This window comes from Acidaminococcus sp. HCP3S3_H5, assembly GCF_052122235.1.
Lineage (GTDB): Bacteria > Bacillota > Negativicutes > Acidaminococcales > Acidaminococcaceae > Acidaminococcus.
In genome coordinates this window covers 54,975-110,965 of the sequence record NZ_JBQKCS010000002.1, presented here as the reverse complement: position 1 = coordinate 110,965, position 55,991 = coordinate 54,975, and the positions used below count along the sequence as shown (strand labels likewise).

Genomic DNA, 55,991 nt, shown 5'->3' with positions numbered 1-55,991 from the left:
TCTTCGGCATGGCCACCAAATATGCGGAAGGCTGCCTGGCAGTGAAATACCGGACCGTGGATGACAAGGGACAGATTTCCGGGGGCCCCATGTACTACATTGAAAACGGGCTGGGCCGGGCCTACCGGCCTCTGGCCATTGCTTTCGCCTTCTTCGGGGTACTGGTGGCCTATTTCGGCATCGGGACCTTTGCCCAGGTGAACTCCATTGTCCAGATCACCCAGCTGAATGCCGGGATCCCGGTGGAATACACCGCCGTGGTGCTCACCATCCTGGTGGCGGCCATTACTCTGGGAGGCCTTCAGAGCATTGCCAAGACCGCATCCAAGGTGGTGCCGGCCATGGCTGTAATCTACATGGCTTCTACCCTGGGCTTCCTGGTGATCTTTGCGGACAAAGTGCCGGGGGCCATTGCGGAAGTGTTCTATGATGCCTTCCATCCCACGGCGGCAGTAGGGGGCTTCCTGGGAGCCAGCGTGCTGTTCGCCATGCGGAACGGGGTGGCCCGTGGGGTATTCTCCAACGAATCCGGCCTGGGGAGCGCTCCCATTGTGGCCGCTGCTGCCAAGACCAAATGGCCGGCGGAACAGGGAATGGTTTCCATGACCGGTACCTTTATCGACACCATTATCATCTGCACCATGACCGGTTTGGTGGTGGTGATCAGCGGTCTGTGGAAAACGGATCTGAACGGAGCCGCACTGACCAATGCGGCGTTCCTCCAGGCTTATCCCCACTTCGGGGGCTACATGCTCATGGTGGGGCTGGTGCTCTTTGCCTTCACCACCATCCTGGGCTGGAACTACTACGGAGAACGGTGCATGGAATACCTGGTGGGGGTCAAAGGGATCATGCCCTACCGGGTGGGCTTCATCCTGCTGGTGGGCTGCGGGGCCTTCCTGAAACTGGAATCCATCTGGATCCTGGCAGATATCGTAAACGGCCTTATGGCCATCCCCAACCTGATCGCCCTTCTGGGCCTGTCCGGTGTGGTGGTGTCCGAGACCCGGAAGTATATGGAGCATGTGAAAGAGGAAAAGAAGAATGGTTCTGCTGCCTGAGCAGCAGAACCATTGACCATTGACAAAACGGAAGTCTCTCTGGGACTTCCGTTTTTCAAATTGTCATGGAAAGAAGAAAATAGTATAATGATAGGGCGAAAAAGGAACTGTTATTTTTGAAAGGAGATTCAACATGAAAGCTCGTACTATTGTCAATGATATATACGAAGTGGGGATCCGGGACTGGACCCTCCATGACTTCCACGGCTTTGCCACTCCCCGGGGGGTCACCTACAACTCCTTCCTGATCATGGATGAAAAAATCTGCCTGATCGACGGGGTGAAGGCTCCCTTCGCCGGGGAACAGCTGAGCAACATCCGGACCATTGTGGATCCGGAAAAAATCGACTACATTGTAGTGAACCATGTGGAACCGGACCATTCCGGAAGCCTGCCGGCTCTGGCCCGGGCCTGCCCCAATGCCACCTTCCTGATCACGGTCCAGGGGGCCAATGAACTGAAAGAACATTACGGGGATATCTTCAAGACCCAGATCGTGAAAAAAGGGGATACCGTAAGCCTGGGCAAACGGACCCTGGCCTTCCAGCCCATTCCCATGCTCCACTGGCCGGATTCCATGGTCACCTACTGCCCGGAAGAACAGATCCTGTTCTCCAGCGATGCCTTCGGGCAGCACTACTGCTGCAGCAAGCTGTTCGATGACGAAACCGAAGTGGAAAACATGTTCTTCGAAGCCCAGAAATACTTCGCCAACATCCTGATGCCCTACCGGAAACTGGTACCCAATACGGTGAAACTGGTCCGGAGCCTGCCTCTCAAGATGATCTGCAGCTGCCACGGCTGCATCTGGCGCTCCCACATCGACGACATCCTGAGCCGGTACGAATCCTGGGGCAAGGGTGAAACCGTGGACCGGGTACTGGTGGTATTCGACACCATGTGGGGCGGCACCGCCGCCATGGCCCGGGCCATGATCAAAGGCATCGAAAAGCAGGGAATGCGGGTGAAGCTGTACCGGTATGAAAGCAGCCTGAAGGCGGATATCGTCAGCGACCTGCTCACCGCCAAAGGGATCCTGATCGGTTCTCCCACCCAGAATTCCGGCATGATGCCCACCATCGGCGGGTTCCTTACTTACCTGAAGGGCCTGAAACCCACTGGCAAGAAGGCCGCTGCCTTCGGGACCTACGGCTGGGCCGGCGGTGCGGAAAAGGATATGGAAGCCATGATCAAGGAGTCCGGCATGGAACTGCTGCCCGGGTACAATGTGAAATGGCGTCCGCTGCCTGCTGAACTGGAAGCGGCAGAACAGTACGGCTACGACTTTGCGGAAAAAGTCAGCAAGGGAGAATAAAATCTGCCGGAACCAGCGGACCGGATGCCAAAAGGCGGAAGGCGCTGACCGGGACAACGGGAAAGGGGTTGTCGCAGCTGCGGCAGCCCTTCCCTTGTATCAGGAGGAACCATGGAAGATTTCATTGTGGGACGGAATGCGGTGCGGGAAGCCCTGCGCAGCGGCCGGCCCTTCAACAAAGTGCTGATCCAGGAAGGCAGCCACGGGGGCAGTCTCAGCGAGATCCTGGAACTGGCTCAGGAACGGAAGATCCCGGTGGAAAAGGTGACCCGGGAAGCCCTGGACCGAATTTCCGACGGGGTCCGTCACCAGGGGGTGGCGGCCCAGGGGGCGCCGGTGGCCTTCCAGGATCTGGATACGGTGCTGGCCCGGGTGGAAAGCCGGGGAGAAGTGCCCCTGCTGCTGCTCCTGGATGAACTCCAGGATCCCCAGAATGTGGGAGCCCTGATCCGGACCGCCAATGCGGCTGGGGTCCACGGGGTGCTGCTGCCCCAGCGCCGGAGCTGCCCTCTCAACGGAGTGGTGGCCAAGATTTCTGCCGGTGCCATTGAATATGTGCCGGTGATCCAGATCGGCAATATTGCCCAGACCATGAAGCAGCTGAAAAAGCGGGGCTTCTGGATCGCCGGGGCGGATATGGACGGGGAATCCCAGTATTTCGACGCCAACCTTACCGGCCCCATGGTGCTGGTGGTGGGGGCGGAAGGCAAGGGCCTGGGCCGTCTGGTGAAAGAAAACTGTGACTTCATCGTCCGCATCCCCATGCTGGGGCAGGTGTCCAGCCTGAATGCCTCTGTGGCAGGCGGGATCCTGCTCTATGACATTGTCCGGCAGCGGATCCTGGAAGGGCGGAAGAAGCCGTGAAGGGTGCAGAGTAAAGAGCACAGAGGCTGAGGCAGGCGGCATGCAGCCCCTCGGTCTCAACATCAGAAGGAGCACAAAACACACCAGAGGGGGCGTGAACTGTTGCAGGAAGAACTGCGGAAAGTCTATGACACCCTGTCCGACGAGGAGCTGATCCAGCTGATCCAGGACCGGGATGACCGGCAGGCTCAGGAGTATCTGCTGGACAAGTACAAGGAATTCATCCGGATCCGGGCCAGCCGGTATTTTCTGGTGGGGGCGGAAAAGGAGGACATCATCCAAGAAGGGATGATCGGCCTTTTCAAGGCCATACGGGATTACCGGCCGGGAAAGCAGGCTTCCTTCAAGGTCTTTGCGGAAGTCTGCGTGAACCGGCAGATCATTTCTGCCATCAAAAGCGCCACCCGGCAGAAACATCGGCCTCTCAACTGTTATGTGTCCCTGGACAAGCCGGTGTTTGAGGAAGGCAAGGAACGGACCCTGTTGGACATGCTGGGGGGAAGTCACGGAGTGGATCCGGAAAATCTGCTGGTGGACCAGGAAGCCTTCAATGACATTGAGCGGAACGTCAGTGCCATGCTCAGCAGTCTGGAATGGCAGGCCCTGTGCAAATACCTGGAAAGCAAAAGCTACCAGGAGATTGCCCGGGAACTCCAGCGGAGCACCAAATCCATTGACAACGCTCTTCAGCGGGTAAAACGGAAACTGGAAAAATATCTGGCCAGCCGGAACCATGAACTGGACCTGATGACACTGAACAAGGGACTTTTGATTATGGCAGCCAAGGAACATCTCCGGACCAGCCATAACAAGAATGATAGAATTGAAACAATCTGACAATTCGCTGGCCGGTGAAAAGAAGAAAAAAACTCTTTTGCAGGAATTCTCTTTTCTCACGGCGAATAACATGGTATAAACAGCGGAAAATCCATGCATCTAAGGGAGGGCGATACACATGAGTCAAATGGAAGAATTTCTGAAACAGGTGGAAGCCGTACAGGCAAAGGATGAAAAGGTCCTGGTCGTTACCGGGAAACCCGGCAGCGGCAAAAGCAAACTGCTCCGGGAAGCGGCGGAAGCCAAAGGCTGGGATTATGTGGATACCCGGCTTTTGATCACCGAAGAATTCCTGAAGCTGCTGCCCAGTGAACGGAAGGAAAAAGCTCCGGAAATGCTGACGGAAGAACTGTCCGGCCACCGGGGAGATGTGATCCTGCTGGACCGGGTGCAGACGCTGTTCGTTCCCGTGTTCCACATTGATCCCAAGAGCGTCATCGATGCCCTGGGGAAAGCCTATACGGTAGTGCTGGCCTGGCCCGGTTATGTAAACGACGGGCTGCTGTGCTATGACAAGTTCGACGGCACGGAATCCATCCGGATCTCCGCCGCGGACTATACGGTGTGGGAAGTGGAATAACAGCCAGGAAAGGGTGAAGTCCAATGCAGGAAAAGAAAAGGGGAACCCTGGCGGTCCTTACCGGCGGAGGTGACTGCCCGGGCCTGAACGCCGTGATCCGGGCCGTGGTAAAGACGGCCATCCATCATGGATTTGAGATCTACGGCATTTCCAATGGCTTCCACGGGCTGATCTGCAACGACATGAAGCTGATGGGCCTGGAAGATGTTTCCGGGATCCTGCCCCGGGGCGGGACCATCTTGGGAACCACCAACCGGGACAATCCCTTCCATTATGCCGCCGGAGAAGATGAAAAAGGCAATGTGATCTATGAAGACCGGCGGGAAGATGTGGTCCGGAACCTGAAAGACCACGGCATCGGCTGTCTCATCGTCATCGGCGGGGACGGCAGCCTGAAGATCGCCTATGATCTCCACCGGTTCTGCGGGGTGAACGTAGTGGGGGTCCCCAAGACCATCGACAACGATCTGCCCTGCACGGAACGGACCTTCGGCTTCGATACGGCCATGGCCATGGCCACGGAAGCCCTGGACCGGCTCCATACCACGGCGGAATCCCATCACCGGGTGATGGTGCTGGAAGTCATGGGCCGGTATGCAGGCTGGATCGCCCTCCATTCCGGGATAGCCGGGGGAGCGGATGTGATCCTGATCCCGGAAATCCCCTATGACCTGGATGCGGTGATCCGGAAAATCCGCCGGCGCCAGCAGAATGGGAAGAAATTCAGCATCATCACTGTGGCGGAAGGGGCCAAACCCATCGGGGGCCAGCTGACCATTGCCCGGATGGTGAAGGAAAGCTTCGAACCCATCCGGCTGGGTGGCATCGGGGAAAAACTGGCCCGGGAAATCGAAGAGAAAACCGGCATCGAATCCCGGTGCACGGTTCTGGGCTACCTCCAGCGGGGAGGTTCTCCCACCGCTTACGACCGGGTGCTTTCCACCCGGTACGGGGCAGCGGCTGTGGAAGCCTGTCTGGATGAGGAATACAATGTGATGGTTTCCCTCCAGGCCAATGCCATCGTCCGGGTGCCCATCGCCCAGGCGGCGTCCAAACCCCATCAGGTGCCGGTGGATTCGGACATCGTCCGGACCGGCCGGGAACTGGGGATTTCTTTCGGAGACGAAAAACTGGAAGACTGAATAATAGAAACAAAGAAAAAAGAGAAGGACAATTTTTCTTAAACTCTGAGGAAAAATCCGTGTCTTCTCTTTTTTTTTTATGATATTTGCCATATAATGAACAAGTTCTCTTAACCAAAAAGAATTGCAGAAGAAAAAGGAGTGTATGACGTGAGTGAAAATCTGATTGCCGTCCTGTTGGGCATTGTGGAAGGCCTGACGGAATTTATCCCTGTATCCTCCACCGGCCATATGATCATTGTAGGGCATATGATCGGCTTTGAGGGCAACCTGGCCAAGATCTTCGACGTGGTGATCCAGCTGGGGGCCATCCTGGCCGTCCTGGTGATTTACAAGGAACGGTTTGCCCGGTTCCTGACCAAAGAAGGCTGGCAGATGGGCACCGGACTTACCGGCTGGCACATTGCCGCCGGCTGCGTGCCCACCATGGCCTTTGCTTATCTGGTCCACTCCTTCATCAAAAAATACCTGTTTTCTCCGGCTACGGTGGCTGTGGGCCTGGTGCTGGGAGCCCTTCTGATGATTGTGGCGGAATGGAAGATCCGGGGCCATGAGGCGGAACTGGTCCAGGATGTGGATCACATCAGCATCCGCCAGGCCCTGTACATCGGCTTCTTCCAGTTCCTGTCCCTGTGGCCCGGGTTCTCCCGGAGCGGGTCCACCATGGGAGGTGCCCTGCTGGTGGGGGTGAACCGGAAAGCCGGGGCGGATTTCACTTTCATCATGGCCCTGCCCGTTATGGTGGTGGCCTGTCTGTATGAACTGCTGAAGAACATCTCCGCGCTGACCGGAGGGGATCTGGCGGTACTGGCCATCGGTTTCGTCACCGCGTTTGTGGTGGGGTACTTCTCCATTGTCTGGTTCATGAAGTTCCTCCAGCGGTCCACCCTGACCGCCTTCGGGATCTACCGGATCCTCCTGGCCCTGGTGACTGTGTGGTACTTTTATCTGTAAGAAAACGGGGGCTGAGGGAGGGCATCAGCCCCCGTTTTTCTGGTTTATAAAATTTCTTACACTTTTTTTGAAAAAGTTGTTGACAAAAACCCCAACATCCTTTATACTTACACTTGTTACGAACGAAAAGCGCTGGCATAGCTCAATAGGTAGAGCAACTGACTTGTAATCAGTAGGTTGAGGGTTCAATTCCTTTTGCCAGCTCCAAATGTTCCTGACAGACAAATGTGGAGAGATTCCCGAGTGGTTAAAGGGAGCAGACTGTAAATCTGCCGCCTCTGGCTTCGAAGGTTCGAATCCTTCTCTCTCCACCAAACATCGCGGGGTGGAGCAGTTGGTAGCTCGTCGGGCTCATAACCCGAAGGTCGTTGGTTCAAGTCCAGCCCCCGCAACCAAATGCTGATGTAGCTCAGATGGTAGAGCGTATCCTTGGTAAGGATAAGGTCACCAGTTCGATTCTGGTCATCAGCTCCAATTATGGCGGCGTAGCTCAGTTGGCTAGAGCAGTCGGTTCATACCCGGCCTGTCCGCGGTTCAAATCCGTGCGCCGCTACCATTACCAACACAGCCCCGTAAAGGGGCTATTTTAAAATCCAAAAAAATATTCAGAAAGCGTTGGGAGGTATTCTAATGGCTAAAGAGAAATTTGAAAGAACCAAACCCCATGTGAACATTGGGACCATCGGTCACGTTGACCACGGCAAGACGACCCTGACTGCGGCCATCACCAAGGTGCTGTCCGAAACTCCGGGCTGCAAGGCCACTTTCGAAGCCTATGCTGATATCGATAAGGCTCCGGAAGAAAGAGAACGTGGTATTACCATTAATACCGCCCACGTTGAATATGAAACCGAAACCAGACACTATGCACACGTTGACTGCCCGGGGCACGCTGACTATGTAAAGAACATGATCACCGGTGCTGCTCAGATGGACGGCGCCATCCTGGTTGTTTCCGCTGCTGACGGCCCCATGCCTCAGACCCGTGAACACATCCTGCTGGCCCGCCAGGTTGGCGTACCTGCCATCGTAGTGTTCCTGAACAAATCCGACCAAGTTGACGATCCTGAACTGATCGAACTGGTTGAAATGGAAGTCCGTGACCTGCTGAGCCAGTATGGCTATCCTGGAGACGAAGTGCCCATCGTTGTGGGTTCCGCTCTGAAAGCCCTGGAAGGGGACAAAGAACAGGAAGACAACATCCGGAAACTGATGAAGGCTGTTGACGAATACATTCCTACTCCTGTCCATGACCTGGCCAAACCGTTCCTGATGCCTATCGAAGACGTGTTCACCATCACTGGCCGTGGTACCGTAGCTACCGGCCGTGTGGAACGTGGCGTGATCAAAGTTGGGGACACTGTTGAAATCGTTGGTCTGTCCGACGAAAAGAAACAGTCCGTAGCCACCGGTCTGGAAATGTTCCGGAAGACCCTGGATCAGGCTGAAGCCGGCGACAACATCGGCTGCCTGCTGCGTGGTATCGACCGTACCGAAATCGAAAGAGGTCAGGTACTGGCCAAACCGGGCACCATCCATCCTCATACCAAATTCAAAGGTCAGGTTTACGTACTGACCAAAGAAGAAGGCGGCCGTCATACTCCGTTCTTCAACGGCTACCGTCCGCAGTTCTACTTCCGTACCACCGACGTTACCGGTGTTGCTCACCTGCCTGAAGGCACCGAAATGGTTATGCCTGGGGACAACGTGGTGATGGATGTTGAACTGATCACCCCGATCGCCATCGAACAAGGTCTGCGTTTCGCTATCCGCGAAGGCGGCCATACCGTTGGTGCCGGTGTGGTTACTGAAATCGAAGGCTAATCGAATCACCGGATGTAAAACTGAGGCCGACCTATCCATCGGCCTCACTTTTTTGTTGACATCCTGGCGGTTCTATGATAACCTTTATAGGCGGCTTTTGGGAATCAAGAGTTTTGAATGTAAGTGAGGTGTTAAGGAATGGCAGCTGGAAACCGTGTGGGTATTACCCTGGCTTGCACCGAATGCAAACAGCGTAACTACCAGACTACGAAGAATAAAAAGAACGATACCGAACGTATCGAAATCAAAAAGTATTGCAAGTTCTGCAAAAAGCATACGTTGCATAAAGAAACGAAATAAGGTGGAGCGATACTATGGCAGGAACTCAATTCACCCCGGAAGTAAAGAGCACCTCTGGTGTGGGTGGTTTTCTCCGAGAAGTGAAAACCGAAATGAAAAAGGTAACATGGCCCACCAAGAGGGAACTGATCGGGTACACCATTACGGTGATCCTCTCCTCTCTCTTTGCAGCTTTCCTGATCTGGGCTATTGATGCTGTCTTGTCCGTACTGTTTCGCTTAGTGATGGGAGTGCAGTAAGCATGGAAAATCAAAAGCACTGGTATGTCATTCATACTTATTCTGGTTACGAGAATAAGGTAAAGATGAATCTGGAAAGCAAAATCCATTCCCTGGGTATGGAAGAGCAGATCTTCCAGGTGCTGGTTCCCATGCAGAATGAAGTAGACGCAAAGGATGACAAGCAGAAGGTCGTGGCGCGGAAAGTGTTTCCAGGCTATGTACTGATCGAAATGATCGTGGACGACCGGACTTGGTATGCTGTGCGGAACACCCCTGGTGTAACTGGCTTCGTTGGTACCGGCACAAAACCCATTCCTTTATCTGACCGTGAAGTAGAACGCATCCTGGGGGCCATGCCCAAAGAAGGAGAACAGACTGCTGCAGTCGGCAAGACTGTGGAAGAACCTGTAATCCGGATGGAATGCCCTGTAGGTTTGAATGATACCGTCCGCATCAAAGCCCCTGGCTTTACCGATATGGTAGGGACGGTAGCGGAGATCAACGACGAACAGCAGAAGATCAAAGTGATGGTCGAAATGTTCGGACGTGAGACTCCCATTGAAGTTAAATTCACCCAAGTGGAAGCTATTGAATAAGTAAGGAGGTGTAAATTATGCCTAAGAAAGTCGTTAAGATGGTCAAACTGCAGGTCCCTGCTGGTAAGGCAACTCCGGCACCTCCCGTAGGTCCGGCACTGGGCCAGGCTGGTATCAACATCATGGCCTTCGTAAAAGACTTCAACGAACGGACTGCCAAACAGGTTGGCCTGATCATTCCTGTTGAAATCACCGTTTTCGAAGATCGTTCTTTTACTTTCGTTACCAAGACTCCTCCGGCAGCTGTACTGCTGAAGAAAGCCTGCGGCATCGAAAAGGCTTCTGGTGAACCCAACAAGAACAAAGTTGCCACCATTAAACGTGACAAAGTTCGGGAAATCGCTGAAAGCAAAATGAAAGACCTAAACGCTGGCTCTGTTGAAGCTGCCATGCGCATGGTCGAAGGTACTGCCCGGAGCATGGGTATTACTGTAGAAGACTAATGTCTGAAAAACTGTGGGAGGCAAAAGCCGCTTGACCACAAGGAGGAACAAACAATGAGTAAAGCTGGTAAGAAATATACCGACGCCGCAAAGCTCATCGAAGCTGGCAAGGCATATTCCCCCAAGGAAGCAGTTGATCTGGTTAAAAAGACTTCTGTGACCAAATTCGACAGCACGGTGGAAGTTTCCGTCCGCCTGGGCGTTGATCCCAAGTACGCTGACCAGCAGGTCCGCGGCGCTCTGGTTCTCCCCAACGGCACCGGCAAATCCAAGACTGTGCTGGTATTCGCCAGAGGCGCTAAGGCCAAAGAAGCCGAAGCTGCCGGCGCAGACTTTGTTGGCACTGATGAATACGTGGAAAAGATCAAAGGCGGCTGGACCGACTTCGACGTCTGCGTAGCCACTCCTGACATGATGGGTACTGTAGGCCGTCTGGGTAAAATCCTGGGCCCCAAAGGCTTGATGCCTAACCCCAAAGTGGGTACTGTGACCATGGATGTCACCCGTGCCGTCAACGAAATCAAAGCTGGTAAAATCGAGTACCGTACCGACAAAGCCGGTAACGTACAGACTGCCATCGGCAAGGTTTCCTTTGACGCTGACAAGCTGCTGGAAAACTATCTGACTCTGATCACCACCCTGATCAAAGTAAAACCCTCCGGCGCAAAAGGCCAGTACATCAAGAGCGTAACCCTGAGCACCACCATGGGCCCTGGCGTTCCTGTTGACGTACTGAAAGCTGACAGCAACAAATAATCAAATAGAAAATGACCATCGGACCCAAGACAGCAGGCGCGCAAGCCTAACGGATTTCTACCTGCCTAGGTCGGAGTGTTGATAAACATGACCTCCGGCTGACCCGCCGAGAGGTCTTTTCATTGATTAATAAAAAACTGACGCAAGGAGGTGTACTACTGATGCATGACATTAGACCTGAAAAAGCTGGTAAAGTGGCAGAACTGAAAGATCTGCTGTCCAGTTCCAAAGGTGCTGTTCTGGTTGACTACTGCGGTCTCACCGTGGCTGAAGATACCGAACTGAGAAGCAAAATGCGTGAAGCCGGTGTGAAGTACATGGTTGCCAAGAACACCTTTATCCGCATTGCCGCCAAAGAAGCTGGTGTTGAAGGACTGGATTCCTATCTGGAACACAATACCGCCGTGGCCTTCTCCGCTGAAGACCCTGTGGCTCCTGCCAAGATCCTGAACGATTTCAGCAAGGACCACAAAGCTCTGGAAATCAAAGCCGGTATCCTGGACGGTAAAGTAATCGCCCTGGACGAAGTCAAGGCTCTGGCAGAACTGCCTTCCAGAGACGAACTGCTGGCCAAACTGGTTGGCAGCATGCAGGCCCCCATTTCCGGGCTGGTCAACGTACTGCAGGGGACCATTCGCAACTTTGTGTATACCCTGGAAGCCGTACGGCAAAAGAAAGAGCAGGAATCTGCTTAATCGGAAAACAGGCTGATTCTGCAGCCTGATGAAAACCATTACCCATTTCATTAAAAATTTTGGAGGTATGAAAAATGGATAAAGATCAAATCATGGAAGCCATTGAAAATATGACTGTTCTGGAACTGGCCGACCTGGTTAAAGCCATGGAAGACAAGTTCGGTGTTAGCGCTGCTGCTCCTGTTGCCGTAGCTGCTGCTCCTGCTGCCGGCGCTGCCGCTGCTGAAAAGACCGAATTCGACGTTGTTCTGAAAGATGCTGGTGCCAGCAAGATCAACGTAATCAAAGTTGTTCGGGAACTGACCGGCCTGGGCCTGAAAGAAGCCAAAGCTGCCGTTGATGCTGCTCCCAACGCCATCAAAGAACATGTTGCCAAAGCTGACGCTGAAGCCATGAAAGCCAAACTGGAAGAAGCTGGCGCTACCGTAGAACTGAAATAATTTCTGCTGGTATTTCAAAAGGACTGTCCCCCTGGGGCGGTCCTTTTTTACTGTTCGAAAAAAGATTACATTTCCTCTTGACAAAATACCCCCTGCATAGTAGGATATTAGCATATTGAAAAAAGCAATGAGCGGAACCAGTACCTTTGGGGAAGGCCGACAGAGAGTCCGGCGGCAGCTGAGAGCCGGGCGGCGGGAACCTTAGGGAATGCCTCCGTGAGCTGGGCCTCGAATTTCCAGTAGAGCGCCCCGGGTCAGCAGCCGTTATCCCTGCTGCAAAGGCCGGCCTTTGGATGCCGGTGAATCAGAGTGGAACCACGGGCCATCGTCTCTGTTGAGACGATGGCCCTTTTTGTTTACACAGACCAAGAGGTGTTGGATTTGATCAAGTTTCAGGATATCAGCAAAACTTTCAAGATCGGCAGCGGGGCTGTACAGGCTCTCCAGCATGTGAACCTGGAAGTGGAAAAGGGAGATATCTTCGGAGTCATCGGTTTCAGCGGGGCAGGAAAATCCACCCTGCTGCGGATGGTGAATGCCCTGGAGACTCCCACGGAAGGCCATGTGGAGATCGAAGGACAGGTCATAGACCAGTTGTCCCACAATGAGCTGCGGAAGGTACGGAAAAAGATCGGCATGATCTTCCAGCAGTTCAATCTGCTGGATTCCCGGACCGTCTACGAAAATGTGGCCATTCCCCTGCGGCTGAACCACACGGAGCCGGTGCAGCTGGACCGGACGGTAAAGACCCTGCTCCAGTTCGTGGGACTGGAAGACAAGGCCGGGTCCTATCCCATCCAGCTGTCCGGGGGACAAAAACAGCGGGTGGGCATTGCCCGGGCTCTGGCCACCAACCCCAGCATCCTCCTTTGCGATGAAGCCACCAGCGCCCTGGATCCGGAAACCACGGAACAGATCCTCCAGTTGCTCCGGCGGATCAACAAGGAACTGAAGATCACCATCCTGTTCGTCACCCACCAGATCCAGGTGATCCAGCAGCTGTGCAACAAGGTGGCTGTCATGGAACACGGCCGGGTGGTGGAACAGGGGTCCGTGCTGGAAGTATTCAGCAATCCCCAGCAGGAGATCACCCGGAAGTTCGTCCGGACGGTCATCCCGGACACCATCCCGGAAAGCATCCAGGCAGATCTGAAAAAGGATCTCCGTCCCTTCAAGCTGCTGAAACTCCGTTTCCTGGGCCGCCAGGCCTCGGAAGGAGACATCTCCGTACTTAATGACCGGTTCGGTCTGAAAACCAACATCGTTTTCGCTACGGTGACAGAACTCCAGCAAACTGCCCTGGGCCTGTTCATCCTCCAGTGCATGGATGAAGGAGACAAAATTGCCCGGAGTGAGGCATACCTGACCCAGCAGGGCATTCTGTGGAAGGAGGTGAGCCTGTCATGATCGACCAATTGGGTGTTCCCGCGTCCCAGCTGATCCTGAGCGCGGAACAGACATTGTACATGGTGTTCGTATCCCTTCTGGTGGGCTCCATACTGGCCATTGTCCTGGCCATGATCCTGGTGCTGACCAACGACAACGGGATCCTGAAGAACCGGCCCATTTATCTGGTGCTGAACACCATCATCAACATCATCCGGAGCGTTCCTTTCATTATCCTGATGGTTTTCATCATGCCCCTGACCAAGGCCATTGTGGGGACCCGGATCGGCACCACCGCGGCGCTGATCCCGCTGATCGTCTTCATCACGCCCTATCTCACCCGGCTGTTCGAGAACTCCATCCTGGATGTGAACCGGGGCATTGTGGAAGCCGCCCAGTCCATGGGGGCCTCCTATTTTGAAATCGTCTGGTACTTCCTGCTGCCGGAGGCCAAGGGATCTTTGATCCTGTCCATTACCACCGGCACCATCGGGCTGATCGGCGCCACGGCCATGGCCGGTGCCATCGGGGCCGGAGGCGTAGGGGACCTGGCCCTGACATACGGGTATGAACGGATGAACACGCCGCTGATGCTGTTTACGGTGGTGGTACTGATTGTCTTCGTCCAGATCATCCAGACCGTGGGCAACCACTTTGCGTATAAAACCAGAAATCATGGATAACAAATTTTGAGGGGGTAACATCATGAACACAAGCAAACTGAAAAAATGGCTGGTAATCGGATTGGCAGCGGTGATGACCACCGCCCTGGTGGCAGGCTGCGGCAGCGATTCCGGCAAAAGCGCCGACAAAGGGGCTTCCACCAAAAAGGAACTGAAGTACAGCAAATCCCAGGGTCCTTATTCCGACCTGTTTGAAAAAGGGGTAAAGCCCATCCTGGAAAAGAAAGGGTACAAGTTCGTTGGCAAGGACATGTCCGACCTGCTCCAGGCTGACATTGCCCTGAACGAAGGGGAAGTGGACTTCAACGTGGAACAGCACACCGCCTATATGGAAAACTTCAACAAGAAACAGAACGGCCATCTGGCGGCCATTACCCCCATCCCCACGGTTCCGGCCGGAATCTTCGCTGGATCCAAGAGCAGCCTGGATCAGGTGGCTGACGGGGATACGGTAGCCGTTCCCAACGATGCCGCCAACACCGCCCGGGCCTACGCCCTGCTCCAGAAGGCCGGCTGGATCAAACTGGATCCCAAGAAGGACCTGTCCACGGTGACCCAGCAGGATATCATTGAAAATCCCCATCACCTGAAATTCACCGAAATGAAATCCCTGAACATCCCGGCTGTCCGGAATGACTTCTCCTACATTGTGATCACCGGTGCCATCATCTACAACGCCAAGATCGATCCTTCCACCGCTCTGATGAAGGAAGATATCCTGCCGCACCTGCTGCTCCAGCTGGTTGTCCAGGACAAGAACAAGGATGCCCAGTGGGCCAAGGATATTGCCGACGCCTACAAGTCCGCAGAATTCCAGGAATACATGAAGAAGAACAACAAGGGTCTGTGGTTCGACCCCAATGCCAAGAAATAAAAACACGCAGACAAACCCCGGAGGCCCAGGCTGATGGGGTTTCCTGCTGAAAAGGAGACTTTGCCATGGATGTAAAAGAACAGGTGGCAGCCCTCCAGCCGGAACTGGTCCGGCTGCGCCGCCATTTCCACGAAAATCCGGAACGGTCCTGGAAGGAATTCCAGACCCAGAAAGCCATTGAAGCCTATCTGGATGAACTGGGGATCCCCTATGTGGAATCCTGCCATTCCGGGGTGATCGCCACCTTGAAGGGGCCCCATGCTTCGAACCGGATCATCGGGATCCGGGCGGACATCGATGCCCTGCCTATTACGGAACTGGGAGAAGCGGAATACAAATCCCGGAACCTGGGGACCATGCATGCCTGCGGCCATGATACCCACATTACCATCCTGCTGGGGACGGCCAGGATCCTGGCGGCCCTGAAGGACCAGCTGACGGTGACCGTCCGGTTCCTGTTCCAGCCGGCGGAAGAAGAAATTGCCAACAGCGGAGCCGCCTATATGAAGGAAGAACCCCTGGTGAAGGAATGCGACCGGCTGATCGCCCTCCATATCTGGAGCAAGATCCCTGCGGGCTGGGCTTCCCTACGGTATGGGCCTGTCATGAGTGCCGCGGATACCTTTGATGTGACTGTGGAAGGGAAGGGAGGCCACGGGGCCCTGCCTCATCAGACCATCGACCCCATTTTGGCCGGAGCGGAATTCGTTACCGCCCTCCAGGCCGTGGTGAGCCGGGAAGTGAATCCCCTGGAGCCCGCAGTGCTCAGTGTCACCCGGTTCCAGGGAGGCACCACCAGCAATGTGATCCCGGGAGAAGTCCAGCTCTCCGGCACTGCCCGGACTTTCAGCAAGGAACTTCGGGAAGCTTATCCCGGGATCCTGGAACGGGTGGCCCAGGGCGTGGGCACTGCCACCCGGGCGACTTTGCGGACGGTGTACCATTTCGGTCCTCCTCCCATGATCAACGACAAGGCCTGTGTGGATACGGGACGGAAAGCCTGTGCCAAAGTCTTCGATCCGGACAAGCTGGTGGACTGGGAACTCCAGATGGGAGGAGAAGACTTCGCCAAGTACTACAATCCCAAATGCCTGCTGCTGTTGGGCGGCGGCTTCCCGGAAGAAGACCGCCGGTATCCTCAGCACAGCCCCTACTTCGACATCGACGAAAAAGCCCTGGGACTGGGTGTGGAATATTTTGTCCAGTATGTATTGGAGTGGGAGGAGGAATTGAAGAAATAGGATAAGTAGGGTAAAATAAAGAGACTGTGGCGTTCTGCCCAGCCTCTTATTTGTTGATTACGGAAGGGAAGTAGGTATATGCAGCCTTATCTGATCCTTGGCTTTCTGATTGTCCTGGGCTATCTGGCCCATAATCTGACGGTATCTTATGCCGCCGGCCTCCTGGTCTTGCTGAAGCTGTTCCTGCCGGAGGAGAAACTGCTCTATTTCGGCGGCCACGGGGTGAACTGGGGGGTCATGCTGCTGATGGCAGCGCTGATGGTGCCCATCGCTACCGGGAAAATCGGTCTGGCGGAAACCCTGGGAGTGTTCAAGACACCCCTGGGCATGGCCTCTCTGGTCATCGGTGCCCTGGTGGCCTTATTGGGCCGCTGGGGGGTGGAACTGATGGGGGCGGATCCTCAGGTGGTGGCCGCCATGCTGATCGGCACCATCATCGGCGTCATCCTCTTCAAAGGCGTCCCCGTAGGTCCCATGATCGCCAGCGGGATTTTGTACTGTGTAATGAAAGTGTTGGGAATGGTGTTTCATTGAAAGGGGCTGTTGCATGCGCAACAGCCCCTTAGTCGGAAGTCGGGAGTCTGCAGTCGGAAGCCTCAGGACAGGATCCGTCTGGCTGGACGGATCCTTTTGATTCTGTAGAAACAGAATCGCAATCAATTTGAGAGATCATTTCGTCCAAAGGTTCTACACATTCAAAAAATTTGCCTACAAATTTAACCTTCGGCTCCAGACTTCCGACTCCAGACTTGAGCCGCTATGCGGCTCTACAGCTAAGGGTGGTGTTGCACGCAATGTGCAGCACCACCTCTTTTTACGCCAGTGCCTCGCCCAGTCCTTTGCACTGATTCAGGGCATCGTCATCCGGGGCGTTGTTGGCGATTACCGGATCAGCGGCCAGCACGGCGCCTTCGGCTTCCGCGTCGGCTTTCCAGCTGTCCATCCATTCTCCGGTGCCCCAGCCGTAGGAGCCGAACAGGGCGATTTTCTTGCCTTTCAGGCTGCCTTTCACTTCATCCCACATGGGCTGGAATTCCCCTTCTTCCAGGACTTCCGCTCCCATGGCCGGGCAGCCGAAGGCGATGGCGTCGAAATTGGCCACTTCCCCGGCGGAAAAGGCGGAAGCATTGTATTCCACCACTTCAGCCCCTTTGCCTTTGGCACCTTCCTCCACGGCCTTGGCCATGGCTTCCGTGTTGCCGGTCCCGCTCCAGAATACCACTGCGATTTTGCTCATTGTAATCCATCCTTTCCGCCGGCCACGCCGGCTGACAAACATTTTATTTAAGCCACCGCCAGCCTGCTGAGGGGAGTACCGGCGCAGTAGCAGCGCCAGTAGATCCGGGTGCATTTCTGGCATTTGGCAAAATAACAGGCGGCCCGTTCCCGGTTTCCGTAGGCCTTCCAGCACCCGGAACAAACGCCTTTGTCCCGGGGGGAGGCCATGTAGGCTTTCACATCTTCCAGAGGATAGTCCAGCAGGATGCCGATTTCATGAGGGAAGGGGTCCCGCCGTGCCAGGCGCAGGGCCATCTGGTCCAGGATCTCCTGACAGGTGGAGCCCTCATAGCCCTGGCGTTTCAGGAAGGAACTGCTTTCCGGATCCTGGAGAAGGATGCTGAGCCGGTGGGGGCGGTACACATACAGGAGGGCACTTTTCCGGATGCAGTCATAGCTCAGGACTTCCAGACGGATTTGTTTGGGTTCCAGGCTGCGCTGGATTTCCCCGATCTGGGCGAAAGGGCTGTCTCCGGGACGGAAAACGAAGCGGAACAGACTGGCGGCTTTGAGACCGGCCAGGGTGGGCGCGCACTGGCGCACCAGTTCTGTTTCCAGGGTGATGGTCATAGTGGAGCCTCCTTGAATAAGTTAGTTATGACTAATTAATAACCAAAGAAAAATGGCTGTACTTCGAAAAATACCAGCCAAAATAGTTAGCAATTACTAACTAAACGAAGTATAACAAATCCCTCTGTTTTGTGCAACCATTTTTTTTCTCCATCTTGCCACCGGACCGGTTTTGGGCTATAATGAGGGTATAATTAATCAAACGAATAATTATTTTACTGGTACAGATGGGAGCGATGACCATGAAATGGTGGAAACCTGTGGTGGTGGGGCTGTCCCTGACCCTGGCACCGGGGATGATGCAGCCGGCCCTGGCCGGGAAGAAGGATCCCCAGCCCAAGGCGGTGAAGATGCCCTCCTGGACAGAACTGGCCCAGAAGCAACCGGCAGCTTATGACAAGGCCACGCCGGAGGCCAGGCTCAGTGAGGAACAGCTGGCGGACTGGTGGAAGACCTTCCAGGACCCCAAACTGGACGCCCTGATCGAACTTTCTCTGAAAAACAACCGGGATCTCCAGGCGGCCCAGGCCCGGGTGGAAGAAGCACGGGCCCAGTTGGGGATCAGCAAGGGGGAAGCCCTGCCCTGGCTGAATGTGGGAGGCACCTACGGACGGTATGAAGCCCCTCAGGGGGTCAACGACAAAATCAGCGATATGAGTCCCTATCCGGGGATGATCAACCCGCCCAACCGGAATTCTTCCGTAGCCGGGCTGGGCATCGATGCTTCCTGGGAACCGGACTTCTTCGGCCGGCTGAAGGCCAAGAAGCAGAGCGCCGCCCACAACCTGGCAGCCCAGCATGCAGCCCTGTACAGCACCTGGGTGACCCTCAGTGCGGAAACAGCCCTCAACTATGTATCTCTCCGGACCCTCCAGCAGGATCTGGACCTGTTGGAACGGCATGCAGCCCTGGAAGGGGAAAAAGCAGATCTGCTCCAGACCAATTACAATGCGGGGCTGATCAGCGGCTATCCTCTGGAAGCCATGCGGACCCAGGAACAGAATACTCGGGCGGAGATCCCCCGGATCCGGCAGTCCATCCAGGAGACCCTTACCCGACTGTCCATCCTTACCGGGACGGAACCGGGCCAGCTCAATGACCTGTTGGAACCGGAAGATTTACCGGAAATCGATCCGGAACTGTATCATGCCATTCCCGCCAACCTGATGCGCCAGCGGCCGGATATCCGGGCGGCGGAAGAGCGGCTGGAAGCCCAGATCGCCCGGACCAAAGAGGCACGGGCGGAACTGAAGCCCCGGTTCACCCTGGACGGGTTCCTGGGGCTCATCACCCTGGGGGGCGGGAATCTGTTCGGTTCCGGCGCCCATTCCTTTGCCATTGCGCCTTCCTTCACCTTCCCCCTGTTCCATGGGGGACAGCTGCGGCAGAATGTGAAGCTGCAGGATGCCCGGGCCAAAGAATACCAGGCCCAGTATGAAAACACGGTGCTGAAGGCGGCCGGGGAAGTCCAGGATGCCATGACCGGTATCGTTCAGGAAAAGGAACGGAAAGACAAGCTCACCGCCGGGGTGGACAATGCCCAGGGGGCTTTCGACCTGGCGGAAAACCGCTTCCAGGCGGGACTCAGCGATTATCAGCCGGTATTGGACAGCGAACGGATCCTGCTTACCATGAAACGGCAGGAAAACCGCAGCCGGGGCCAGGAACTGGCGGACCTGATCCACCTGTACAAGGCACTGGGTGGCGGCTGGCAGCCGCTTACCGATGCGGAACAGGCGGAAATCAGCAGGGCAGAAGGGAAGGATAAATGATGGCATTTTGGGAAAACCTTTTACAGGACAAAAAGAAACTGGCGGCCCTGGTGGCAGCGGCAGCCCTGCTCATCGGCGGGGGCTCCTACGGTTACCACCGGTATCAGGTGCAGAAGGCGGCCCGGCAGCTGACCCTCTACGGGAACGTGGATGTGCGGGAAGTATCCGTGGCCTTCCGGGAAAGCGACCGGATCGCGGAAGAAATGGTGGAAGAAGGAGATAAGGTCACCAAGGGCCAGGTACTGGCCCGATTGGATACCGATGAACTGAAAATCAAGAAGAGCAAGCTCCAGGCTCAGATCGCCGCCCAGCAGAGCGTGGTGGACAAACTCCACAACGGCACCCGGGCGGAAGATCTGGAAGCGGCCCGGGCTAAAGCCGATGAGGCGGCAGCCCAGGCGGACCAGGCCCGGCAGGATCTGGCCCGGGTGGAGAACGCCTTTGCCTCTTCCAATGGAAAATCCGTCAGCAAACAGGACCGGGATGCGGCCCGGACCAAGGTGGATGTAACGGCGGCCCAGGCGGAAGCGGCCCGGCAGGAATATGAAAAAGCCCAGGCCGGTCCCCGGGATGAAGATGTGGCCAGCGGGGAAGCCCAGCTGAAAGCCCTCCAGGAAGACGCCAAACACGTGGACTACCTGCTGAGCCAGGCGGAACTCAAGGCACCGGCAGACGGGGTCATCCGGTCCCGGCTGCTGGAAGTGGGGGATATGGCTTCTCCTCAGAAACCGGTGTTCAAGCTGTCCCTCAATGAAAAGAAATGGATCCGGGTCTATGTCAGCGAAAAGGATCTGGGCCGGATCTATGAAGGGATGAAGGCGAAGATCTATACGGACAGCCATCCCAAGGATCCCATCGAAGGCCAGATTGGCTATATTTCCTCTACGGCAGAATTCACCCCCAAAACGGTCCAGACCACGGAACTGCGTACCTCCCTGCTGTACGAAGTCCGGGTCTATGTAACCGATTCCGACAATGTGCTGCGGATGGGAATGCCCGCCACGGTGCAGATCGACACGGAGCAGAGCCATGACTGAATGGGTGGTCCAGGCTGAAAAGCTGGACAAACTCTTTGATGACAAGCAGGGAAAGACCCATGCTCTCCAAGGCATCGACTTCCGGGCGGAAAAAGGGAAAATGACCGCCCTCATCGGTCCGGACGGGGCCGGGAAGACCACCACCATGCGGCTGATCTGCGGGCTCATGGACCCCACCGGCGGGAGCCTGAAGGTGCTGGGGCTGGATTCAGTGGCCGGGGCGGAGGAAATCCAGTCCCGGATCAGCTACATGCCCCAGAAATTCGGCCTTTATGAAGATCTGACCATCCAGGAGAATATGGATCTGTATGCGGACCTTCACGGGATCCCCCAGGATACCCGGAAGGACCGTTTTGCCAAACTGCTGGACATGACCGGGCTGGCTCCCTTTACCGGACGGCTGGCAGGGAAGCTGTCCGGGGGCATGAAGCAGAAATTGGGGCTGGCCTGCACGTTGGTCCGTTCTCCGGATCTGCTGATCCTGGACGAACCTACCGTAGGGGTGGACCCTCTCAGCCGTGACGAGTTGTGGATCATCATTAAGCAGATGGTCCGGGAAGAAAACCTCAGCGTCATTGTATGCACCGCCTACATGAACGAGGCGGCCATGTGCGACCATGTGTATGTGCTGAACCTGGGCCAGATGCTGTTTGAAGGGACTCCCCAGGAACTGAGCCAGGTGGCGGCGGGAAAATGCTTCGAAGTGGACCCGCCGGAAGAACTGCCCTACCGGGTGCTCCAGGGATCCCTGCTGGATGACACGGAACAGATCATCGATGCGGTTCCGGAAAGCGGTACCGTCCGGTACATTGCCGCCCGGCCCGGGGAACCCATTCCCACCCTGGAGCGGTGGAGCCTGACCCCCCGGGCGGTGGAACCCCGGCTGGAAGACGGGTTCATGATCCTTCTCCACCAGGCGGCGGATCTGGAAAAGACCCGGATCCCCCTGGCTCCTCTGGACAAGATCCCGCCCCGTCCTTCCCAGAATGAAGTGAGCATCGAAGTGAAGGACCTGGTGAAGAAGTTCGGGGATTTCACCGCGGTTTCCCATACTTCCTTCCAGGTCCACAAAGGAGAGGTGTTCGGCCTTCTGGGGCCCAACGGGGCCGGGAAGACCACTACCTTCCGGATGCTCTGCGGCCTGATCCCTGCCACCGGCGGCAAGCTCAGCGTGGCCGGGGAGAACCTGCGGACTGCCCGGACGGAGGCCCGGGCCAAAATCGGCTACGTGTCCCAGAAATTCGCCCTGTACACCAAGCTCAGCGTACTGGAAAATCTCCAGTTCTACGGAGGCATGTACGGCCTGCCCCGGAAGAAGCTCCAGGAACGGATCCGCACGGTGCTGGAGGAGTTCCAGCTCACCGGGACGGAATCCCACAATGCCGGGGACCTGCCGGGAGGCTACAAACAGCGGCTGTCCATGGCCTGCGCCCTGCTCCAGGAGCCGGAGATCCTGTTCCTGGACGAACCCACCAGCGGCATCGATCCCCTGGCCCGGCGGATGTTCTGGCGGGAAATCACGGATCTGTCCTGCAAAGGGACCACCATCATCATCACTACCCACTTTATGGAAGAATCCGAGTACTGCGACCGGATCATGATCCAGGACCATGGGAAGATGCTGATCATCGGTTCCACCGATGAAATCCGGGAAAAACTCCATAAACCGGGGGCCAACATGGATGCCATGTTCATCGACATCGTGAACCAGGCCCGGGCCAGGGGAGAGGAGGCAGCCCAATGAAAGATAATATGCGCCGGATCCGGGCTCTGACGGTGAAGGAGTTCCGGGAAGTGCTCCGGGACAATTCCAGCCTGGCCCTGGGCATCCTGCTGCCCATCCTGCTGATCCTGGTGATCGGCTACGGCATCAGCCTGGATGTGAAGCACGCCCCCATCGGGGTGGTGCTGGAGGACGCGTCTCCGGAGGCCCGGCAGGTGGTGGATTTCGTGGATGGATCGGAATACTTCCGACCTACATACATGACCAGCATGAACCAGGCGCTCCGAGCCATGGAACAGCGGAGAATCGACGCCATCCTCCGGGTGCCTCCGGATTTCAGCCGCCAGCTCCACCAGGGGGACGGACGGGTCCAGCTGCTGCTGTACGGCACGGACACCACCACCGCCATGAGCATCCAGAGTTATGTGGAAACGGCGGCGGCTCAGTGGTCCGCCCGCCAGATGGCCGGCCAGGGCGTGGGAGCCGTGGACCTGGAATCCAGGCTCTGGTTCAATGATGCCCATGAAAGCACCTGGTACTTTTTGCCCGGGCTGATCCTGATGATCGTCACCCTGGTGGGGGTGCTGCTCACCGCCGGGGTCATGGCCCGGGAATACGAACGGGGGACCTTTGAATCCCTGTTCGTGACTCCGGTGAAAAAAGGAGAGATCATTGTGGCCAAGATGATCCCCTATTTCTGCATTGCCCTGCTGGGGGTCTTCATCTGTCTGATCCTGTCCCGGTTCCTGTTCCAGGTGCCTCTGGTAGGGTCCCTGTCCCTGATTTTGCTGTTTTCCGTCCTGTACCTGCTCACCGCCCTGGGCATGGGGATGCTGATTTCTGTGGTGACCAAAGCCCAGTTCATGGCCATCCAGGTTGCCCTTCTGGTAAGCTTCCTGCCCAGCATCATGCTTTCCGGGTTCCTGTTCGACCTGCGGGCCACCCCCCGGTGGGTCCAGTGGATCGGGGAAGTACTGCCCTTCAAGCATTATCTGGTGGCCCTGAAGACCCTGTTTTTGGCCGGTGACCTGTGGCCGGTGATCCTGCCCCAGGCCGGCTGGCTGCTGTTTTTCATGGTGCTTTTCCTGGGCCTGGCCCTCCAGCGTATCCGAAAGAAGGTGGAATGAATGACGCCCTGGCAGCTATTTTGTCAGCAGGTCCGGTATATCTGCCGGAAAGAACTGCTGGCCATCTGGAAGGACAAGGCCTTCCGGCAGATTCTGGTAGTCCCCACTCTGGTCCTGGGGGTGATTTTCGGCTACACCGCCACCTTCAATGTGGAGGATGTGACTTATGCGGTATTGGACCAGAGCCATTCAGAGGCTTCCACCTCTCTGCTGGCCACCCTGGACGGCACCCGCTTTTTCCATCGGGTGGCGGATCTCCAGAATACCGCCCAGCTCAAGGATCCCATCGACCGGGAAGAAGCCATGGTGGTGCTGGCCATTCCCTCTGATTTTGAAGAGAAACTGGCCCGGGGAGAAAAAGCCCCCCTCCAGGTAATCACCGATGGCCGGAATACCATGACCGCCAGTCTGGCTTCCGCCTACACCTCCCGGGTGGTCCAGCAGTGGCTGGAAGCCCGGACCGGCCAGAAACCGCCCCTTTCCGTGGAAACCCGGACCTGGTTCAACCCCAACCAGCTGACCCTGTGGTATTTTGCTCCCGGGATCCTGGGGCTCATGAGCTTTTCCCAGGTGATCCTTTTGGCCGGCATGTCCGTAGCCCGGGAACGGGAGGAAGGGACCTTCGAACAGCTGCTGGTGACCCCGGCGTCCCCCCTGGTGCTCCTGATCGGGAAGGCGTTCCCTCCGGTGCTGGTGGGGCTGCTCCAGGGGACGCTGCTCCTGCTGCTGGATCTGTTCTGGTTCCAGGTGCCTTTTGAAGGGTCCTACCTGACCCTGTACCTGGTGCTGCTGGTCTATTTCCTCAGTTCCACCGGCATCGGGCTGAGCATTTCTTCCGTGTGCAGTTCCATGCAGCAGGTCCAGGTGTACACCTATGTATATCTGATCCCCAATGCCCTTTTGAGCGGGGTGGCCACCCCGGTTCGGAACATGCCCCAGTTCCTCCAGATCCTGACTTATGCGGATCCTCTCCGGTTTGCCCTGGATGCCATCCGCCGGATCTATTTTGAAGGAGCGGGCCTTGGCACCATTGCCCCGGATCTGTTGCCCATGGCCGTAGTGGCCGTCCTGACCCTCTGGCTGGCAGCGGTTTTATTCCGGAAGAATTTGGGGTAGAATGAGTGAAGAGTAAAGAGTGAAGAGTGCAGAGTGCAGAGAAATGGCAGGCGTAAATCATATTGTGGACAGTTTTCGAACTGGAGACACGAAATGGATCCGGTGTCCTGCAGAAACAAAAATTCTATACTCTGGACTGGTCAGTTAAGAAAGGAGTCATGCCCATGAATGACGTGCTGCGCAAAATGGTGGAGGACTATATCCACAACCGGATGCCGGAATACCTCCAGACTCTGTATGATGTGATCACCATCCCTTCTCCCACAGGAGAAGAGGACAGGAAGGCCCAGTGGATCCTGGAACAATTGGAAGCCATGGGGGCGGAAGGCGCATACCGGGATGAAGCCGGCAATGTGATCTATCCCCACTGCATTGAAGGAGTGGACAAGTTCCCTTTGTACACCGCCCATATGGATACGGTGTTTGCGGGAGTGGACAGGATCACTCCGGACATCGACGGGCACATCCTGAAGGCCCCTTCCTGCGGGGACAACAGTTCTGACGTGGCTGCCCTGCTGTTCCTGATCCGGATGATGCTGACCCTGAAGCTCCGGACGCCGGCGGTGTTCGCCTTCAATGTGGGAGAAGAAGGGCTGGGGAACCTGAAAGGGAGCCGGGCCCTTACTGATGCCTTCGGGGACCGGCTCAGCTATTTCATGGCCGTGGACGGGAACAGCGACCGGTTCGTGAACCTGGCCGTAGGGTCCCGGCGGTACGCGGTCCATGTGGTCACGGCCGGGGGCCACAGCTATGCGGCTTTCGGGGCGGCCAACGCCATCAACGAAGCCGCGGGAATCATCCGGGATTTCTACAGCCTCCAGGTGCCCAGAAATCCCCGGACCACCTACAATGTGGGGACCATCCAGGGAGGCACCACCATCAACTCTATTGCTGCGGAAGTGGAATTCACCGTGGACATGCGGTCCGTATCCCATTCCGAACTGGAAAAGCTGGATGCCGCCTTCCAGGCCATCCTGAAGGCCCATACCACGGACAAGGTAAAGGTGGAGACCCTGCTTCTGGGAGAGCGGCCCTGCAGCGAAGGGGTGCAGCACCATGAAATCCATGACCGGATCACCGCCATCCGGAAACGGGAAGGCCTGAAAACGGTGTTCAGTGCCAGCAGCACTGATGCCAACATCCCTCTTAGCCGGAACATCCCGGCCATCGCCTTCGGCATCAGCCTGGGCAAAGGGGTCCACACCCTCCAGGAAGAACTGGACATGACCAGCCTGGAACCGGGTCTGAAGCAGCTGGCGGCGTTTATTTGGGAGATGTAAGAGCTGATGACAGGGAAAGGGGCTGTTGCGCACGCAACAGCCCCTTTCCTATTCCCAATTTTCTGCGTATAATAAGAATCATAAAGAAAACTGCGGGAAACCGGGAGTTGGGGATGGTTTCCTTATACGGAAGGGGAATGGTTATGTCCAAGAAATGCAAACAGTGCGGCTGCGAACTGGCGGACGATGCCCTGTTCTGCGTCCAGTGCGGCGCCAAACAGGATCCGGTGGTGAAATGCCCCAAATGCGGTCATATGAACCCGGCGGCCAATGATTTCTGCACCGAATGCGGTACCCGGCTGAAGGAAACAAAGCCGGAGGAAAAGGGTGCCGGAGATGAAAAGCCGGCTGAATCCGTACAGCCAGCTCAGGAAGAAACTTACAAAGTAGTGGTGGCGGAACCGGTTTCCGGCGGCCAGGGAGGCGGCGGGAACCAGGGCTTCCAGAACTTCCGGATGCCTCCGGTTCCTCCGGAGGGCAACGGAAAGAAAAAGAAGATCCTGGCCATCATCGGGGTACTTGTGGTGGTCCTGGGACTGTTCTTCGCCTTTGGGGGCGGCAGCAAACCCATCCAGGTGAAATCCGGTGAAATCGTGGATGACTATATCCGGGACCAGAGTTCCGGAGATAAAAAATACAAGGACAAGACCGTCCAGGTTTCCGGTAAGGTAAAATGGAAGGGGCAGTTCAACAATTCCCAGAATTACAGCATTACCCTGGAAAGCCGGAAAAACGGCGGCAAGACCTATCAGGTGCTGGTGGATGTGCCGGCCAAACGGGCCAGCATCGTCAATGATCTGAAAATCGGGGATTTCGTCAATGTGAAGGGGAAATGCGTGGGTATCGTGAAACAGAAGAGCCCCACCCTGATCAGTGTCCAGATCAAATCCACCAAGATCAATGACCAGGATGCGGACTGAGGGGCAGGAGGCGTAACCCATGGCGAAATTTTGTGCCCATTGCGGGAATCAGCTGACGGAAGAGGAAAAATTTTGTCCGGTCTGCGGCACGCCGGTGCAGCAGCCGGCGGCCCCGGTTCAGCCGGACCAGCAGGAAAAGGGAGCAACCCAGCCGGCACCCCAGCCCCAGAAGGCTTCCTTTGAGACTTTCCAGCCCCGGGAAGATTTGCCCCACAAAAGCGGCCGGGGCAAATGGATTGCCCTGGTGATTCTCCTGATGCTGGCGGCGGCCGGGGCAGGGATCTTCTTTGCCCGGCAGAAGGATGCCGGGAGCGGGTCCGATGCCAAACCGGCGGTGACCCAGGAAGAAAAGAAACCGGGAACTTCGGCTCCCAAGACCCAGCCCAAGGCGGAAGGGGCTGACCAGAAAGCCGCGGACGGGAAAAAGACGGACAAATCCTTCGGAAAGATCACCGGTACCGACGTGCGTCTCCGGGCGGGTGCCGGAACCAATACGGATATTGTGGACTATTTCGATGAAGGAGAAAAGGTGGAGATTACCGGACGGAAGGACAACTGGTATCGGGTGAAACGGGACAACGGACAGACCGGGTATGTTTCGGTCCAGTTCTGCCGGCGTCTGTAACCGGCTTCCGGAAAGGAGGGGACCATGGGAAAATATCATGACGCGTACCAAAAACGGAGATGGAAGGGACCGGCCTGGGGCGTCTTTTTCATCCTGGTCCTGCTGCTGGCAGTGGGGTTCGCCATCAAAGGCTGCCGGGGCGGACAGCCGGCGGAAGAAGCAGAGGAAATTCCGGCGGCACCGGCTGTTACCAGGGATGTGCGCCAGACCCCGGAACCCCACGACTACTCCATCCTGGTCAAAAAAGGAGAATTTACCCTGTTCCTCCTGGACCACGGGGAACCGGTGGCCCAATGGCCGGTGGCCCTGGGGAAGAATCCCGGGCAGAAGCAGATGAGCGGGGACATGAAGACCCCGGAGGGAACCTTCCCGGTGGATGAAATCATCGATGCCTCCAGCTGGTCCCATGATTTCCACGACGGCAAAGGGGTGATCCAGCACGCCTACGGGCCCTGGTTCATCAGCCTGGATACCCGGAGCCTGAGCCAGGGAAAATGGGACGGCATCGGCATCCATGGCACCCACGACCCGGCCTCCATCGGCACCCGGGCCTCCGAAGGCTGCATCCGGATGAACAATGAAGATCTGGAAAAGCTGAAGGCCTGTGTGAAAGTAGGGACAAAGGTGACGGTGGAAGAGTAAAAGGCTGTCAGCGGCCGTTGACAGCTGACCGTTGACCGGCCTGGCTGCTTCAGCGGCCAGGTCTTGAAAGGAGAAATTCATGGACACCATTCGTCTTGTAAAGGAACCGGAAAACTTCCGGGCGGCCCTGTATGACGGGGCCGTGGAAATCGGAAAATGCACCTATGGGGTGACCCGTCCCGGGGTTTGGACCCTGGAACACACCATTGTGGATCCCCAGTACGGAGGCCAGGGCCTGGCCGGGAAACTGGTCCGGGCGGTGGCGGACATGGCCCGGGAAGCCGGGGTGAAGATCATCCCCCAGTGTTCCTATGCCCGGGTCCAGTTCGACCGGAAACCGGAATTTGCAGATGTGTATGAAAAAGAGTAGAGTGTACAGAAACAAAAGTCCCAGAAACTGTTAAAAGAGATACAGAAGTGAACAATTTAAACTTTTTCAGAAAAAATATTTGACAAGCTGTTTCTCCAGTGCTACTATACAACCATCAATTCAATAAGAACCAAAAACCTTTGAGGTGGAGATAACGCCAGAAAATGTGCGCACAGAGAGTCCGGGAAGCTGAGAGCCGGACCGTGGCAGTCTGACAAATGGACCACTGAGGGCGCGATGAAATCTTCGGAAAGTATCCCGCGACGCAGCACCGACGTTACCGGTGAGGAATGTGTTGGCATTCTGCTTGAGGTGTGGAGCTTTGGCTCCATTACAGGGTGGTACCGCAGGTTATGACACCTGTCCTTGTAGGAGGACAGGTGTTTTTTTACTGCAGAGACAGTGACTTGCAGGAACAGGCATCCAGGTGGAATATCCAACCTGGATGTCTTTTTCTTTTATCAGTAAGGAGGAACAGTCATGAAACAACAGAGTCTGGAAGAAAGCAAAGCCCTGGCCCAGGGATATGCGGCGGTGCCTGTGGTCCGGGAAATCCTGGCGGATACCGCCACTCCCATCGGCCTGGTGAGCCTGGTGCGGAAGGAAAGCAGCCGGTATTTCCTGTTGGAAAGCCTGGAACAGAACGACCAGGCTGGCCGGTATTCCTTCATCGGCTTCGACCCTGTTGTCCGGCTCCGGGCCAAGGACCGGAACGCCCAGGTGGAATTTGCCGGCAGCCGGATCCCGGTAGATCCCAACCGGCCCCTGGAGGCCCTCCGGTCCATCCTGAAGGCCTACCGGGTCCCCAAAATCCCCGGGCTGCCTCCTTTTACCGGCGGGTTCGTAGGGTATTTCTCCTACGACTTTTTCCAGTACTGTGAACCCAGCCTCCATTTCGACCCGGCCAAGTCTACGGCCTTCCCGGATTTCGACCTGATGCTCTTCGACAAGGTGATCGCCTTCGACCGGGTGCTCCAGAAAATGTACCTGATCGTGAACATCAAGACCGATGACCTGGAAGGGAACTACGCCAAGGCCCAGAAGAACCTGGATGCCATGGAAGCCCTGGTCCGGCAGCCGGTGGCGCCGCCGGCCTTCACCCCGGCTCATCTGGGGCCCATCACCAGCAATCAGGACAAAGCGACCTATGGAGAAAATGTGGAGAAAATCAAAGAACACATCCGGCAGGGGGATATTTTCCAGGCGGTGTATTCCCAGCGGTTCTCCGCTTCCTACGACCAGGATCTGTTCAACATGTACCGGATCCTCCGGACCACCAACCCTTCCCAGTACATGGTGCTGCTGAAGAACGACAATCTGGAAATCGCCGGTTCTTCTCCGGAAACCCTGATCAAGGTCCAGGACCGGGAAATCACCTCCATGCCCATTGCGGGCACCCGGCGGAGAGGCCGGACCGAAGAGGAGGACAAAGCCCTGGAACGGGACATGCAGACGGACCCCAAGGAACTGGCGGAACACAATATGCTGGTGGACCTGGCCCGGAACGATGTGGGCAAGGTGGCGGAATTCGGGTCCGTAAAAGTCCATGATCATCTGCTGGTGAAAAAGTTCTCCCATGTGATGCACATGACCACCCGGGTCACCGGTACTCTGAAGGAAGGGAAGGATGCCATCGACACCCTGTGTGCCGCCTTCCCGGCCGGGACCCTTTCCGGGGCTCCCAAAGTCCGGGCCTGTGAGATCCTGGATGGACTGGAACCGGAACGGCGGGGACCCTACGGCGGGGGCATGGGATACCTGGATTTTGCCGGGAACATGGACATCTGCATTGTGATCCGCACCGCTGTGAAATACGGGGACACCGTTTCCTTCCAGACCGGCAGCGGTATTGTGGCCGACTCCAAGGTGGAGGACGAATTCATGGAAACCATCAACAAGGCAGCGGCCGTACGGCAGGCTTTGGAAGCAACCACGGAGGCGTAACATGGAACTGATCATCGACAACTACGACAGCTTTACCTACAATCTGTATCAATATATGGGCACCCTGAACCCAGACATCCAGGTGATCCGGAACGATGCCATTACGGTGGAAGGGATCCGGAAGCTCCAGCCGGACCACCTGATCCTGTCTCCCGGGCCCGGCCGGCCCTGCGATGCAGGGGTCTGCGAACCAGCTCTCCGGGAACTGAAAGGGGAATTCCCCATCCTGGGGGTGTGCCTGGGCCATCAGGCCATCGGGGAAGTGTTCGGAGGCACCGTCACCTACGCCCGGCAGCTGATGCACGGGAAACAGTCCACGGTAACCCTGGACCGGATCTCTCCCTTGTTCAAGGGGCTGCCGGAACAGATCCTGGTGGGGCGGTACCATTCCCTGGCCATCGACCCGGATACCCTGCCGGAAGTCCTGAAGGCAACGGCCACTACGGAAGACGGGGAAGTGATGGCGGTGGAACATCGGGATTATCCCATTTACGGGCTCCAGTTCCATCCGGAATCCATCCTGACCCCGGAAGGCATGACCATCATCCGGAATTTCCTGGATCTGAAAATCACCAAGCAGGAGGCATAGATCATGATTAAAGAAGCCATCATCAAACTGGTCAACAAAGGAGACCTGACCTACAACGAAGCCAAGGAAGTGATGCTGGAGATCATGGGAGGCAAGACCACTCCCACCCAGAATGCAGCGTTCCTGGCGGCTCTTTCCACCAAAAGCGCCAAGGCGGAAACCATCGACGAAATCACCGGCTGTGCGGAAGCCATGCGGTCCCTGGCCACTCCCGTCCCCCATCCGGGGATGGAAGTGATGGAAATCGTGGGCACCGGCGGGGACGGAGCCCATTCCTTCAACATTTCCACCACCTCCGCCATGGTACTGGCCGCCGGCGGTGTGAAGGTGGCCAAACACGGGAACCGGGCGGCTTCTTCCCTGTGCGGCACTGCAGACTGTCTGGAAGCCCTGGGGGTGAACATCCAGCAGGATCCGGCCCTGGCTCTGAAAATGCTGGAGGAGACCAACTTCTGCTTCCTGTTTGCCCAGAAATACCATGCAGCCATGAAGTATGTGGGGCCCATCCGGAAGGAACTGGGGTTCCGGACCGTGTTCAATATCCTGGGGCCCCTCACCAACCCGGCCAAACCGGAAATGTTCCTGCTGGGGGTCTATGACGGCTACCTGGTGGAACCTTTGGCCAAGGTGCTGTGTTCCCTGGGGGTGAAACGGGGCCTGGTGGCCTACGGCCAGGAAAAACTGGACGAAATCTCTCCCAACGGGCCCACCACCATCTGTGAGCTCCGGGACGGGTACTACCGGTCTTCGGTGATCCGTCCGGAAGATTTCGGTCTGGTCCCCGGGAAGAAAGAAGACCTGGTGGGGGGGACCCCGGAAGAAAATGCCCGGATCACCCGGGACATCCTCTCCGGGAAGCTCCAGGGCACCAAACGGAATGCGGTGCTCATGAATGCCGGAGCCGGCCTGTTCGTGGCCGGGAAGGCGGATACCATCGCCGACGGGGTGAAACTGGCGGCGGAACTCATTGACAGCGGCAAGGCCCTGGCCGCCCTGGAAAAAGTCATCAAAGTCAGCAACGAATAAACGGAAGGTGCGGAACATGATCCTGGATACCCTGGCAGAAGCCACCCGGCAGCGGGTGGAAAAACAGAAAAAGGAAAAAGACTTCTACACCCTCCGGCGGGAAGCGGAAGCCCTGCTCCGGGACCGGGAGGGCTGCTTTCGGGAAGCCCTGGAGAGACCGGGCCTCAACTTCATTACGGAAGTGAAGAAGGCCTCTCCGTCCAAAGGGCTCATCGCTCCTGACTTTCCCTATGTGGCCATTGCCCGGCAGTATGAAGCCCTGGGGGCTGCCGCCATTTCCGTGTTGACGGAAACGGACTACTTCCTGGGCAGCGACCGGTATCTCCGGGAAATCCGCCAGGCGGTGGGAACGCCCCTCCTGCGGAAGGACTTCACCCTGGATGACTACATGGTGTGCCAGGCCAAGACCCTGGGGGCCGATGCCATCCTGCTGATCGCCGCCATCCTCAGCGACAGCCAGCTCCAGGAATACCGGCTGCTGGCGGAAAGCCTGGGCATGGACGCCCTGGTGGAAGCCCATGATGAAGAGGAAGTGGAACGGGCCATCCGGAGCGGCGCCCGGGTCATCGGAGTGAACAACCGGAACCTAAAGGACTTTACCGTGGACATCGGCAACAGCCTCCGGCTCCGGTCCCTGGTACCGGAAACCATTCCCTTTGTGGCGGAAAGCGGCATCAAAAGCCGGCAGCAGACCGCCCAACTGGAACAGGCCGGGGTCAACGGAGTGCTCATCGGGGAAACCCTCATGCGGAGCCCGGATATGAAAGCCGCCCTGGCAGAACTGCGGGGTGAGGTCCTGTGACGAAAATCAAGCTGTGCGGGATCCGGCGGCCAGAGGATGTGGCCATGGTGAACCGGGCCCAGCCGGATTATGCCGGATTCGTCTTCGCCCCCGGCAGGCGGCAGGTAACGGCGGAACAGGCGGAAAACCTCCGCCGGCAGCTGGACCCGGCCATTGCCGCCGTAGGCGTCTTCGTAAAGGCTCCTGTGGAAGAAGCGGCGGCCCTGGCCAACCGGGGCACCATCCAGCTGATCCAGCTCCATGGAGAAGAAGACGAAGCCTATGTGAAGGCCCTCCGAGAGCGGACAACGGCTCCCATCATCCGGGTGATCCGGGTACGGGGACCGGAAAGCCTCCGGGACCTGAACCGGTATGACTGCGATTATTTCCTGCTGGATACCTATTCCGGCAGCCAGTTCGGAGGGCTGGGGAAAACCTTCGACCACAGTCTGCTCCGGCAAGCCCGGTTCTCCAGACCCTTTTTCCTGGCCGGGGGACTGGATGCAGACAATGTGGCGGCGGCCATTGCTGGGTACAGCCCCTTCGGGGTGGATACCAGCAGCGGCATCGAAACTGCCGGAACGAAAGATGAAAACAAAATCCGCGCTTTTGTGAGCGCTGTAAGAAAAGAGGAAGAATCATGAGCAATGGAAGATTTGGCAGACACGGCGGCCAATATGTATCGGAAACCCTGATGAACGCAGTGCTGCAGCTGGACGAAGCCTACAACCGGTTCAAGGATGATCCGGAATTCCTTCAGGAACTGCGGACTCTGTACCATGACTATGCCAACCGGCCCAGCCTGCTGTACTATGCGGAAAAGATGACCAGGGATCTGGGAGGCGCCAAGATCTATCTGAAACGGGAAGACCTGAACCACACCGGGGCTCACAAGATCAACAACGCCCTGGGTCAGTGCCTTCTGGCCAAAAAGATGGGCAAGAAACGGGTCATCGCCGAAACCGGCGCCGGCCAGCACGGGGTGGCCACCGCTACTGTGGCGGCTCTCATGGGCCTGGAATGTGAAGTGTACATGGGCAAGGAGGACACCATCCGCCAGGCCCTGAACGTGTACCGAATGGAACTTCTGGGGGCCAAAGTGGTGCCAGTGACCACCGGCACCGGCACCCTGAAGGACGCGGTCAGCGAGGCCATGCGGGATTGGTGCACCAATGTGGAAAACACCTTCTATGTGCTGGGATCCTGCATGGGGCCCCATCCCTATCCCACCATCGTCCGTGATTTCCAGAAAATCATCGGGGAAGAAGTGAAAGCCCAGATGCTGGAGAAGGAAGGCCGGCTGCCCGATGTGGTCATGGCCTGCGTAGGGGGCGGCAGCAATGCCATCGGCTTGTTCTACGATTTCATCCCGGACAAAAACGTCCAGCTGATCGGGGTGGAAGCCGCCGGCCGGGGAGTGAACACCGCGGAAACCGCCGCCACCATCGCCCGGGGGAAACCGGGGATCTTCCACGGGATGGAATCCTATTTCCTCCAGGATGAAGACGGGCAGATCGCCCCGGTGTACTCCATTTCCGCCGGTCTGGATTACCCGGGAATCGGGCCGGAACACGCTAACCTGTACGATACGGGCCGTGCCCAGTACGTGCCCATCACCGACGACGAATCGGTGGAAGCGTTTGAATATCTGTCCCGGACGGAAGGCATCATTCCGGCCATTGAAAGTGCCCATGCGGTGGCCTATGCCATGAAACTGGCCCCCACCCTGCCCAAGGACAAGATCATCGTGGTGAACCTGTCCGGCCGGGGGGACAAAGACGTGGCAGCCATTGCCAGATACAAGGGGGTAGATCTGCATGACTAGGATTACTGACGCATTCAAGAAAAAGGGGAAGCTGTTCATTCCCTTCATTACCGCAGGGGATCCGGACCTGGACACTACGGAAAAACTGATCTATGCCATGGAAGAGGCAGGAGCCGGGCTCATTGAAATCGGCATCCCCTTCTCCGATCCCACTGCCGAAGGGCCGGTGATCCTGGAAGCGGACACCCGGGCCCTGGCTGCAGGGACCAGGATCAAGGACATTTTCGCCATGCTGGCCCGGGTCCGGGAAAAGACCCGGATCCCCATGGTGTTCCTTACCTATGTGAACCCGATCTTCACCTACGGCCGGGAGAAGTTCTTCCAGCAGTGCCGGGATGTGAAAATCGACGGGGTCATCGTCCCCGACGTGCCCTATGAAGAAAAGGACACCATCGCTCCGGAAGCGGAAAAATACGGGGTGGAGATTATTTCCATGATTGCTCCCACCTCCCACCAGCGGATCCAGATGATTGCCAGAGAAGCCCAGGGATATATTTACCTGGTTTCTTCTCTGGGGGTCACCGGGGTGCGGAAATCCATTACCACCAACCTGAAGGAAATCGTGGACAAGATCCGGGAAGTCTCCGACAAACCCATTGCTGTAGGCTTTGGCATCTCTACCCCGGAACAGGCCAAAGAAATGGCAGCCATCAGCGACGGAGCCATCGTAGGCAGCGCCATCGTGAAACTCTGCGCCCAGTACGGTAAAGACGCCGTGGAACCGGTGAAGGCGTACGTAAAGGAAATGGCAGAGGCAGTGGAAGAGGCGAAGTGAAACAAGGCTGTTGCTTCTCCGCCAGCTGCGGCCCGTGACCAGGGGGTGTGAATTCTTTCACACCCCCTTTTTCTGATGCATCCATTTCTTTTTTACGGTATAATAGAAATGAAAGAAGGAATGATCATAAATTGTAACGTTTAAGGGAGAACCATCATGCTGGGAAAATATAAAGCGGTGATTGCGGGAATCGGGGTCCTTTTGGCGGCGGTGACGGGATTTTTCCTGCTGGGGCCGGGAAAGAAGCCGGACCCGGGCCAGGTGGCCCAGATCCAGGGGAAACGGAACATCCTGGTGATGGGAGTGGACCGGCGGAGCGGCGATACCGGCCGGTCTGACACCCTTTTTGTGACCATGCTGGACACTTCCCGGAACCAGGCAGCTCTTTTGTCCATCCCCCGGGATACCCTGGTCTCCATTCCCGGCCACGGCTGGGACAAGGTGAACCATGCCTATGCCTACGGAGGCCATGAACTGAGCCGGAAGACTGTGGAAAACTTCCTGGGAATCCCCGTCAGCAACTATGTACTGGTGGATTTCCAGGGGTTCATCAAGCTGGTGGATGCCATTGGCGGGGTGGACATCGATGTGGAAAAGTCCATGCAGTATACGGACCCTTATGACGGGGAAAACGGCCTGGTGATCAATCTCCAGCCCGGGAAACAGCATATGGACGGGACCACCGCCATCCAGTACGTCCGGTATCGGGATGAGGAAGGGGACATCGGCCGGGTGGCCCGGCAGCAGAAGTTCATGAAGGCGGTGTTCGCCAAGCTCCGGTCCGCCAGCCTCCTGACCCGGGCCCCGGAAATCGCCCATACTCTGTACCAGAGCATCGATACGGATCTGTCGGCAGGGGACCTGGCATCTCTTTTGGTGACCTTTGCCAAGAACGTGTCCGGCACCTCTCAGCTGGAAACCGCCATGGTCCAGGGAAGCCCCGCCTATATTGATGACATCAGCTACTGGATCCCCAACATGACGGCCCTGCGCCAGCAGGTGGCCCAGCTCCAGGGGGTCCAGCCAGGGGAAGGATACCGGATGGCGGCCCAGGCAGCCAAGAAGAAGTATGACGAACTGCTGGGCACCAACAGTGCCGCCGGCAGCGGTGAGAAACGGACTCTCCAGGTGCAGAACCAGGAACTGAAGAAAGCCGTGGAAAAAGCCCGGAAAATGGACAAAGAAAAAGCGGCCCTGCCTGTGGGAGACAGCAGCGGTACCGGCAAGGGCAGCACGGCGCCCAATCTGCCGCCCCCGCCGCCCCAGAAACCCCCCCGGGCCTCCCTGGTCAACTGCAGCGGCAATCCTCAGTACGGAGTGGAAGCGGCCAATGACGCCCGGAACGCCGGGTTTGCCATTGTGAGCATCACCAACGGCAGCCCCATGGATCGGACCCAGGTGCTGATCAATGCCGGCAGCAGCGCCGCCGAAGAGCGCACCGGAGCCCTGCCTTTCGACTTCCAGCTGATCCAGGGAGCCGTAAGCCCCAGCAGCGGGGATGTGGTGATTTATGTAGGACGGGATTATGGGAAGTAGGGGGGTGAATGAATTCACCCCGGTCGCGGACCGCGACTTATAGCTCGCGACTCGCGACCAAAAGTGGTTGTTGCCTACGCAACAGCCACTTTTTTACTCTACCAACATTATATGAATTAACCAACAAATAAAATAACTATGAAAAAACTGAAAATATTCTTGAATATTGTATACAAGAGTGCTATAATGCAACTGTAAGTTGAATTTGCCCCTCATTTGGCCCTTGTTTTCAAGGGCTTTTTTTTTTTGGCGTTTTGCCCGTCAGCGGTCAATGATCAGCGGCCGGATGATAAAATTTGCAGGCAAATTCTATGAATGTGTAAATTGGACCCGTAGGGGCTCCACGCCGGGGAGCCCGCTTTTGCATCGTTGGTTCGTGCATTCAGCGGGGCACCGGGCCTGCGCCCCCTACGGTCTGACCGATTTTAAGATCAATTTGTTAAAATTGATTTCCTTCGGCTGTCAACCCTGTAGGGGAAGTCATTGACAAAACAGCATTACAGGCCTAAAATGAAAAACATCACGAATGTATACAAAATGCGGGACTGTCCCGCAGAGCAGGAAAGTAGGATGGTAGAACATGCATATCGATATCCACACCCGTTTCATTACCCTGTTGGGAGATCCCCTGGCCCAATCCTTTGCGGCCCGGATGCAGAACAGAGGGTATGAGGCGGCAGGGCTGAACCTGGTGTATTTCTACACGGTGACCGGGAACGAACACCTGGGTGAAATCATCCAGGGACTGCGGCACATGCCCTTTGCCGGGTTTGCCGTCACCAAGCCCAACAAGGTGAAAGTCCTGGAATACCTGGACGAACTGGATCCCCTGTGTGCCAAAATGGGGTCCAGCAATACGGTGGTGAAACTGCCGGATGGACGGCTGAAAGGGTACAACACCGACGGGGTGGGCTTTTACCGGGCCCTGGAGGAAGCCGGGGTGCCCGTCAGCGGAAAGACCTTCTTCTGCTTCGGCAGCGGCGGAGCCGGCCGGGCCATTTGTTCGGCGCTGGCCTACCATGGAGCCGGCCGGATCCTGATTACGGATCTGGTGGAAGAAAGCGCCCGGAGCCTGGTGGCGGACATCAACAAAAACTTCGCACCTGTGGCGGAATTCGTGGCTTATGGAGATTTTTCCCGGGTCAAAGAAGCCAATGCCGTCATCAATGCCAGCGGGGTGGGCATGGGGAAAACCGCAGGCCGGACCCCTCTGCCTCCGGAATACATCCGGCCCGGCCAGTTTTACTTCGACGCCTGCTACAATCCGGCCCGGACCCGGTTCCTGGAAAATGCGGAAAAAGCCGGGTGCCCGGTGCTGAACGGGCTCACCATGAGTCTCTACCAGGGAACGGCCCAGGTGGAACTGTGGTCAGGGAAGAAGGCTCCGGTGGAAGCCATGGGTCAGGAACTGGAGAAAATCCTGGCAGAAAAAAAGCAGCAGGAGTAGGGCTTCTGCTGCAAAGTAGCAAAGTAGAATGGAGAGAAACAAAATGGAAAATGTGAAGGAAAGCAGCAAGACAGTACAACGCAACTCTGTAAACGCTCTGATCCACTGGCTGGATCTGCACCTGGAAGAGACCTTCCTGGTGGTGATGCTGGTTCTCATTGCCGGCATCACCATGCTTCAGGTCATTGTCCGGAAAATCCCGGGCATGGCGTCTCTCACCTGGGCAGAAGAACTGTGCCGGTTTTTGTGGATCTGGAGCGTTTTTCTGTCCCTGCCCTATACCATCCGGATGGACAGTATGCTCCGGGTGGGGGTGCTGAAGGACATGCTCCCGGAAACTCTCCGGAAGGTGCTGAATCTGGTGGTGGACGGGATCACTCTGGGCTGCATGGGGGTCCTGGGCCTTTACGCGGTGGAAGTGGTGTCAGTAATTGCTGAAAGCCACGAGATTTCCCCGGCTATGCAGTGGTCCATGGCCTTTGTGTACAGCTTCATGGTCCTGGGGTTCTTCCTGGGAGTGGTCCGGTCCGTCCAGATGCTCTGGATCCATGTCCAGCATCTCCAGGAAAAGGAACTGTCCACCCTGGAACAGACTCTCCAGGATGCGGCTGACGAAGCGGCCCTGGCCCGGGAAGGGGATGACTGAATGTCCGCGGTACTGATTTTTTCCGTCTTTCTCCTGGCCATTGCTCTGTCCCTGCCTATCGGCATCAGCATGATCCTGGGGGCCACTGCTCCCATTGCCCTGTTCCATCAGGGAGGCACCATGGGCCAGGTGCTGAACAATGCCTTTTCCGGGGCCAATTCCACCCCCATCCTGGCAGTGCCCCTGTTCATCCTGGGGGGTGTGATCATGGCCAAAGGCGGGATTTCCCGGAAACTGTTCAACTTCTTCGCCTTTTTTGCCGGCCGGATCCCCGGAGGCCTGCCCTGTGCAGTGATCCTCACCTGCCTGTTCTACGGGGCCATTTCCGGCTCCGGTCCGGCCACCACGGCGGCAGTGGGAGCCATGTGCGTGCCCTTCCTGACGGAACTGGGCTATGACAAGACCTGGAGTGCCGGTCTGGTGGCCGTGGCCGGGGGCCTGGGAGTCATCATTCCGCCTTCCATCCCCTTTGTGCTCTATTCCCTGGCCACCGGGGTTTCCACCGGGAAACTGTTCCTGGCGGGGATCATCCCCGGCTTCCTGGTGGGCCTGGCCCTGATGGTCTATGCGGTGATCCACTGTCTCCGGAACGGGGAGGACAAGGACAAAGTCCGGGAACGGATGGAAGAACTGTCCAGGATGGGTTTCCTCCAGCTGTTCCGGGACAGCGCCTGGGCCCTGCTGTGCCCGGTGATTGTCCTGGGAGGCATTTACACCGGGTTCACCACCCCTACGGAAGCGGCGGCGGTGTCCGTGTTCTATGCTCTGCTGGTGTCTCTTTTTGTCTATAAGAACATGACCTTCGGGGATATCCTGCCCATGCTCCGGGAATCGGTCCGGACCTATGGGGGACTGGCCTTCGTGCTGGCCTTTGCCACCGCTTTCGGACGGGTCCTGTCCATGACCCGGGCTACCAAAGCGGTGGAAAGCTTCATCCTGGGGAACTTCACCTCCGGGGTGGCGGTCCTCACGGTACTGGTGCTGATTTTCCTGGCCCTGGGCATGGTGATGGACACGGGACCGGCCATCATCATCCTGGTACCGGTGCTGCTGCCGGCCTGTAAAAAGCTGGGAGTGGATCCCATCCATCTGGGGGTGGTGCTGGTGTGCTGCCTGTCCATCGGCCTGGCCACTCCGCCTTTCGGCCTGGACCTGTTTGTGGCCGGGAACATTGCAGAACAGCAGCCCATGAGCGTGGCCCGGAAATCCGTTCCGTTCATCTGTGCTTTCCTGGCGGCTCTGGTGGGCATCACCTACATTCCGGCGCTTTCCACCTTCCTGCCGGCATTGTGGTAAGAAAGGACGGAACAGCCATGGATAGAATATGGAAGAAACTGGCCGCAGCCTGCCTGGGAATGGTGCTCCTTTTGGGGACAGCTGCCTGCGGCAGCCAGCCGGCGGCCGAAAACAAAGAGAAGGAAGCCGGGCCCTATGCCGGTCTGCCCAAAGTGGTGCTGGTGGGAGGGGATTCCTCCGGCAAAGGCTCCGTGGGCCAGCGGTTCGGGGAACTGGTGGCCCAAAAGGTGGCTGAACGGACCGGCAGCCAATTGACCATCGACTACCATCCCAATGCGGAACTGGGCGGGGACGAAGACCTGCTCCGGCAGCTCCGGGCCAACGACATCCAGCTGGTGGTGGGCCAGATGGCTCCGGTGACGGCTTTTGTGCCGGAGGGAGCGGTGTTCGACCTGCCCATGGTCTTTGCTCCCTATGACGGGAAAACCATCGACCGGGTACTCAACGGGGACGGGTCCTTCCGGCAGAAACTGGCGGCGGCCTATGACCGGGCGGGGCTCCACTATATGGGGACCCTCCAGAACGGCACCTACCGGCTGATGACCTCCAACCGGCCGGTGAAAAGGGTGGAGGATTTCCAGGGGCTGAAGATCCGCACCATGAGCAACCGGAACCATATGGCCTTCTGGTCCGCCCTGGGAGCCAATCCCACGCCTCTGGCCTGGCCGGAACTGTATTTTTCCCTGCAGAGCGGCATTGTGGATGCGGAAGAAAATGCGGCGGACAGCATCCTTTCCGCCAATTTCAACGAAGTCCAGAAATACGTGGCGGAAACCAATGTGATCCTGTACGCCAACGAAATGGTCCTGAACAAAAAAGCTTGGGAGAATCTGCCCAAGGCATACCAAAAGGCTTTGGAAGACGCGGTCCGGGAAGCCCGGGAAGAACTGGCACCTACCCTGATCCAGGTGGACCGGGACTGCAAGGAAAAACTCCAGAAAAAAGGCATGACCCTGGTGGCCTATCCTCCGGAATTCTACCAAGCAGTCCGGAACCAGCCCGCCGTCCAGGAACTGTACAAGAAAATAGACGCCCAGACTGGAGGACTGGGAACGGTGATGAGAGAAGAGCTGGAAAAGTAAGAAAGGGGCTGCTGCAGCGCAGCAGCCCCGTCAACGGTCCGCTGACCGCTGACCATTGACCGCTGACAAAAAAAGAACTGTGAAAAAATGATTCCTCATTTTTTCACAGTTCCTTTTTTCATACCCGTTGAATCACCTGGGCCAACAGGTCCGCCGGGAGCTGGCCGGGGGCGGAGGCGGCTCCGGCGGTGCCGAAGGTGACGGCGGAACCGAACCGGCCTCCTCCGATCCGGGTAATGGCCCCCATGGGCCCCATGGCCATGGTGATCACCGGAGTCCTGGGATGGCCTTCCTTCATTTCCAGGGTGGCGGCCAGAAGGGTCAGCACATCTTCTTCCTTCTGGGGCATCACCGCGTATTTGGCCAGGTCGCAGCCCAGGTCCTGCATGGTGCACAGGGTCCGGACCAGGGTTTCCCGGGAGGGAGTCTTCTGGAAATCATGGCAGGATCCCACCACCTTGATCCCGGCCCTGTGGGCCCGGTTTACCAGATGTTCCATCACATCTTTTCCCCGGGACAGCTCCACATCCACCAGGTCCATGGCTCCGCTGTCCATCGCTTCTTCCAGCAGCCGCACATAGTCTTCCGTGGAAATCTCCAGCTGTCCCCCTTCCACCGTGGTGCGGATGGTGAACAGCAGGGGCAGGTGGGGAATCCGCTGCCGGAACAGGGCCAGGGGAGCCTGCCAGCTTCCCGGTTCCCGGATGGAGGCGTAGCAGTCTCCCCGCCACTCCGCCAGGTCGCAGGGAGCTTCCGCCAGGGAATCCAGGGCTTCTTCCAGCCCGGACAGGGTAGGGGCCGTGAGAGGGATGGCGATTTTCGGCTGCCCTTCGCCGATTGCCAGATTTTTCACAAGTACAGGTTGGGCCATGATGATTCGCTCCTTTTTTCGTCTTTGCTCCAGTATACGGCAGCGGCTGGAAAAGTGTCAATGAAGGCTCTATTCTGTGGACAGGAAGGCCGTTCTTTCAGTCTCTTCTCCAACCCTGTTTTTCCGCACTGCCAAACTGTACAAAAGTTCGAAAAATTCGCTTTTCTATGCTATAATTTTTTTGTACAACCGCAGCCAACAGCTGCACCGGCAAAAATGCGACTGCAGAAAGAAGGAATGTGAAATGTCCGATCAACCCAAGAAACAGAGAAAGATGCTCAGCTCCTATTCCATCGTGTTCCTGTTCCTGATCTTTACCGCCATCCTTACCTGGTTCGTGCCCCAGTCGGTGGTGGTCAATGATCACGGAACCAAGAAGATCATCTACGACGCCATTATGGTCAAAGGGAAAGTGGTCGCAGGCCAGGGACTCCAGCCCATGGGACTGTGGGACATCATCATGGCACCGGCCAAGGGCTTTGTAAAGGCGGCCCAGCTGTGCTTTGCCCTGCTGATGGCCGGGGCCTTCCTCCACCTGCTGAACTATGTGGGAGCCATGCGGGCCGGGATCGGCTGGCTGCTGAAACGGTTCACCGGCAAGACCCTGATCGTGGTACTCACCTTTTTCTCCGCCCTGTTCGGTGCCGTCTACGGCCTGTGGGAAGAAATCCCCGCCTACTCCATGGCGGTGGTGCCCCTGTTCGTCCTAGCCGGCTATGATGTGATCACCGGGATCGGGGTCCTGACCGTAGGGGCCACCGCAGGCAATATGGCCAGCGTGGTGAATCCTTTTTCCATTGGCGCAGCCGTAGGGGCCATCGGCAACGAAAGCCTGTCCCTGGGCAGCGGCATCGTCCTCCGGCTGGTGCTCTTTGCGGTGCTGTATCTGGTGGCCTTGGCCTATGTGCTCCAGTATGCGGCCCGGGTGAAGAAAGATCCCTCCAAATCCATTGTAGCCGGGCTGCCGGTGAACACCATGGTGGAGGAAAAACAGGAAGAAGTGGAAATCACCACCCGGCAGGCCCTGTCCATCGGGCTCCTGGTGCTGATCGTCATTGCCATGATCTGCGGCTATGTGCCCTGGGATTCCATCAAGTTCGCCGACGGGACCACTGCCAAGACCCTGGTGAACCTGCCCTTTACTTCCCTGGCCAAGGTACCGGTACTGGGGAACCTGCTGGGGGCGGAACACTATACCCAGTTCGGGGACTGGTACTTTGAAGAATTTTCCTTCGTGTTCCTGGCCGGGGCCCTGCTCCTGGGAATCATCAACAAGATCCCGGAAGCCACCTTCATCAAAGAATTCATCGCCGGGGCCCGGGACCTGCTCAGTGTGGTCCTGGTGCTGGCCATTGCCAACGGGATTTCCGTGATCATGGGCAGCAAGACTGCCGGCATGTCCGTCACCTTCGTGTACTGGATCCAGAGCGCCCTCCAGGGTGTGCCCTCCTGGGCCTTCTCCCTGGCGGTCATCGGGTCCTATGTGGCCATCGGTTTCTTCATGCAGTCCACCAGCGGGGTGGCCGGAATCACCATGCCCATCCTGGGGGCCGTGGCCTATGCCCTTTATGAAACCGCTCCCATCGGACCGGTGGGCGGCCAGGTGCTGCTGATCGCCAGCTTCACCATCGGGCTCAACTTCACCAGTGCCCTGTACCCCAGCGCCACCAACATGGGGACCCTGGAACTGTACAAGGTGCCCTATGATATCTATCTGAAATTCATCCTGAAAGGCGCCCTGCTGCTGCTCATTACCGGGGCCGTGATCGTTTCCGTGGCACCCATGCTGGGCATCCTGTAAACCCTTGGAATATAAGGAAACCAACCAACAAGCAAAGGAGTCGTAGCGTCATGACTGTACTGGATTCTCTGGAACCCCGCCGGGTGTTCCATTTCTTTGAAGAACTGTCGAAAATCCCCCATGGATCCCGGCACACCAAAGCCGTCAGCAACTGGCTGGCGGATTTTGGCCGGCAGCGGGGGCTGGAAGTCCATCAGGATGCCCTGGACAATGTGATCCTGGTGGGACCGGCTTCCCCCGGCTATGAACAGGCGGCTCCGGTGATCTTCCAGGGCCATATGGATATGGTCTGCGAAAAGGCACCGGACTGCACCAAGGATATGGAAAAAGAAGGCCTGGACCTGGAAGTGTCCGGGGATGAAATCACTGCCCGGGGCACCACCCTGGGAGCCGATGACGGGATTGCCGTGGCCATGGGCCTGGCTCTCCTGGATGATCCCGCCATTCCCCGGCCCCGGCTGGAAGTGGTGTTCACCGTGGATGAGGAAATCGGCATGCTGGGGGCGGAAGCCCTGGATGCTAGCGGTCTCAAAGGCCGCCGGATGATCAATATGGATTCGGAAGAGGAAGGGGTATTTACCGTAGGCTGCGCCGGCGGCGTGGATGTAAACTGCGCCCTGCCCGTCCGCCGGGAAGTCTTTGGAGGCACCTGCCTGGAACTGAAAATCAGCGGCCTGACCGGAGGCCATTCGGGAGCGGAAATCGGCCGGGGACGGGCCAATGCCCACATGCTCCTGGGACGGCTTCTGCTCCATCTGGACCGGGAAGCCCTGTACCGGCTGGTGGAAGTGGAAGGCGGCACCAAGGACAATGCCATTCCCCGGGAAGCCCGGGCTCTTTTGGTGACCCCGGAACCGGACCGGCTCCAGAGGGCGGCGGAAGCTTTCGGAGAGGCGGTCCGGAAGGAATACCATGTGACGGATCCGGAACTCCAGGTGGCTGTTGGACCAGCTGTAACGGAAACCCTGCCCATGGACCGGACTTCCACAGAAAAGGTCCAGTGCCTGCTGACCAGTCTGCCCAATGGCGTCCAGGCCATGAGCCCGGAACTGGCGGGCATGGTCCAGACCTCCCTGAACCTGGGGATCCTGTATACGGAGAGGGACCAGGTCTGTGCCGGTCTCCTGGTCCGGAGCAGCGTGGAAAGTCAGAAGGAAATGGTGGCGGAACGGATCGAAGGACTGCTGCGGCAGCTGGGAGGTCAGGCCTTCCGGGAAGGGGATTACCCGGGCTGGGAATACCGGGCGGATTCCCCACTCCGGGATCTGTTCGTCCAGGTGTACCGGGAACAGTACGGAAAGGACCCTAAAGTGGAAGCCATCCATGCGGGGGTGGAATGCGGCATGTTCGCCGCCAAGCTGCCGGGACTGGACTGCATTTCCCTGGGGCCCACCCTGACGGAGATCCACACCTACCGGGAAACCATGCACATTGCTTCTGTCCAGCGGACCTGGAACCTGCTGCTGGAAGTATTGAAGCGGATGAAATGAGGTGTGCAGCATGAACGATCTGGAACAGCGGACCCAGGCCATCATCGAAGCCTGTGTAAAAGAAAAGGAAACCAATCCCCTGGCCGTTTTCCGCCATGTGGCAGGACAGGATTTCGTCCGGATCCATGGGCCGGAGCACCATGTGCTGGACGGGGCCTGCCTGCTGACGGCCCTCCATAACGCCGGCATGGAATTTGATTTGGAGGAGATGCTCCAGAAGCTCCGCCGGGAAGGACTCCAGATGCCCGGGGCCATGTGCGGCCACTGGGGAGTCTGCGGGGCCGTGGCATCCGTAGGCGCCGCCCTGGCTCTCCTGGAAGGAACAGGCCCGTTGACCACCGGTTCTTCCTGGGGCAGCCACATGACCTGTACCTCCCAGGCTCTGGCCAATCTGGCAGCCATGGGGGGACCCCGGTGCTGCAAAAGGGACGCCTATACAGCTCTCAAAACCGCCATTCCCTACGTAAAAGAACGGTTCGGGATCACCCTGCCGGAAGAAAACACAGTCTGCGGGTTCTATCCAAAGAACGGGCAGTGTCTGGGGGAGAGGTGTCCGTATAATCCGGGATATAAAAAATAGGGGGGAAGGGATTCACCTGCAATCCAGAAAGAGGTTGTTGCATCTGCAACAGCCTCTTTCTTCTTCCCCCATTCTAGTGTAAAATAGATTAGATATGTCTACGCTAAAGCATTGGAGGAACGTGTATGAAGAAAAAATACTGGCTGGGGTTTTGGGCCGCGGCGGTTTTTTTGCTGTTTTTCATGAATTCATCCCTGCCCCTGACGGACAGTGTGGAAGGGAACTACGCCCTGACGGCCAAGGAAATGGTCCTCAGCGGAGACTGGCTGTCTCCCCAGATCTATGGCCGGTACTGGTATGACAAACCGGTCTTTGCCTACTGGATGATTGCCCTGGGGTTCAAGATCTTCGGGTTCAGCGAATTCGGGGCCCGGTTCTTTCCCTCCCTGTTTGGGCTGGGAGGCCTGTGGCTGACGGTCCAGGCGGGAAAACGGCTGTACCGGGAAGAAGTGGGTTTCCTTAGCGGTATTTTGCTGCTTATGACCCTGGAATTCTTTACTATTTCCAAAAGCGTCCTGACGGACGGGATGCTGTTCCTGTTCATGGACGGGGCCCTGCTGTGCTTCTTCCTGGGGTACAGCAGCCGGGAAAAGAACTGGTACTACGGGGTGTACATCCTGTCCGCCCTGGCCACCCTGACCAAGGGCCCTATTGGCTTTCTGATGCCCGGGCTCATCATTACCCTGTTCCTGCTGTACCAGAAGGACTGGAAATGCCTGAAGGATGCCAAGCTGGCCACCGGGATCCCGCTGTTCCTTTTGGTGGCTCTGCCCTGGTACATAGCCATGGCCCGGGTCCATCCGGATTTCCTGGGCAGCTTCCTGGGGACCCAGAACGTGCTCCGGGCTACCGTGTCCGAACATCCCCGGGACAATGTGGTCTGGTACTATACGGCGGTGAACCTGCTGAACGCCTATGCCTGGGTGGGCTTTGTCCCCGGCATGCTCTGGAGCCTTCTGCGGAAAAACGGGAAATGGAACTATCCGGCTCCCCGGGAAGCTTTCCTGCTGCTGTGGATCGCCGCCATTTTCGTGTTCTTCCAGTGTATGGCCACCAAATACATCACCTACACCTATCCCCTGCTGCTGCCTCTGTGCGTCCTGACGGCAGATTACATCTGGAAAAAGGGCAGCCGCCTGGATATCCGGGGGATGCTGGTCGGAAACCTGCTGTTCTACGGGGCGCTGACCTACGCCGCCTCCCAGGTGACAAAGCTGGCTCCCGGGGTGTTCCCCAATCCCCAGAACCTGTTTTATTTCATGCTCCTCTACACTCTGTGCATGGCGGTGCTGGCCTTTCACAAGTATAAAGGCAAAACCAGCCAGGAAGTATTTTCCACGGTGGTGCTGCTGACCATCGCTTTCCACTGCTGCAGTCTGGATCTGCTGGCCAAGCCTTTGATGGAGGATGTGACCGGGAAGATGGCGGCCCAGTTCATCAACGCCCTGGTGCCGGAAGACATGCCCATCTACATCCGGGGCGGGGGCTATCCCACTTCCGGGGTGTTCTACACCGGCCGGGAAATGGTGATGCTGGTGCCTGATGAGGAGGCGGATGCCTTCAAACCCCGGAAAGACAGCTGGTCCGCCAAAAACATCATGCCCTGGACCACTTACGGACAAGTCCGGCAGCAGCCGGGAAGGGCCCTGGTACTGGTGGACACCAAGACACGGAAACTGAAGACGAAACTGGAAGAAGACTGGCCCGGGACCTGGAAACGGGTGAAATTGCCCGGCCAGTGGACGGTAATGATCAAGGAAAGGTAGGCAGCCATGGAAGAAGAAAAAATCCGTTCCTATCTGGAACGGCAGGATTTCATCGGATTTCAGGTGCATCAGGAGGAACTGGACCATCCGGAACGGCTCCAGCGGTATTTCCAGCTGCTGGAGACGGTAGGGAGCCAGCCGGCTCTGGCCCGGAAGTTCTGCAGCCGGTGGGGACTTTCCTTTGCCGGGGACTGCGGGGAGGCCCTGTGGGAAAACAAAAAAGCCGTGGCCTTTGTCCGTAAACTGGGGGAGGCCTTTCCCTTTCTCTTTTTCCTGGCGGAAAAGGAAGGGGAGACCCTGAAGCTGCTGGTGATGCTCACCTGTCAGAGTGACAAATTGGAAGGGGACAACCTGTCCCTGGATCCGGAAAAGTTCAACGGCTTTCTGAAGAACCAGTTGAAGGGGCTGCTGCTCCTCAGCCAGAAAGCGGGGCTGAGCCCGGAAAATGCCCAGGGGCTGATCCAGAATATCTATGAATATTTCGGACTGTCTGACTGAGTAGTCAAATTCACAAATTATTCATGGGTTTGCCCTTCCTTTGACACAGGTCATGGGTATACTAATAATCGTAACAGGGATTACCCCTCCTTGTTACATCTTCCCCATCAAATCATCATAAACAACTTCCTTTCAAGGAAAAAGCCTTCTGCTTCCCCAGCAGAAGGCTTTTTCCTCTTTTATTTCGTCTGTTCCAGATTCTCCGGTTCTTTGATGACCCCGTGCTTCCGGGCAAACTCCAGGAAGGTACGGATGGTTTCGTTTTCCACAGAGTTTTTCTGCCACAGCATTTCGATTTCATAATACAGAGGGGGATTCAGGGAAATGGGCACCAGTTCCGGTTCCCGTTCCGCCACCGTCCGGTACAGGAAGCCGCCGGCTACGCCGCTGCGGATCAGCTGGATCTTGGTGTACAGCTGGGTGGTGGACCACTGGATCCGGGGGGTGCACCGTTCCTGATGGAACCGCTCCAGGATGGTTTCCCGGAATTTCTGGCTGTTTTCGATTTCTACCAGATCATCCTGGGCCACCTGGGGCAGGGACAGGACCTTTTCCCGGGCATAGGGATGGCTCTGGTTTACACAGTAGACGATTTCGCTGCGTTTCATGGCACGGGCGGCCATGGTATCCTGATCCCCGTCCTGGCCGCTGACGATGGCAATGTCGATCCGGTCATCCTGGAGCGCCTTCCGGAGGGACAGGGAATTCCCGTGATGGAGTTCCAGCCGGATGTCCGGATGGTCCTTGTGGAACAGGGCCAGAAGAGGAATCTCCAGAGCCTCGATCATAGGGGGCAGGCCCACCCGGATGGAGGTGTTCTTTTTCTGGAGACGGGTCATATCATCGGCAATCTGCTTGGCTTTTTGGAGCAGTTCTTCCACTTCCAGAGAAAAATAGGACCCTTCGGTGGTGAGAATCAGCTTTTTGTGGGACCGTTTGAACAGTCTCAGCCCAAATTCTTCTTCCAGTTCTCGGATCGCTGCTGAAACCGCAGGTTGGGATATATGCAGTTCTTCGGCCGCCTTGGTGATGCTGTGCTGCCGGCAGACCTCCTGAAAATAGCGCAGTTGATGTAATTTCATGAATACGTCCTCCCAAACCTGGGGACTTTACCTTGTGAAAAAGTCCCGATTTCTGATTCTTGTCTGAAATATTGTGTCTTGTATACATTATATACAAAAGCAAAAAGAAAAATAATAACAGGTTTTCTTATGTAAAATATAAAAGAAATGTATAAAAATGAAAAAACACGGTGCTGTGGGAAAAACAACGGTGAAAACCAGCAAATCCTGTTATAATAGATACAAAAATCACAGTTTTCTTCTCTGGATTCCAGAGGGGAATTTGCAGGAGGTACCATGCATCCAAATCATTCTTCGCTGGCCCTGTGCGGGCTGTTTACGGCTCTCATGGCAGTGGGGGCCTTTATCCATATCATGATTCCCCTGGGCATCTGGCAGGTGACCATTTCCCTGCAGATTTTCGTGGCGGTGCTGGCCGGACTGTTCCTGGGCCGCCGGCAGGGGTTCCTCAGTGTCCTGGCTTACCTGGTGCTGGGGCTCTGCGGGCTGCCGATTTTCGCCCATGGAGGCGGGGTGGGGTACCTGGCCAAGCCCACCTTCGGGTTCCTGCTGGGGTTCCCCTGTGCAGCCTGGGTCACGGGAGCCCTGGCCGGGGACGCACCTCTCCAGGCCGGCCGGAAACGGCTGGTGGGAGCGGCCCTGGGGGGAGAAATGGCCTACTACTTCTGCGGGCTCCTGTACTATGATGTGATGTTCAATTTCGTCCTGCAGAATACCGGGGGCATCGGCCTGGTCCGGCTGCTGGAAATCTGGTTCCTGAGCACGGTGCTGCCGGACGGGGCCCTTTGTGTACTGGCGGTGCTGGTCTATGGAAAACTGGCCCCCAGGGTAAGGAGATAAGATGAAAAAACTCATTGTAGCCACCCGGGGCAGCCGGCTGGCACTGGCACAGACTCATATTGTATGCGGTCTTCTGAAGGAAGCGGGGGTGGAAACGGAAGTCCGGACCATTACCACCGCAGGGGACCGGGACCGGATCCACGCCTTGGTGAAAATCGGCGGCCGGGGGATCTTTGTCCGGGAAATCGAGCGGGAACTCCTTAGTGGAGAGGCGGATATCGCCGTCCACAGTGTCAAAGATCTGCCCTATCAGCTGGCCCAGGGGCTGGTGATCGCCGGTACCCCCCGGGGGGCGGATTCCCGGGATGCCCTGGTGCTGCTCCGGGATAAGGAACTCCGTGAAGGCAATGTGGTGGGCACCGGCAGTCCCCGGCGGATCCGGGAATTCAGCCGGCAGCGGCCGGACCTGCAGTTCCGGGATATCCGGGGGAATGTGACCACCCGGCTCCACAAGCTGGAACGGGGAGAGTATGATGCCATCGTATTGGCCATGGCAGGCATTGAACGGCTGGAACTGGACATGGGCCGGTTCCAGGTGATCCCCTTTTCTCCGGAGAAAGTGATCCCTGCCGGCTGCCAGGGCATCATCGGAGTGGAATGCCGGACCCAGGACCGGGAGCTGGTCCGGCTCCTCCGGCAGCTCTCTGATCCGGAGACCTGGCGCCGGTTCCGGTGGGAACGGCAGCTGTTCTGCGCTATGAAAGTAGACTGTTCCTGCCCGGTGGGAATCCACTGCCGGCTCCTGCCCGGGGAACGGATGGAACTGATGGCTATGGTGGACGGGAAACGGGCCCGGCGGATGGGAAAGGAAAAGGATGGGCAGGCGCTCTGCCAGTCCCTGAAGGAGGAACTTTATGACCGGCACTGAAAATACAGTGGGAAAAGTGTGGCTGGTGGGAGCCGGCTGCGGACGGGGCCTTCTGACCCAGGAAGGACGCCGGATACTGTCCCGGGCCCAGACCGTGCTCTACGATGCCCTGGTGGCCCCGGAAACCCTTCTGGAAGCCAGTCCGGAAGCGGAACTGCTGCCGGTGGGAAAACGGAGCGGACGGCACAGCGTGGCCCAGGAAGCCATCAATGCACTGCTGATCCGGAAGGCCCGGGAAGGCAAAAGGGTGGTACGGCTGAAAGGGGGGGACAGTTTTGTCTTCGGCCGGGGGGGAGAAGAAGCCCTGGCTCTCCAGAAGGCCGGGATCCCCTGGCAGGTGGTGCCGGGAATCAGCTCGGCCATTGGGGTGCCGGAACATTTCGGCATCCCGGTGACTCATCGGGGACTGGCCCGGTCCTTTACGGTGATCACCGGCCATACCCGGGACGGGGCGGAAGAGGACTGGCAGGTCCTGGCTCATCTGCAGGGTACCCTGGTATTCCTGATGGGTCTGGAACGGGTGGAAACCATTTGCCGCCGGCTGATTCAGGCCGGCAAAAAAGCGGATACGCCGGCCTCCGTCCTTTGCGGAGGATACGGAGAAGGGGAAAAACGCATTGACGGGACCCTGGAGGACCTGCCGGAAAAAGCCCGGCAGCAGGGGGCCTTCCCTCCAGCGGTGATCCTGGTGGGACCGGTTGCCGGCCTGGGACTCTGCCCGGAGGCGCCGGGGAAAAAAGAGAAAATCCTGGTAACCGGCACCCTCTCGTTCTGCCGGGAAGTGGCACGGGAACTGGCTGAGGGCGGCAGGGAAACAGGAGAACTGCCCCTTCTGGCCGCAGAGCCACTTTGGGGGAATATTCCTGAAGACTTCGGACAATGGGACTGGCTGGTATTCACCAGCCGGAACGGGGTCCGGCTCTTTTTCCAGTGGTTCCGGGAAAAGAAAAGAGACTTCCGGCTCCTGGGGCAGGCCCGGTTTGCCTGCATCGGGGAAGGGACCGCCCGGGAACTGGCAGAGCAGGGATTCCAGGCGGATCTGCTTCCGGAATGCTACACGGCAGAAGCGCTGGGAAAGAGTCTGGCTGAAAAAATGGGACCTGGGGAGCGGTGCCTGCTGCTCCGGGCGGAAAACGGGTCCCCGGATCTGGTCCGGGAACTGGAAAAGGCCGGGCGGCCATACAGGGATGCTGCTGTGTACAGGATCTGCCCCCGGGAGGGACAGCCGGAAAAAGGGACCTGCCTGGCTCCGGATGTAATGATCTTCGGCAGTGCCGGAGGGGTCCGGGTCTTTTTCCAGCAGTATACCCTGGCTTCGGAAACCCGGGTCCTGTGCATCGGTCCGGTTACGGCCCGGGCTGCCCGGGAAGCCGGCTGCCTGGAGGTGGAAACAGCCCGGGTCCATTCAGCAGCGGGGATCCGGGCGGCCCTGGAACAGCCGGGAGGGGAATCATGAGCTATTTTCCTTTGATGGTCCAGCTGGAGGATGCTCCGGTGCTCCTGGTGGGAGGAGGCAGGACAGCCTTCCACAAGGCAAAGATCCTGGTGGATTTCGGAGCCCGGGTCCAGGTGGTGGCTCCGGAACTCCTGTCGGAATTCCGGGAGCTTCCGGTCCGGTGGGAGAGCCGGACCTTCGAACCGGAAGATCTGGACCGGGGGGACTGGATCCTGACAGTGGCGGCTACCAATCACCGGGAAGTGAACCGGACCGTAAGCCGTCTCTGCCGGGAGAAGCGGATCCCGGTGAATGTGGTGGACGATCCGGAGCTGTGTTCCTTTATCTTTCCGGCCCTGATCCGGGAAGGAGAAGTGGTCTGCGCCGTCAGCAGCGGAGGCCGGAGTCCTTTGGTGGCCCAGTATGTGAAAAAAAAGATCCGACAGGCCCTGCCGGAAGGACTGGGGGCCCTCAATGAAAAAATGGGGAGCTTCCGCCGGCAGCTGAAGGTGGCGGAACCGGATCCCCAGGTCCGGAACCAAAGGCTCCGGGAACGGTTCCGGAAGCTGCTGGAAGAGCTGCACCTCTGACTGCAATAAAAACCTTTCGAAATGGAAAAATATTTTCCAAAAGTACTTGCATTATTTTGAGAGTCTGTTATAATAAAAACCGTAAGAGATAACAAATATCAACAAATAGCAAGTCCTTAAATAAAGGGCTTGACCATTTAGGGGAGGCAATATTATGAAAAAATTCATTTGCAGAGTGTGCGGTTATGTGTATGAAGGGGAAGAAGCTCCGGAAAAGTGCCCTCAGTGCGGCGCTCCCAAAGACAAGTTCGATGAACTGAAGGAAGGCGTGAAGGAATACGCTGATGAACACGTGGTAGGCGTTGCCAAAGGCGTGGATGAACGGGTCCTGGAAGGCCTGCGTCAGCACTTCACCGGGGAATGCTCCGAAGTGGGCATGTACCTGGCCATGAGCCGGGTGGCTGACCGGGAAGGGTATCCGGAAGTGGCAGAAGCCTACAAACGGATCGCTTTCGAAGAAGCGGAACACGCTGCCAAGTTCGCTGAACTGCTGGGTGAAGTGGTTACCGACAGCACCAAGAAGAATCTGGAAATGCGGGCTGCCGCTGAACAGGGTGCCTGCGCCGGCAAGAAGGAAATCGCCACCCTGGCCAAACAGCTGGGCTACGATGCCATCCACGACACCGTTCATGAAATGGCCAAAGACGAAGCCCGTCACGGCCGTGTATTCGACGGACTGCTGGCCCGGTATTTTGCAAAATAAGAAGGTAAGGCAGGGAGAGGTTGCTGCACAAAAGGTGCAGCAACCTCTTTTTCTATGGTAAAATAAAAAAAACACAAATGAGGGGGAATCGAAATGCAGGAGGCTTTGAGACGGCGGAATGAACTGCTGGCCCAGGTGGTGATCCGGGGGCTGGCATCCCGGAACATGAAGGGGTATTATGCGGCAACGGTGGAAGAGGCGGTGCAGAAGGCCCTGGAACTGATCCCGGAAGGCAGTGTGGTGAACATGGGCGGCAGCACCACCGTACGGGAAAGCGGTCTGGTGGAGAAACTGAAGGAAGGCAACTGGACCTTCATCGACCGGGACGAATATCCCACCCGGCGGCCGGCCCATCTGAAGGCCTATGATGCGGACTGGTATCTGGCCAGCTGCAACGCCATGACCCGGGACGGGATCCTGGTGAACATCGACGGCAATGGCAACCGGGTCTCCGCCATTTCCTACGGGCCCCACCATGTATTGTTCCTGGTGAGCCTGAACAAGGTGTGTTCCAGCCTGGAAACAGCCCTGGACCGGGCGGAAAACACGGCGGCTGCGGTCTGTGCCCAGAAATTCGACATCCAGACACCTTGTAAGACCACCGGGTTCTGTTCCCACTGCAAGGCGCCGGAAACCCGCTGCTGCCAGATCCTGATCACCCGGTATGCCCGGCATCCGGAACGGGTCCATGTGATCCTGATCAACGATCAGCTGGGTTTCTGACCGGGAAGAAAAGGGAAAGGGAGTTGGCGGACCAACCCTTCCTTTCCCTTTTTTGTGGTATAATGGATTCACTTTGAAACCAGAAGGAGACCGTGATGTCTGATTATTTTATTTCTCAAGTATATCCTTCCGATAAACGGACCAATGCCCAGGTGGATGCCCTGCTGGAGCAGGAGGGAATCCGCCGGGATGCCAACCTGGACTATACCTGTGTGATGTTCGACAATGATTACCGGGCCATTGCCACCGGAAGCTGTTTCGGCAACACCCTCCGGTGCATGGCGGTGGACCATCACCACCAGGGGGAAGGGCTGATGAACGAGATTGTGTCCCATTTGGTCCAGTACCAGTATGAACGGGGAAATCTCCACCTTTTCCTGTATACCAAATGCAGTTCCGCCAAATTTTTCGGGGACCTGGGTTTTTATGAAATCGCCCGGATCGAAGACCAGATCGTCTTTATGGAAAACCGGAAGGAAGGTTTCTCCAGCTATCTGAACCAGCTGGCCCGGAGCCGGGTGGAAGCTCCCAAAGTGGCGGCCATTGTCATGAACGCCAACCCCTTTACCCTGGGGCATCAGTACCTGGTGGAAAAAGCGGCGGCAGAAAACGACCTGGTCCACCTGTTCATGGTCAGCGAGGACGCCAGCCTGTTCCCCTATGCCGTCCGGAAGAAGCTGATCCAGGAAGGGACACGGCACCTGGCCAATCTCCGGTACCATGACAGCGGTCCCTACATCATCAGCCAGGCCACCTTCCCCAGCTATTTCCAGAAGGATGCGGAAGCGGTGATCGCCAGCCATGCCAACCTGGATCTGGCCATTTTCGTGAAGATCGCCCGGAAACTGGGGATTACCGCCCGGTATGTGGGGGAAGAGCCCACCAGTGTGGTCACCGGCCTGTACAACCAGGTGATGGAAAAGCGGCTGCCGGAAGCGGGGATCCAGTGCGTGGTGGTGCCCCGTCGGGAAGAACAGGGCCAGGTGGTCAGTGCCTCCACAGTACGGAAGGCCATCCAGGAAGGAAACTGGGCGCTGGTACGGGAGCAGGTGCCTCCCACCACCTGGGACTTCCTCCAGAGCCAGGAAGCCCGGCCCATCCTGGACCGGATCCGGAAAGAGCAGG

General features: G+C 57.3%; 58 protein-coding genes, 5 tRNA genes and 1 other annotated feature (2 of these 64 cut by a window edge). Of the genes, 59 read left to right on the top strand and 4 right to left on the bottom strand.

The window, feature by feature from the left end; genetic code table 11:
* The 25 genes from ACTQY5_RS02990 to ACTQY5_RS02870 all read left to right on the top strand — a co-directional run.
* Positions 1-1,061, top strand: partial view of an alanine/glycine:cation symporter family protein gene (locus ACTQY5_RS02990; RefSeq protein WP_022486791.1) — the 3' portion only. Its footprint begins 301 nt before the window's first position; the window shows 1,061 of its 1,362 coding nt (coding positions 302-1,362); its start codon lies off the left edge, out of view; the stop codon is at positions 1,059-1,061.
* A 133-nt stretch (positions 1,062-1,194) separates the two neighbouring features.
* Positions 1,195-2,376 (top strand): FprA family A-type flavoprotein, encoded by a 1,182-nt coding sequence (locus ACTQY5_RS02985; RefSeq protein WP_022486792.1) that lies wholly within the window; start codon positions 1,195-1,197, stop codon positions 2,374-2,376.
* A 111-nt stretch (positions 2,377-2,487) separates the two neighbouring features.
* Positions 2,488-3,240, top strand: a complete 753-nt coding sequence (gene rlmB, locus ACTQY5_RS02980; protein ID WP_022486793.1) for a 23S rRNA (guanosine(2251)-2'-O)-methyltransferase RlmB — start codon at positions 2,488-2,490, stop codon at positions 3,238-3,240.
* Positions 3,241-3,342: 102 nt separating this feature from the next.
* Positions 3,343-4,077 (top strand): RNA polymerase sporulation sigma factor SigH, encoded by a 735-nt coding sequence (sigH, locus tag ACTQY5_RS02975; protein ID WP_022486794.1) that lies wholly within the window; start codon positions 3,343-3,345, stop codon positions 4,075-4,077.
* A 118-nt stretch (positions 4,078-4,195) separates the two neighbouring features.
* Positions 4,196-4,657 (top strand): BREX-3 system P-loop-containing protein BrxF, encoded by a 462-nt coding sequence (brxF, locus tag ACTQY5_RS02970; RefSeq protein WP_022486795.1) that lies wholly within the window; start codon positions 4,196-4,198, stop codon positions 4,655-4,657.
* A 23-nt stretch (positions 4,658-4,680) separates the two neighbouring features.
* The gene (locus ACTQY5_RS02965; RefSeq protein ID WP_441368794.1) at positions 4,681-5,799 is read left to right on the top strand and encodes a 6-phosphofructokinase; all 1,119 of its coding nucleotides are present in this window, start codon (positions 4,681-4,683) and stop codon (positions 5,797-5,799) included.
* 150 nt (positions 5,800-5,949) lie between these two features.
* Positions 5,950-6,753, top strand: a complete 804-nt coding sequence (locus ACTQY5_RS02960) for an undecaprenyl-diphosphate phosphatase (protein WP_441368793.1) — start codon at positions 5,950-5,952, stop codon at positions 6,751-6,753.
* 131 nt (positions 6,754-6,884) lie between these two features.
* Positions 6,885-6,960, top strand: a tRNA-Thr gene (locus tag ACTQY5_RS02955).
* A gap of 22 nt (positions 6,961-6,982) precedes the next feature.
* Positions 6,983-7,067: transfer RNA gene (locus tag ACTQY5_RS02950), tRNA-Tyr, on the top strand.
* Positions 7,068-7,072: 5 nt separating this feature from the next.
* Positions 7,073-7,148: transfer RNA gene (locus ACTQY5_RS02945), tRNA-Met, on the top strand.
* A gap of 3 nt (positions 7,149-7,151) precedes the next feature.
* Positions 7,152-7,227 (top strand) — tRNA-Thr (locus ACTQY5_RS02940).
* Positions 7,228-7,232: 5 nt separating this feature from the next.
* Positions 7,233-7,309: transfer RNA gene (locus ACTQY5_RS02935), tRNA-Met, on the top strand.
* A gap of 74 nt (positions 7,310-7,383) precedes the next feature.
* The gene (gene tuf / locus ACTQY5_RS02930; RefSeq protein ID WP_154487621.1) at positions 7,384-8,577 is read left to right on the top strand and encodes an elongation factor Tu; all 1,194 of its coding nucleotides are present in this window, start codon (positions 7,384-7,386) and stop codon (positions 8,575-8,577) included.
* A 138-nt stretch (positions 8,578-8,715) separates the two neighbouring features.
* Positions 8,716-8,877 carry a 50S ribosomal protein L33 gene (gene rpmG, locus ACTQY5_RS02925; protein ID WP_022487512.1) on the top strand — a complete coding sequence of 54 codons (162 nt, stop codon included), beginning with the start codon at positions 8,716-8,718 and terminating at the stop codon, positions 8,875-8,877.
* Positions 8,878-8,891: 14 nt separating this feature from the next.
* Positions 8,892-9,116: a preprotein translocase subunit SecE gene (gene secE, locus ACTQY5_RS02920; RefSeq protein WP_022487511.1), complete on the top strand. Its 225-nt coding sequence runs from the start codon at positions 8,892-8,894 to the stop codon at positions 9,114-9,116.
* Between the two features lie 2 nt (positions 9,117-9,118).
* The gene (gene nusG / locus ACTQY5_RS02915; RefSeq protein WP_022487510.1) at positions 9,119-9,694 is read left to right on the top strand and encodes a transcription termination/antitermination protein NusG; all 576 of its coding nucleotides are present in this window, start codon (positions 9,119-9,121) and stop codon (positions 9,692-9,694) included.
* A 17-nt stretch (positions 9,695-9,711) separates the two neighbouring features.
* Positions 9,712-10,137 (top strand): 50S ribosomal protein L11, encoded by a 426-nt coding sequence (gene rplK / locus ACTQY5_RS02910; RefSeq protein WP_012937656.1) that lies wholly within the window; start codon positions 9,712-9,714, stop codon positions 10,135-10,137.
* Positions 10,138-10,191: 54 nt separating this feature from the next.
* Positions 10,192-10,893: a 50S ribosomal protein L1 gene (gene rplA, locus ACTQY5_RS02905; protein ID WP_154487623.1), complete on the top strand. Its 702-nt coding sequence runs from the start codon at positions 10,192-10,194 to the stop codon at positions 10,891-10,893.
* 161 nt (positions 10,894-11,054) lie between these two features.
* A complete protein-coding gene (gene rplJ / locus ACTQY5_RS02900) occupies positions 11,055-11,588 on the top strand; it encodes a 50S ribosomal protein L10 (protein WP_022487508.1) in 534 nt (177 codons plus the stop codon).
* A 74-nt stretch (positions 11,589-11,662) separates the two neighbouring features.
* Positions 11,663-12,028, top strand: coding sequence for a 50S ribosomal protein L7/L12 (gene rplL, locus ACTQY5_RS02895; protein ID WP_012937659.1), 366 nt, complete (start codon positions 11,663-11,665; stop codon positions 12,026-12,028).
* 118 nt (positions 12,029-12,146) lie between these two features.
* Positions 12,147-12,364 (top strand) — a binding site (T-box leader).
* Positions 12,365-12,409: 45 nt separating this feature from the next.
* Positions 12,410-13,435 carry a methionine ABC transporter ATP-binding protein gene (locus tag ACTQY5_RS02890; RefSeq protein WP_329777686.1) on the top strand — a complete coding sequence of 342 codons (1,026 nt, stop codon included), beginning with the start codon at positions 12,410-12,412 and terminating at the stop codon, positions 13,433-13,435.
* Positions 13,432-14,097, top strand: a complete 666-nt coding sequence (locus ACTQY5_RS02885; RefSeq protein ID WP_308664060.1) for a methionine ABC transporter permease — start codon at positions 13,432-13,434, stop codon at positions 14,095-14,097. Before ACTQY5_RS02890 ends, ACTQY5_RS02885 begins: the two co-directional genes overlap by 4 nt.
* 22 nt (positions 14,098-14,119) lie before the next feature.
* Entirely contained in the window at positions 14,120-14,971 is an 852-nt protein-coding gene (locus ACTQY5_RS02880) for a MetQ/NlpA family ABC transporter substrate-binding protein (RefSeq protein WP_329777685.1), read from the top strand.
* Between the two features lie 65 nt (positions 14,972-15,036).
* Positions 15,037-16,212 (top strand): M20 metallopeptidase family protein, encoded by a 1,176-nt coding sequence (locus ACTQY5_RS02875; RefSeq protein ID WP_441368792.1) that lies wholly within the window; start codon positions 15,037-15,039, stop codon positions 16,210-16,212.
* A gap of 78 nt (positions 16,213-16,290) precedes the next feature.
* Entirely contained in the window at positions 16,291-16,746 is a 456-nt protein-coding gene (locus tag ACTQY5_RS02870) for a DUF441 domain-containing protein (RefSeq protein WP_022487503.1), read from the top strand.
* A gap of 280 nt (positions 16,747-17,026) precedes the next feature.
* Here ACTQY5_RS02870 and ACTQY5_RS02865 read toward each other — a convergent pair whose 3' ends face one another.
* Together ACTQY5_RS02865 and ACTQY5_RS02860 are read right to left on the bottom strand one after the other, a co-directional pair.
* Entirely contained in the window at positions 17,027-17,449 is a 423-nt protein-coding gene (locus ACTQY5_RS02865) for a flavodoxin (protein ID WP_022487502.1), read from the bottom strand.
* A gap of 47 nt (positions 17,450-17,496) precedes the next feature.
* Positions 17,497-18,060, bottom strand: a complete 564-nt coding sequence (locus ACTQY5_RS02860) for a DUF3793 family protein (protein WP_022487501.1) — start codon at positions 18,058-18,060, stop codon at positions 17,497-17,499.
* Between the two features lie 242 nt (positions 18,061-18,302).
* On the opposite strand from ACTQY5_RS02860, the gene ACTQY5_RS02855 reads away from it, so the two are divergent.
* From ACTQY5_RS02855 to ACTQY5_RS02750, 22 genes are all read left to right on the top strand, one after another.
* Complete coding sequence (locus ACTQY5_RS02855; protein WP_441368791.1) at positions 18,303-19,832, top strand: efflux transporter outer membrane subunit; 1,530 nt, start codon at positions 18,303-18,305, stop codon at positions 19,830-19,832.
* The gene (locus tag ACTQY5_RS02850; protein ID WP_441368790.1) at positions 19,829-20,869 is read left to right on the top strand and encodes an HlyD family efflux transporter periplasmic adaptor subunit; all 1,041 of its coding nucleotides are present in this window, start codon (positions 19,829-19,831) and stop codon (positions 20,867-20,869) included. The genes ACTQY5_RS02855 and ACTQY5_RS02850 overlap by 4 nt, the downstream gene beginning before the upstream one ends.
* Positions 20,862-22,613, top strand: a complete 1,752-nt coding sequence (locus ACTQY5_RS02845) for an ATP-binding cassette domain-containing protein (RefSeq protein ID WP_441368789.1) — start codon at positions 20,862-20,864, stop codon at positions 22,611-22,613. Before ACTQY5_RS02850 ends, ACTQY5_RS02845 begins: the two co-directional genes overlap by 8 nt.
* Entirely contained in the window at positions 22,610-23,719 is a 1,110-nt protein-coding gene (locus tag ACTQY5_RS02840; RefSeq protein WP_441368788.1) for an ABC transporter permease, read from the top strand. The genes ACTQY5_RS02845 and ACTQY5_RS02840 overlap by 4 nt, the downstream gene beginning before the upstream one ends.
* The gene (locus ACTQY5_RS02835) at positions 23,720-24,835 is read left to right on the top strand and encodes an ABC transporter permease (RefSeq protein ID WP_022487495.1); all 1,116 of its coding nucleotides are present in this window, start codon (positions 23,720-23,722) and stop codon (positions 24,833-24,835) included.
* A 164-nt stretch (positions 24,836-24,999) separates the two neighbouring features.
* The gene (locus ACTQY5_RS02830) at positions 25,000-26,115 is read left to right on the top strand and encodes a M20/M25/M40 family metallo-hydrolase (RefSeq protein ID WP_329777676.1); all 1,116 of its coding nucleotides are present in this window, start codon (positions 25,000-25,002) and stop codon (positions 26,113-26,115) included.
* 143 nt (positions 26,116-26,258) lie between these two features.
* Positions 26,259-27,035, top strand: a complete 777-nt coding sequence (locus ACTQY5_RS02825) for a double zinc ribbon domain-containing protein (RefSeq protein ID WP_288174554.1) — start codon at positions 26,259-26,261, stop codon at positions 27,033-27,035.
* 19 nt (positions 27,036-27,054) lie between these two features.
* On the top strand, positions 27,055-27,660 hold the full coding sequence (locus ACTQY5_RS02820; protein ID WP_441368787.1) for an SH3 domain-containing protein: 606 nt from the start codon (positions 27,055-27,057) through the stop codon (positions 27,658-27,660).
* A gap of 24 nt (positions 27,661-27,684) precedes the next feature.
* Positions 27,685-28,302, top strand: coding sequence for a L,D-transpeptidase (locus ACTQY5_RS02815; protein WP_022487491.1), 618 nt, complete (start codon positions 27,685-27,687; stop codon positions 28,300-28,302).
* 79 nt (positions 28,303-28,381) lie between these two features.
* Positions 28,382-28,672 carry a GNAT family N-acetyltransferase gene (locus tag ACTQY5_RS02810; protein WP_022487490.1) on the top strand — a complete coding sequence of 97 codons (291 nt, stop codon included), beginning with the start codon at positions 28,382-28,384 and terminating at the stop codon, positions 28,670-28,672.
* Positions 28,673-29,152: 480 nt separating this feature from the next.
* Positions 29,153-30,616, top strand: coding sequence for an anthranilate synthase component I family protein (locus tag ACTQY5_RS02805; RefSeq protein WP_441368786.1), 1,464 nt, complete (start codon positions 29,153-29,155; stop codon positions 30,614-30,616).
* Position 30,617: 1 nt separating this feature from the next.
* Complete coding sequence (locus tag ACTQY5_RS02800; protein ID WP_441368785.1) at positions 30,618-31,205, top strand: anthranilate synthase component II; 588 nt, start codon at positions 30,618-30,620, stop codon at positions 31,203-31,205.
* 3 nt (positions 31,206-31,208) lie between these two features.
* Positions 31,209-32,231, top strand: a complete 1,023-nt coding sequence (gene trpD / locus ACTQY5_RS02795; protein WP_022487487.1) for an anthranilate phosphoribosyltransferase — start codon at positions 31,209-31,211, stop codon at positions 32,229-32,231.
* Positions 32,232-32,247: 16 nt separating this feature from the next.
* Positions 32,248-33,033 carry an indole-3-glycerol phosphate synthase TrpC gene (gene trpC, locus ACTQY5_RS02790; RefSeq protein WP_288310925.1) on the top strand — a complete coding sequence of 262 codons (786 nt, stop codon included), beginning with the start codon at positions 32,248-32,250 and terminating at the stop codon, positions 33,031-33,033.
* Positions 33,030-33,656: a phosphoribosylanthranilate isomerase gene (locus ACTQY5_RS02785; protein WP_441368784.1), complete on the top strand. Its 627-nt coding sequence runs from the start codon at positions 33,030-33,032 to the stop codon at positions 33,654-33,656. Before trpC ends, ACTQY5_RS02785 begins: the two co-directional genes overlap by 4 nt.
* Complete coding sequence (trpB, locus tag ACTQY5_RS02780; protein WP_022487484.1) at positions 33,653-34,837, top strand: tryptophan synthase subunit beta; 1,185 nt, start codon at positions 33,653-33,655, stop codon at positions 34,835-34,837. The genes ACTQY5_RS02785 and trpB overlap by 4 nt, the downstream gene beginning before the upstream one ends.
* Entirely contained in the window at positions 34,830-35,612 is a 783-nt protein-coding gene (trpA, locus tag ACTQY5_RS02775) for a tryptophan synthase subunit alpha (RefSeq protein ID WP_279127052.1), read from the top strand. The genes trpB and trpA overlap by 8 nt, the downstream gene beginning before the upstream one ends.
* Positions 35,613-35,768: 156 nt before the next feature.
* Positions 35,769-37,148, top strand: a complete 1,380-nt coding sequence (locus ACTQY5_RS02770) for an LCP family protein (protein ID WP_441368783.1) — start codon at positions 35,769-35,771, stop codon at positions 37,146-37,148.
* 580 nt (positions 37,149-37,728) lie between these two features.
* A complete protein-coding gene (locus tag ACTQY5_RS02765; RefSeq protein ID WP_288310922.1) occupies positions 37,729-38,595 on the top strand; it encodes a shikimate dehydrogenase family protein in 867 nt (288 codons plus the stop codon).
* A 43-nt stretch (positions 38,596-38,638) separates the two neighbouring features.
* The gene (locus tag ACTQY5_RS02760; RefSeq protein WP_288310921.1) at positions 38,639-39,241 is read left to right on the top strand and encodes a TRAP transporter small permease; all 603 of its coding nucleotides are present in this window, start codon (positions 38,639-38,641) and stop codon (positions 39,239-39,241) included.
* Positions 39,242-40,537, top strand: a complete 1,296-nt coding sequence (locus ACTQY5_RS02755) for a TRAP transporter large permease (RefSeq protein ID WP_441368782.1) — start codon at positions 39,242-39,244, stop codon at positions 40,535-40,537. It begins immediately after the preceding gene.
* 17 nt (positions 40,538-40,554) lie between these two features.
* Positions 40,555-41,619 carry a TRAP transporter substrate-binding protein gene (locus tag ACTQY5_RS02750; RefSeq protein ID WP_288310919.1) on the top strand — a complete coding sequence of 355 codons (1,065 nt, stop codon included), beginning with the start codon at positions 40,555-40,557 and terminating at the stop codon, positions 41,617-41,619.
* 118 nt (positions 41,620-41,737) lie between these two features.
* Here the strand turns inward: ACTQY5_RS02750 and aroD are convergent, their stop codons facing one another.
* Positions 41,738-42,490, bottom strand: a complete 753-nt coding sequence (gene aroD, locus ACTQY5_RS02745) for a type I 3-dehydroquinate dehydratase (RefSeq protein WP_154487667.1) — start codon at positions 42,488-42,490, stop codon at positions 41,738-41,740.
* 244 nt (positions 42,491-42,734) lie between these two features.
* Between aroD and ACTQY5_RS02740 the strand changes: the two genes are divergently transcribed.
* From ACTQY5_RS02740 to ACTQY5_RS02720, 5 genes are all read left to right on the top strand, one after another.
* Positions 42,735-44,291 carry a YfcC family protein gene (locus ACTQY5_RS02740; protein WP_288310918.1) on the top strand — a complete coding sequence of 519 codons (1,557 nt, stop codon included), beginning with the start codon at positions 42,735-42,737 and terminating at the stop codon, positions 44,289-44,291.
* Between the two features lie 50 nt (positions 44,292-44,341).
* Positions 44,342-45,781 (top strand): aminoacyl-histidine dipeptidase, encoded by a 1,440-nt coding sequence (locus ACTQY5_RS02735; protein ID WP_441368781.1) that lies wholly within the window; start codon positions 44,342-44,344, stop codon positions 45,779-45,781.
* A gap of 10 nt (positions 45,782-45,791) precedes the next feature.
* A complete protein-coding gene (locus ACTQY5_RS02730; protein ID WP_288310916.1) occupies positions 45,792-46,361 on the top strand; it encodes a DUF5714 domain-containing protein in 570 nt (189 codons plus the stop codon).
* Positions 46,362-46,486: 125 nt separating this feature from the next.
* On the top strand, positions 46,487-48,127 hold the full coding sequence (locus tag ACTQY5_RS02725) for an ArnT family glycosyltransferase (RefSeq protein ID WP_441368780.1): 1,641 nt from the start codon (positions 46,487-46,489) through the stop codon (positions 48,125-48,127).
* A 6-nt stretch (positions 48,128-48,133) separates the two neighbouring features.
* Positions 48,134-48,625: a hypothetical protein gene (locus ACTQY5_RS02720; RefSeq protein WP_441368779.1), complete on the top strand. Its 492-nt coding sequence runs from the start codon at positions 48,134-48,136 to the stop codon at positions 48,623-48,625.
* 179 nt (positions 48,626-48,804) lie between these two features.
* Here the strand turns inward: ACTQY5_RS02720 and ACTQY5_RS02715 are convergent, their stop codons facing one another.
* Entirely contained in the window at positions 48,805-49,707 is a 903-nt protein-coding gene (locus tag ACTQY5_RS02715) for a LysR family transcriptional regulator (RefSeq protein ID WP_022487471.1), read from the bottom strand.
* Positions 49,708-49,983: 276 nt separating this feature from the next.
* Between ACTQY5_RS02715 and ACTQY5_RS02710 the strand changes: the two genes are divergently transcribed.
* From ACTQY5_RS02710 to citC, 7 genes are all read left to right on the top strand, one after another.
* Positions 49,984-50,547 (top strand): biotin transporter BioY, encoded by a 564-nt coding sequence (locus tag ACTQY5_RS02710; RefSeq protein ID WP_022487470.1) that lies wholly within the window; start codon positions 49,984-49,986, stop codon positions 50,545-50,547.
* A 1-nt stretch (position 50,548) separates the two neighbouring features.
* Complete coding sequence (gene hemC / locus ACTQY5_RS02705) at positions 50,549-51,415, top strand: hydroxymethylbilane synthase (protein ID WP_441368778.1); 867 nt, start codon at positions 50,549-50,551, stop codon at positions 51,413-51,415.
* The gene (cobA, locus tag ACTQY5_RS02700) at positions 51,402-52,871 is read left to right on the top strand and encodes a uroporphyrinogen-III C-methyltransferase (protein ID WP_441368777.1); all 1,470 of its coding nucleotides are present in this window, start codon (positions 51,402-51,404) and stop codon (positions 52,869-52,871) included. The genes hemC and cobA overlap by 14 nt, the downstream gene beginning before the upstream one ends.
* On the top strand, positions 52,868-53,440 hold the full coding sequence (locus ACTQY5_RS02695) for a precorrin-2 dehydrogenase/sirohydrochlorin ferrochelatase family protein (RefSeq protein ID WP_022487111.1): 573 nt from the start codon (positions 52,868-52,870) through the stop codon (positions 53,438-53,440). Before cobA ends, ACTQY5_RS02695 begins: the two co-directional genes overlap by 4 nt.
* A gap of 154 nt (positions 53,441-53,594) precedes the next feature.
* Positions 53,595-54,143, top strand: coding sequence for a ferritin family protein (locus tag ACTQY5_RS02690; RefSeq protein WP_012938354.1), 549 nt, complete (start codon positions 53,595-53,597; stop codon positions 54,141-54,143).
* Positions 54,144-54,236: 93 nt separating this feature from the next.
* Positions 54,237-54,866, top strand: coding sequence for a lactate utilization protein (locus ACTQY5_RS02685; protein ID WP_022487112.1), 630 nt, complete (start codon positions 54,237-54,239; stop codon positions 54,864-54,866).
* A gap of 92 nt (positions 54,867-54,958) precedes the next feature.
* Positions 54,959-55,991: the 5' portion of a [citrate (pro-3S)-lyase] ligase gene (gene citC / locus ACTQY5_RS02680; RefSeq protein WP_441368776.1), read on the top strand. It continues 17 nt past the right edge of the window; the window shows 1,033 of its 1,050 coding nt (coding positions 1-1,033); the start codon lies at positions 54,959-54,961; its stop codon lies off the right edge, out of view.

Excerpts from the sequence above, each read along its gene's own strand:
- ACTQY5_RS02985 (WP_022486792.1), top strand. The coding sequence starts at position 1,195 with ATGAAAGCTCGTACTATTGTCAATGATATATACGAAGTGGGGATCCGG.
- rlmB (WP_022486793.1), top strand. The coding sequence starts at position 2,488 with ATGGAAGATTTCATTGTGGGACGGAATGCGGTGCGGGAAGCCCTGCGC.
- brxF (WP_022486795.1), top strand. The coding sequence starts at position 4,196 with ATGAGTCAAATGGAAGAATTTCTGAAACAGGTGGAAGCCGTACAGGCA.
- ACTQY5_RS02965 (WP_441368794.1), top strand. The coding sequence starts at position 4,681 with ATGCAGGAAAAGAAAAGGGGAACCCTGGCGGTCCTTACCGGCGGAGGT.
- tuf (WP_154487621.1), top strand. The coding sequence starts at position 7,384 with ATGGCTAAAGAGAAATTTGAAAGAACCAAACCCCATGTGAACATTGGG.
- rpmG (WP_022487512.1), top strand. The coding sequence starts at position 8,716 with ATGGCAGCTGGAAACCGTGTGGGTATTACCCTGGCTTGCACCGAATGC.
- secE (WP_022487511.1), top strand. The coding sequence starts at position 8,892 with ATGGCAGGAACTCAATTCACCCCGGAAGTAAAGAGCACCTCTGGTGTG.
- nusG (WP_022487510.1), top strand. The coding sequence starts at position 9,119 with ATGGAAAATCAAAAGCACTGGTATGTCATTCATACTTATTCTGGTTAC.
- rplK (WP_012937656.1), top strand. The coding sequence starts at position 9,712 with ATGCCTAAGAAAGTCGTTAAGATGGTCAAACTGCAGGTCCCTGCTGGT.
- rplA (WP_154487623.1), top strand. The coding sequence starts at position 10,192 with ATGAGTAAAGCTGGTAAGAAATATACCGACGCCGCAAAGCTCATCGAA.
- rplJ (WP_022487508.1), top strand. The coding sequence starts at position 11,055 with ATGCATGACATTAGACCTGAAAAAGCTGGTAAAGTGGCAGAACTGAAA.
- rplL (WP_012937659.1), top strand. The coding sequence starts at position 11,663 with ATGGATAAAGATCAAATCATGGAAGCCATTGAAAATATGACTGTTCTG.
- ACTQY5_RS02885 (WP_308664060.1), top strand. The coding sequence starts at position 13,432 with ATGATCGACCAATTGGGTGTTCCCGCGTCCCAGCTGATCCTGAGCGCG.
- ACTQY5_RS02880 (WP_329777685.1), top strand. The coding sequence starts at position 14,120 with ATGAACACAAGCAAACTGAAAAAATGGCTGGTAATCGGATTGGCAGCG.
- ACTQY5_RS02875 (WP_441368792.1), top strand. The coding sequence starts at position 15,037 with ATGGATGTAAAAGAACAGGTGGCAGCCCTCCAGCCGGAACTGGTCCGG.
- ACTQY5_RS02870 (WP_022487503.1), top strand. The coding sequence starts at position 16,291 with ATGCAGCCTTATCTGATCCTTGGCTTTCTGATTGTCCTGGGCTATCTG.
- ACTQY5_RS02865 (WP_022487502.1), bottom strand. The coding sequence starts at position 17,449 with ATGAGCAAAATCGCAGTGGTATTCTGGAGCGGGACCGGCAACACGGAA.
- ACTQY5_RS02860 (WP_022487501.1), bottom strand. The coding sequence starts at position 18,060 with ATGACCATCACCCTGGAAACAGAACTGGTGCGCCAGTGCGCGCCCACC.
- ACTQY5_RS02855 (WP_441368791.1), top strand. The coding sequence starts at position 18,303 with ATGAAATGGTGGAAACCTGTGGTGGTGGGGCTGTCCCTGACCCTGGCA.
- ACTQY5_RS02850 (WP_441368790.1), top strand. The coding sequence starts at position 19,829 with ATGATGGCATTTTGGGAAAACCTTTTACAGGACAAAAAGAAACTGGCG.
- ACTQY5_RS02845 (WP_441368789.1), top strand. The coding sequence starts at position 20,862 with ATGACTGAATGGGTGGTCCAGGCTGAAAAGCTGGACAAACTCTTTGAT.
- ACTQY5_RS02840 (WP_441368788.1), top strand. The coding sequence starts at position 22,610 with ATGAAAGATAATATGCGCCGGATCCGGGCTCTGACGGTGAAGGAGTTC.
- ACTQY5_RS02835 (WP_022487495.1), top strand. The coding sequence starts at position 23,720 with ATGACGCCCTGGCAGCTATTTTGTCAGCAGGTCCGGTATATCTGCCGG.
- ACTQY5_RS02830 (WP_329777676.1), top strand. The coding sequence starts at position 25,000 with ATGAATGACGTGCTGCGCAAAATGGTGGAGGACTATATCCACAACCGG.
- ACTQY5_RS02825 (WP_288174554.1), top strand. The coding sequence starts at position 26,259 with ATGTCCAAGAAATGCAAACAGTGCGGCTGCGAACTGGCGGACGATGCC.
- ACTQY5_RS02820 (WP_441368787.1), top strand. The coding sequence starts at position 27,055 with ATGGCGAAATTTTGTGCCCATTGCGGGAATCAGCTGACGGAAGAGGAA.
- ACTQY5_RS02815 (WP_022487491.1), top strand. The coding sequence starts at position 27,685 with ATGGGAAAATATCATGACGCGTACCAAAAACGGAGATGGAAGGGACCG.
- ACTQY5_RS02810 (WP_022487490.1), top strand. The coding sequence starts at position 28,382 with ATGGACACCATTCGTCTTGTAAAGGAACCGGAAAACTTCCGGGCGGCC.
- ACTQY5_RS02805 (WP_441368786.1), top strand. The coding sequence starts at position 29,153 with ATGAAACAACAGAGTCTGGAAGAAAGCAAAGCCCTGGCCCAGGGATAT.
- ACTQY5_RS02800 (WP_441368785.1), top strand. The coding sequence starts at position 30,618 with ATGGAACTGATCATCGACAACTACGACAGCTTTACCTACAATCTGTAT.
- trpD (WP_022487487.1), top strand. The coding sequence starts at position 31,209 with ATGATTAAAGAAGCCATCATCAAACTGGTCAACAAAGGAGACCTGACC.
- trpC (WP_288310925.1), top strand. The coding sequence starts at position 32,248 with ATGATCCTGGATACCCTGGCAGAAGCCACCCGGCAGCGGGTGGAAAAA.
- trpB (WP_022487484.1), top strand. The coding sequence starts at position 33,653 with ATGAGCAATGGAAGATTTGGCAGACACGGCGGCCAATATGTATCGGAA.
- trpA (WP_279127052.1), top strand. The coding sequence starts at position 34,830 with ATGACTAGGATTACTGACGCATTCAAGAAAAAGGGGAAGCTGTTCATT.
- ACTQY5_RS02770 (WP_441368783.1), top strand. The coding sequence starts at position 35,769 with ATGCTGGGAAAATATAAAGCGGTGATTGCGGGAATCGGGGTCCTTTTG.
- ACTQY5_RS02765 (WP_288310922.1), top strand. The coding sequence starts at position 37,729 with ATGCATATCGATATCCACACCCGTTTCATTACCCTGTTGGGAGATCCC.
- ACTQY5_RS02760 (WP_288310921.1), top strand. The coding sequence starts at position 38,639 with ATGGAAAATGTGAAGGAAAGCAGCAAGACAGTACAACGCAACTCTGTA.
- ACTQY5_RS02755 (WP_441368782.1), top strand. The coding sequence starts at position 39,242 with ATGTCCGCGGTACTGATTTTTTCCGTCTTTCTCCTGGCCATTGCTCTG.
- ACTQY5_RS02750 (WP_288310919.1), top strand. The coding sequence starts at position 40,555 with ATGGATAGAATATGGAAGAAACTGGCCGCAGCCTGCCTGGGAATGGTG.
- aroD (WP_154487667.1), bottom strand. The coding sequence starts at position 42,490 with ATGGCCCAACCTGTACTTGTGAAAAATCTGGCAATCGGCGAAGGGCAG.
- ACTQY5_RS02740 (WP_288310918.1), top strand. The coding sequence starts at position 42,735 with ATGTCCGATCAACCCAAGAAACAGAGAAAGATGCTCAGCTCCTATTCC.
- ACTQY5_RS02735 (WP_441368781.1), top strand. The coding sequence starts at position 44,342 with ATGACTGTACTGGATTCTCTGGAACCCCGCCGGGTGTTCCATTTCTTT.
- ACTQY5_RS02730 (WP_288310916.1), top strand. The coding sequence starts at position 45,792 with ATGAACGATCTGGAACAGCGGACCCAGGCCATCATCGAAGCCTGTGTA.
- ACTQY5_RS02725 (WP_441368780.1), top strand. The coding sequence starts at position 46,487 with ATGAAGAAAAAATACTGGCTGGGGTTTTGGGCCGCGGCGGTTTTTTTG.
- ACTQY5_RS02720 (WP_441368779.1), top strand. The coding sequence starts at position 48,134 with ATGGAAGAAGAAAAAATCCGTTCCTATCTGGAACGGCAGGATTTCATC.
- ACTQY5_RS02715 (WP_022487471.1), bottom strand. The coding sequence starts at position 49,707 with ATGAAATTACATCAACTGCGCTATTTTCAGGAGGTCTGCCGGCAGCAC.
- ACTQY5_RS02710 (WP_022487470.1), top strand. The coding sequence starts at position 49,984 with ATGCATCCAAATCATTCTTCGCTGGCCCTGTGCGGGCTGTTTACGGCT.
- hemC (WP_441368778.1), top strand. The coding sequence starts at position 50,549 with ATGAAAAAACTCATTGTAGCCACCCGGGGCAGCCGGCTGGCACTGGCA.
- cobA (WP_441368777.1), top strand. The coding sequence starts at position 51,402 with ATGACCGGCACTGAAAATACAGTGGGAAAAGTGTGGCTGGTGGGAGCC.
- ACTQY5_RS02695 (WP_022487111.1), top strand. The coding sequence starts at position 52,868 with ATGAGCTATTTTCCTTTGATGGTCCAGCTGGAGGATGCTCCGGTGCTC.
- ACTQY5_RS02690 (WP_012938354.1), top strand. The coding sequence starts at position 53,595 with ATGAAAAAATTCATTTGCAGAGTGTGCGGTTATGTGTATGAAGGGGAA.
- ACTQY5_RS02685 (WP_022487112.1), top strand. The coding sequence starts at position 54,237 with ATGCAGGAGGCTTTGAGACGGCGGAATGAACTGCTGGCCCAGGTGGTG.